This is a genomic window from Streptomyces sp. NPDC059989 (assembly GCF_042736975.1).
GTDB lineage: Bacteria > Actinomycetota > Actinomycetes > Streptomycetales > Streptomycetaceae > Streptomyces.
Map to the genome: position 1 here is coordinate 1 of NZ_JBHWUO010000044.1, position 55227 is coordinate 55227.

At 67.1% G+C, this 55227-nt stretch carries 53 protein-coding genes and 7 pseudogenes; 33 read left to right on the top strand and 27 right to left on the bottom strand.

What is annotated here, in order from left to right; translation table 11 throughout:
• Window positions 1–236 precede the first annotated feature (236 nt).
• Window positions 237–560, top strand: a complete 324-nt coding sequence (locus tag ACFWBN_RS30040) for a nuclear transport factor 2 family protein (protein WP_385181623.1) — start codon at window positions 237–239, stop codon at window positions 558–560.
• A 411-nt stretch (window positions 561–971) separates the two neighbouring features.
• On the opposite strand, the gene ACFWBN_RS30045 is transcribed toward ACFWBN_RS30040, so the two are convergent.
• Window positions 972–1916: a hypothetical protein gene (locus tag ACFWBN_RS30045; protein WP_385181626.1), complete on the bottom strand. Its 945-nt coding sequence runs from the start codon at window positions 1914–1916 to the stop codon at window positions 972–974.
• Between the two features lie 157 nt (window positions 1917–2073).
• Window positions 2074–3066, bottom strand: a complete 993-nt coding sequence (locus ACFWBN_RS30050) for a DUF4344 domain-containing metallopeptidase (RefSeq protein WP_385181629.1) — start codon at window positions 3064–3066, stop codon at window positions 2074–2076.
• Window positions 3067–3681: 615 nt separating this feature from the next.
• Between ACFWBN_RS30050 and ACFWBN_RS30055 the strand changes: the two genes are divergently transcribed.
• Window positions 3682–3930 carry a transposase gene (locus ACFWBN_RS30055; protein ID WP_385181631.1) on the top strand — a complete coding sequence of 83 codons (249 nt, stop codon included), beginning with the start codon at window positions 3682–3684 and terminating at the stop codon, window positions 3928–3930.
• A 517-nt stretch (window positions 3931–4447) separates the two neighbouring features.
• Here ACFWBN_RS30055 and ACFWBN_RS30060 read toward each other — a convergent pair.
• Window positions 4448–4654 (bottom strand): annotated as a pseudogene (locus ACFWBN_RS30060) (transposase); the annotation flags it as partial.
• 107 nt (window positions 4655–4761) lie between these two features.
• On the opposite strand from ACFWBN_RS30060, the gene ACFWBN_RS30065 reads away from it, so the two are divergent.
• Window positions 4762–5034: a hypothetical protein gene (locus ACFWBN_RS30065; RefSeq protein ID WP_385181634.1), complete on the top strand. Its 273-nt coding sequence runs from the start codon at window positions 4762–4764 to the stop codon at window positions 5032–5034.
• Window positions 5035–5179: 145 nt separating this feature from the next.
• On the opposite strand, the gene ACFWBN_RS30070 is transcribed toward ACFWBN_RS30065, so the two are convergent.
• From ACFWBN_RS30070 to ACFWBN_RS30080, 3 genes and pseudogenes are all read right to left on the bottom strand, one after another.
• Window positions 5180–6232 carry a hypothetical protein gene (locus ACFWBN_RS30070; protein ID WP_385181637.1) on the bottom strand — a complete coding sequence of 351 codons (1053 nt, stop codon included), beginning with the start codon at window positions 6230–6232 and terminating at the stop codon, window positions 5180–5182.
• Window positions 6233–6468: 236 nt separating this feature from the next.
• A pseudogene (locus ACFWBN_RS30075) lies at window positions 6469–6902 on the bottom strand (IS5 family transposase); the annotation flags it as partial.
• Window positions 6903–7182: 280 nt separating this feature from the next.
• Window positions 7183–7764, bottom strand: a complete 582-nt coding sequence (locus tag ACFWBN_RS30080; protein WP_385181640.1) for a hypothetical protein — start codon at window positions 7762–7764, stop codon at window positions 7183–7185.
• 53 nt (window positions 7765–7817) lie between these two features.
• Here ACFWBN_RS30080 and ACFWBN_RS30085 point away from each other — a divergent pair, with 53 nt between their 5' ends.
• The 3 genes from ACFWBN_RS30085 to ACFWBN_RS30095 all read left to right on the top strand — a co-directional run bounded on the left by ACFWBN_RS30085 (window position 7818) and on the right by ACFWBN_RS30095 (window position 9896).
• A complete protein-coding gene (locus tag ACFWBN_RS30085) occupies window positions 7818–7964 on the top strand; it encodes a hypothetical protein (protein ID WP_385181643.1) in 147 nt (48 codons plus the stop codon).
• A gap of 507 nt (window positions 7965–8471) precedes the next feature.
• Window positions 8472–8921 (top strand): spore-associated protein, encoded by a 450-nt coding sequence (locus tag ACFWBN_RS30090; protein WP_385181646.1) that lies wholly within the window; start codon window positions 8472–8474, stop codon window positions 8919–8921.
• A gap of 426 nt (window positions 8922–9347) precedes the next feature.
• Complete coding sequence (locus tag ACFWBN_RS30095; RefSeq protein WP_385181649.1) at window positions 9348–9896, top strand: DUF4262 domain-containing protein; 549 nt, start codon at window positions 9348–9350, stop codon at window positions 9894–9896.
• Between the two features lie 45 nt (window positions 9897–9941).
• Here ACFWBN_RS30095 and ACFWBN_RS30100 read toward each other — a convergent pair whose 3' ends face one another.
• Complete coding sequence (locus ACFWBN_RS30100) at window positions 9942–11501, bottom strand: ISL3 family transposase (protein ID WP_385181652.1); 1560 nt, start codon at window positions 11499–11501, stop codon at window positions 9942–9944.
• A gap of 176 nt (window positions 11502–11677) precedes the next feature.
• Between ACFWBN_RS30100 and ACFWBN_RS30105 the strand changes: the two genes are divergently transcribed.
• On the top strand, window positions 11678–12589 hold the full coding sequence (locus tag ACFWBN_RS30105; RefSeq protein ID WP_385181655.1) for an alpha/beta hydrolase: 912 nt from the start codon (window positions 11678–11680) through the stop codon (window positions 12587–12589).
• Here ACFWBN_RS30105 and ACFWBN_RS30110 read toward each other — a convergent pair.
• Window positions 12586–13554, bottom strand: coding sequence for an XRE family transcriptional regulator (locus ACFWBN_RS30110; protein ID WP_385181658.1), 969 nt, complete (start codon window positions 13552–13554; stop codon window positions 12586–12588). The genes ACFWBN_RS30105 and ACFWBN_RS30110 overlap by 4 nt on opposite strands.
• Before the next feature lie 541 nt (window positions 13555–14095).
• On the opposite strand from ACFWBN_RS30110, the gene ACFWBN_RS30115 reads away from it, so the two are divergent.
• Window positions 14096–14623, top strand: a complete 528-nt coding sequence (locus tag ACFWBN_RS30115) for a class I SAM-dependent methyltransferase (protein WP_385181661.1) — start codon at window positions 14096–14098, stop codon at window positions 14621–14623.
• 21 nt (window positions 14624–14644) lie between these two features.
• Window positions 14645–14908, top strand: coding sequence for a hypothetical protein (locus ACFWBN_RS30120; RefSeq protein ID WP_385181664.1), 264 nt, complete (start codon window positions 14645–14647; stop codon window positions 14906–14908).
• A gap of 150 nt (window positions 14909–15058) precedes the next feature.
• On the opposite strand, the gene ACFWBN_RS30125 is transcribed toward ACFWBN_RS30120, so the two are convergent.
• Window positions 15059–16153 (bottom strand): RCC1-like domain-containing protein, encoded by a 1095-nt coding sequence (locus tag ACFWBN_RS30125; RefSeq protein ID WP_385181666.1) that lies wholly within the window; start codon window positions 16151–16153, stop codon window positions 15059–15061.
• A gap of 389 nt (window positions 16154–16542) precedes the next feature.
• On the opposite strand from ACFWBN_RS30125, the gene ACFWBN_RS30130 reads away from it, so the two are divergent.
• A complete protein-coding gene (locus ACFWBN_RS30130) occupies window positions 16543–16953 on the top strand; it encodes a DUF4259 domain-containing protein (protein ID WP_385181669.1) in 411 nt (136 codons plus the stop codon).
• A 141-nt stretch (window positions 16954–17094) separates the two neighbouring features.
• Window positions 17095–17343, top strand: a complete 249-nt coding sequence (locus ACFWBN_RS30135; protein ID WP_385181795.1) for a transposase family protein — start codon at window positions 17095–17097, stop codon at window positions 17341–17343.
• A gap of 139 nt (window positions 17344–17482) precedes the next feature.
• Here ACFWBN_RS30135 and ACFWBN_RS30140 read toward each other — a convergent pair whose 3' ends face one another.
• Window positions 17483–17893, bottom strand: a complete 411-nt coding sequence (locus ACFWBN_RS30140) for a hypothetical protein (protein ID WP_385181672.1) — start codon at window positions 17891–17893, stop codon at window positions 17483–17485.
• Between the two features lie 204 nt (window positions 17894–18097).
• On the opposite strand from ACFWBN_RS30140, the gene ACFWBN_RS30145 reads away from it, so the two are divergent.
• The 5 genes and pseudogenes from ACFWBN_RS30145 to ACFWBN_RS30165 all read left to right on the top strand — a co-directional run bounded on the left by ACFWBN_RS30145 (window position 18098) and on the right by ACFWBN_RS30165 (window position 20940).
• The gene (locus ACFWBN_RS30145) at window positions 18098–18475 is read left to right on the top strand and encodes a hypothetical protein (RefSeq protein ID WP_385181675.1); all 378 of its coding nucleotides are present in this window, start codon (window positions 18098–18100) and stop codon (window positions 18473–18475) included.
• Window positions 18472–18774, top strand: a complete 303-nt coding sequence (locus ACFWBN_RS30150; protein WP_385181678.1) for a transposase — start codon at window positions 18472–18474, stop codon at window positions 18772–18774. The genes ACFWBN_RS30145 and ACFWBN_RS30150 overlap by 4 nt, the downstream gene beginning before the upstream one ends.
• Window positions 18774–18845: pseudogene (locus ACFWBN_RS30155) on the top strand (hypothetical protein); the annotation flags it as partial. The gene ACFWBN_RS30150 and the pseudogene ACFWBN_RS30155, both read left to right, overlap by 1 nt.
• Window positions 18846–19321: 476 nt before the next feature.
• Window positions 19322–19684, top strand: a complete 363-nt coding sequence (locus ACFWBN_RS30160; protein ID WP_385181681.1) for a transposase — start codon at window positions 19322–19324, stop codon at window positions 19682–19684.
• A 716-nt stretch (window positions 19685–20400) separates the two neighbouring features.
• Complete coding sequence (locus tag ACFWBN_RS30165; RefSeq protein WP_385181799.1) at window positions 20401–20940, top strand: hypothetical protein; 540 nt, start codon at window positions 20401–20403, stop codon at window positions 20938–20940.
• Here the strand turns inward: ACFWBN_RS30165 and ACFWBN_RS30170 are convergent.
• From ACFWBN_RS30170 to ACFWBN_RS30195, 6 genes are all read right to left on the bottom strand, one after another.
• On the bottom strand, window positions 20903–21688 hold the full coding sequence (locus ACFWBN_RS30170; RefSeq protein WP_385181685.1) for an IS5 family transposase: 786 nt from the start codon (window positions 21686–21688) through the stop codon (window positions 20903–20905). The genes ACFWBN_RS30165 and ACFWBN_RS30170 overlap by 38 nt on opposite strands.
• Window positions 21689–21856: 168 nt before the next feature.
• Entirely contained in the window at window positions 21857–22639 is a 783-nt protein-coding gene (locus ACFWBN_RS30175; protein ID WP_385181688.1) for a hypothetical protein, read from the bottom strand.
• A gap of 199 nt (window positions 22640–22838) precedes the next feature.
• The gene (locus tag ACFWBN_RS30180; protein ID WP_385181691.1) at window positions 22839–23342 is read right to left on the bottom strand and encodes a hypothetical protein; all 504 of its coding nucleotides are present in this window, start codon (window positions 23340–23342) and stop codon (window positions 22839–22841) included.
• 9 nt (window positions 23343–23351) lie between these two features.
• The gene (locus ACFWBN_RS30185) at window positions 23352–23918 is read right to left on the bottom strand and encodes a hypothetical protein (RefSeq protein WP_385181694.1); all 567 of its coding nucleotides are present in this window, start codon (window positions 23916–23918) and stop codon (window positions 23352–23354) included.
• Window positions 23919–23971: 53 nt separating this feature from the next.
• Window positions 23972–24967, bottom strand: a complete 996-nt coding sequence (locus ACFWBN_RS30190; RefSeq protein ID WP_385181697.1) for a hypothetical protein — start codon at window positions 24965–24967, stop codon at window positions 23972–23974.
• Between the two features lie 348 nt (window positions 24968–25315).
• Window positions 25316–25768 carry a hypothetical protein gene (locus tag ACFWBN_RS30195; RefSeq protein WP_385181700.1) on the bottom strand — a complete coding sequence of 151 codons (453 nt, stop codon included), beginning with the start codon at window positions 25766–25768 and terminating at the stop codon, window positions 25316–25318.
• 167 nt (window positions 25769–25935) lie between these two features.
• On the opposite strand from ACFWBN_RS30195, the gene ACFWBN_RS30200 reads away from it, so the two are divergent.
• Genes ACFWBN_RS30200 through ACFWBN_RS30210 form a run of 3 tightly spaced genes read left to right on the top strand, consistent with a single transcriptional unit; the run spans window position 25936 to window position 27649 of the window.
• On the top strand, window positions 25936–26361 hold the full coding sequence (locus ACFWBN_RS30200; protein ID WP_385181702.1) for a DUF4259 domain-containing protein: 426 nt from the start codon (window positions 25936–25938) through the stop codon (window positions 26359–26361).
• Between the two features lie 38 nt (window positions 26362–26399).
• The gene (locus ACFWBN_RS30205) at window positions 26400–26804 is read left to right on the top strand and encodes a hypothetical protein (RefSeq protein WP_385181705.1); all 405 of its coding nucleotides are present in this window, start codon (window positions 26400–26402) and stop codon (window positions 26802–26804) included.
• Between the two features lie 32 nt (window positions 26805–26836).
• On the top strand, window positions 26837–27649 hold the full coding sequence (locus ACFWBN_RS30210) for a DUF4253 domain-containing protein (RefSeq protein ID WP_385181708.1): 813 nt from the start codon (window positions 26837–26839) through the stop codon (window positions 27647–27649).
• A 58-nt stretch (window positions 27650–27707) separates the two neighbouring features.
• Here the strand turns inward: ACFWBN_RS30210 and ACFWBN_RS30215 are convergent, their stop codons facing one another.
• The 3 genes from ACFWBN_RS30215 to ACFWBN_RS30225 form a co-directional block, all read right to left on the bottom strand.
• Entirely contained in the window at window positions 27708–28004 is a 297-nt protein-coding gene (locus tag ACFWBN_RS30215; RefSeq protein WP_385181711.1) for a hypothetical protein, read from the bottom strand.
• A gap of 87 nt (window positions 28005–28091) precedes the next feature.
• Complete coding sequence (locus ACFWBN_RS30220; RefSeq protein ID WP_385181714.1) at window positions 28092–28811, bottom strand: hypothetical protein; 720 nt, start codon at window positions 28809–28811, stop codon at window positions 28092–28094.
• A 283-nt stretch (window positions 28812–29094) separates the two neighbouring features.
• Entirely contained in the window at window positions 29095–29391 is a 297-nt protein-coding gene (locus ACFWBN_RS30225) for a DUF6003 family protein (protein WP_385181717.1), read from the bottom strand.
• 250 nt (window positions 29392–29641) lie between these two features.
• On the opposite strand from ACFWBN_RS30225, the gene ACFWBN_RS30230 reads away from it, so the two are divergent.
• Together ACFWBN_RS30230 and ACFWBN_RS30235 are read left to right on the top strand one after the other, a co-directional pair.
• Window positions 29642–31537 carry an Hsp70 family protein gene (locus tag ACFWBN_RS30230; RefSeq protein ID WP_385181720.1) on the top strand — a complete coding sequence of 632 codons (1896 nt, stop codon included), beginning with the start codon at window positions 29642–29644 and terminating at the stop codon, window positions 31535–31537.
• A gap of 137 nt (window positions 31538–31674) precedes the next feature.
• Window positions 31675–32271: a hypothetical protein gene (locus tag ACFWBN_RS30235; protein ID WP_385181722.1), complete on the top strand. Its 597-nt coding sequence runs from the start codon at window positions 31675–31677 to the stop codon at window positions 32269–32271.
• A 592-nt stretch (window positions 32272–32863) separates the two neighbouring features.
• On the opposite strand, the gene ACFWBN_RS30240 is transcribed toward ACFWBN_RS30235, so the two are convergent.
• Complete coding sequence (locus ACFWBN_RS30240; protein ID WP_385181725.1) at window positions 32864–33193, bottom strand: hypothetical protein; 330 nt, start codon at window positions 33191–33193, stop codon at window positions 32864–32866.
• A gap of 138 nt (window positions 33194–33331) precedes the next feature.
• Here ACFWBN_RS30240 and ACFWBN_RS30245 point away from each other — a divergent pair, with 138 nt between their 5' ends.
• Complete coding sequence (locus ACFWBN_RS30245) at window positions 33332–33883, top strand: hypothetical protein (protein WP_385181728.1); 552 nt, start codon at window positions 33332–33334, stop codon at window positions 33881–33883.
• A 69-nt stretch (window positions 33884–33952) separates the two neighbouring features.
• Here the strand turns inward: ACFWBN_RS30245 and ACFWBN_RS30250 are convergent, their stop codons facing one another.
• Together ACFWBN_RS30250 and ACFWBN_RS30255 are read right to left on the bottom strand one after the other, a co-directional pair.
• Complete coding sequence (locus tag ACFWBN_RS30250; protein ID WP_385181731.1) at window positions 33953–34489, bottom strand: S1 RNA-binding domain-containing protein; 537 nt, start codon at window positions 34487–34489, stop codon at window positions 33953–33955.
• 127 nt (window positions 34490–34616) lie between these two features.
• A pseudogene (locus ACFWBN_RS30255) lies at window positions 34617–35294 on the bottom strand (transposase); the annotation flags it as partial.
• Here ACFWBN_RS30255 and ACFWBN_RS30260 point away from each other — a divergent pair.
• Both ACFWBN_RS30260 and ACFWBN_RS30265 read left to right on the top strand, forming a co-directional pair.
• Complete coding sequence (locus ACFWBN_RS30260; RefSeq protein WP_385181733.1) at window positions 35284–35460, top strand: hypothetical protein; 177 nt, start codon at window positions 35284–35286, stop codon at window positions 35458–35460. The pseudogene ACFWBN_RS30255 and the gene ACFWBN_RS30260 overlap by 11 nt on opposite strands.
• A 376-nt stretch (window positions 35461–35836) precedes the next feature.
• A complete protein-coding gene (locus ACFWBN_RS30265; RefSeq protein ID WP_385181736.1) occupies window positions 35837–36235 on the top strand; it encodes a hypothetical protein in 399 nt (132 codons plus the stop codon).
• Between the two features lie 57 nt (window positions 36236–36292).
• Here ACFWBN_RS30265 and ACFWBN_RS30270 read toward each other — a convergent pair whose 3' ends face one another.
• Window positions 36293–36769, bottom strand: coding sequence for a hypothetical protein (locus ACFWBN_RS30270; protein WP_385181739.1), 477 nt, complete (start codon window positions 36767–36769; stop codon window positions 36293–36295).
• A gap of 614 nt (window positions 36770–37383) precedes the next feature.
• Here ACFWBN_RS30270 and ACFWBN_RS30275 point away from each other — a divergent pair.
• From ACFWBN_RS30275 to ACFWBN_RS30290, 4 genes are all read left to right on the top strand, one after another.
• A complete protein-coding gene (locus tag ACFWBN_RS30275) occupies window positions 37384–39720 on the top strand; it encodes a P-loop ATPase, Sll1717 family (RefSeq protein ID WP_385181742.1) in 2337 nt (778 codons plus the stop codon).
• 696 nt (window positions 39721–40416) lie between these two features.
• Complete coding sequence (locus tag ACFWBN_RS30280; protein WP_385181745.1) at window positions 40417–41643, top strand: IS110 family transposase; 1227 nt, start codon at window positions 40417–40419, stop codon at window positions 41641–41643.
• A 55-nt stretch (window positions 41644–41698) separates the two neighbouring features.
• A complete protein-coding gene (locus ACFWBN_RS30285) occupies window positions 41699–42007 on the top strand; it encodes a hypothetical protein (RefSeq protein ID WP_385181748.1) in 309 nt (102 codons plus the stop codon).
• A 205-nt stretch (window positions 42008–42212) separates the two neighbouring features.
• Window positions 42213–42653, top strand: a complete 441-nt coding sequence (locus ACFWBN_RS30290; protein ID WP_385181751.1) for a hypothetical protein — start codon at window positions 42213–42215, stop codon at window positions 42651–42653.
• A gap of 1142 nt (window positions 42654–43795) precedes the next feature.
• On the opposite strand, the gene ACFWBN_RS30295 is transcribed toward ACFWBN_RS30290, so the two are convergent.
• Window positions 43796–44947: a cytochrome P450 gene (locus ACFWBN_RS30295; RefSeq protein WP_385181754.1), complete on the bottom strand. Its 1152-nt coding sequence runs from the start codon at window positions 44945–44947 to the stop codon at window positions 43796–43798.
• Window positions 44948–45344: 397 nt separating this feature from the next.
• Between ACFWBN_RS30295 and ACFWBN_RS30300 the strand changes: the two are divergent.
• From ACFWBN_RS30300 to ACFWBN_RS30315, 4 genes and pseudogenes are all read left to right on the top strand, one after another.
• Window positions 45345–45683, top strand: a pseudogene (locus ACFWBN_RS30300) (recombinase family protein); the annotation flags it as partial.
• Window positions 45684–45864: 181 nt separating this feature from the next.
• On the top strand, window positions 45865–46239 hold the full coding sequence (locus ACFWBN_RS30305) for a hypothetical protein (protein ID WP_385181757.1): 375 nt from the start codon (window positions 45865–45867) through the stop codon (window positions 46237–46239).
• Window positions 46240–46611: 372 nt separating this feature from the next.
• Entirely contained in the window at window positions 46612–47907 is a 1296-nt protein-coding gene (locus ACFWBN_RS30310; protein WP_385181759.1) for an IS256 family transposase, read from the top strand.
• Window positions 47908–48487: 580 nt separating this feature from the next.
• Window positions 48488–49549, top strand: coding sequence for a DUF4241 domain-containing protein (locus tag ACFWBN_RS30315; RefSeq protein ID WP_385181762.1), 1062 nt, complete (start codon window positions 48488–48490; stop codon window positions 49547–49549).
• 135 nt (window positions 49550–49684) lie between these two features.
• On the opposite strand, the gene ACFWBN_RS30320 is transcribed toward ACFWBN_RS30315, so the two are convergent.
• Complete coding sequence (locus tag ACFWBN_RS30320; protein WP_385181765.1) at window positions 49685–50227, bottom strand: hypothetical protein; 543 nt, start codon at window positions 50225–50227, stop codon at window positions 49685–49687.
• A gap of 523 nt (window positions 50228–50750) precedes the next feature.
• Window positions 50751–51054: pseudogene (locus ACFWBN_RS30325) on the bottom strand (ISAzo13 family transposase); the annotation flags it as partial.
• A gap of 275 nt (window positions 51055–51329) precedes the next feature.
• On the opposite strand from ACFWBN_RS30325, the gene ACFWBN_RS30330 reads away from it, so the two are divergent.
• Window positions 51330–54257 carry a COR domain-containing protein gene (locus ACFWBN_RS30330; RefSeq protein ID WP_385181768.1) on the top strand — a complete coding sequence of 976 codons (2928 nt, stop codon included), beginning with the start codon at window positions 51330–51332 and terminating at the stop codon, window positions 54255–54257.
• A 317-nt stretch (window positions 54258–54574) separates the two neighbouring features.
• Here ACFWBN_RS30330 and ACFWBN_RS30335 read toward each other — a convergent pair.
• A pseudogene (locus ACFWBN_RS30335) lies at window positions 54575–54965 on the bottom strand (transposase); the annotation flags it as partial.
• Window positions 54966–55227: the final 262 nt, after the last annotated feature.

Sequence of the window (55227 nt, forward strand, 5' to 3'; positions counted from 1 at the left end):
GCTACCTCGCCGGCCTCCACCTCCGCGCCGCAATGATCTGGATCGACGACCTGCTGAAAACCGCCGAATGATCACGACATCACACAGGCCCTAGGGATCGCGGGGGTGGGGTGTGTTCGTTGCCGTCATGCCCCGACTGGCCGTCGGGGCAAATGGGGGAAGGTCAGGGCTCGGTCCTTGGCGGTGGTGTTTTCTGGTTGCGTCGCTGTATCCGTACGCTCGACCAGGAGGCCCTCGTGATCGACCCGGGCAGGCTGTCCGACCCCGCTGTCCGCGCCTTCGTCCACACGGTCAACGCGGGTGACCGAGCCGCGTTCCAGGCCGCCCTTACACCGGGCGCGACCATGTCGGACGACGGTTCGGACCGCGATCTCGCCCAGTGGGCGGAGAGGGAGATTTTCTCCTCTGGTGGCCACATAGCCGTCGCGTCCGAGGCTGACGGCGGCCGGTCCCTGATCGTGGACTACCGCAACGACACCTGGGGTGAGATGCGCACCGCCTGGCGGTTCGACGTCACACCCGACGGGCGTGTCAGCCGCTTCGAGACCGGGCAGGCCTGAGCAATCCCTTTGCACCGGTCCGTCAGGTCAAGCTTGCGGGCGGGGATGCTCTGGAGGAGCGCCCCGCTCTTCACCGGCCCGGGCGCGGTCCGTGCGCGGGGTATCCGCCAGGATGCGTGTCCGGCAGGCTTGGTGGGGGTTCGCCTGCGAGGATCGTTCGGCTGGAGTCGGGGGATCCGCTGTGAAGTGACTGCCCTTGCGGCTCTGCCCCGCATGCCCCCGGCCGGCACCCCCCCGCTGGCCGGGGCAGGCCCCGGCCAGCCCACCCCCCCCCGGCTGGTCGGGGCTCTTTCATACGGAGGGGAGGGATTGCCTGGCGGCCGCTCTCGCGGCGGGCGGATCCCGGTTCTTCACACGTCTGCGGTGGCGACTTCAACGCGATCGCGAGCCGGGCTGCGTGACAGGGGGGCCTCACGCGGCCGCGCCCGTTCGGTTGGAGACGGCAACTGCGACTCGCTCTCCAGCAGTGCTGTGTCGCGGGGCTGGTATCCAACTGCGTTGGTTGTTGGGGCCGTCGGGGTGTGGGCGGGTGCGTGCACGGGGCAGGGTCGCAGACGGGATCCGGCCGGCCTGTCGGCGGACGTGGGGAAGGGGTGGTGTGCTGGTGGAATGGGACTGGTGGACGGTGGACTTCGGGGACGCGCACGCGGGCGCGGCGGGTGTACTCGTCGGCGGCAGCGAGCCGGGTCCGGTGTACTTCGATGTGGGGAGCGGTGCGGACGTGCCGTCGACCAGGCACTGGTCGGCGTACGACGGCCGGGCCCGCCGCCCGCGCGCCGAGGCCTTCCGGGCGATGTGCGCGTGCGGATGGCGCAGCGCCGCCCAGTACCCGCTGGACTGGGACACGATCGGCGACCAACCCCTGGACGAAGCCGACATCGACCTCACCGGACCGCTCGCCGACTGGACTGCCCACCTATCCGTTGTCCGCGAGGCGACCGTGCCGATGCCCGAGCCGCTGGCCGCGCTGCGCGCCGCCGGTGTGCTGGAGCGGATCGCCTCGTACACCTGGAGCATGGTCTGTTCGCCGCCGACTTCGTTTCCGTCGGCGTCGATGACCTTGACCTGAACGGAGACCGCCGCGCCGTGGGTGAAGGTGCCGGGCCGGGTGTTGTTGTTGGAGTCGATGGTGACGGACCGGTCACTGGAGGGGGCGTCGGCGGTGACCTTGAAGCCGTCCTTGCGGGCGGTTCCGGCGGGGGCGTTGTCACCGGTGCCGTGCTGCCCGGCGGCGACCTCGATGCTGACGATCCGGGCGGGCTGTCCGAAGTAGCCGCGCATGATGCCGGAGATGGTGATCTTGAAGCCGTCGGCTACGGCCTTGTTGGACTTGATGGACACGGAAGTCTCGGACACTCGCTGTTCCCCTGTTCGGCGCCGGTGTGCGGACATTGATCTTGCTGGTGGAGCGTTGCACACCGCCTCGGCGCCGATCCCGCGATAGTCCCCGGAACCCTGCTGCGCGACTACGCGGACGAGAACGACGTGATACGCGTCATTTACCTCATTTACCTCATTGACCGCTGCGGATCTCGTCGATGCGCTTCGCCAGAGCCTGTGTCTCCGCGACCAGCCGCCCGTGCGCCCTCTTCTGCTCCTCGGCACCTCGGTTCCTGAACGCCCCGCTGAAGTGGGGTCGGAGCTGGGTCCACCAGCCGTAGTCCAGCATTGCCCACGCCTGCGGGCAAAGGGGGGCGCGGGTCTTCGGGAGATAGCCGCTGTCGACCAGGGACTGCTGGTACTTCTTCGGGTCGCTGCCCTCCAGGTAGCACAGGAAGTTGAAGGCCCGCTGCTGGGTAACGGGGTGGTCGCTCGACATGCCCTCCAGGGTCGGCGTGCCTTCCTTGCGTGCGATCTCGTCGAAGAGGATCGCGGCGGCCAGCGACGGGCCCGGCCCGACCTCGTTGACGGTATAGAAGGACGCGAAGCCGTCCGCCGCGTCCTCTTCGAGACCGAGGTTGGCCAGGAGGAGCTGGCGCTGCAGGGCATGGCCCATCTCGTGGCCGAAGATGAATTCGGTCGACAGCACGGTCAGGTCGTCGGTGTTGTACTCGGACGCGGGGAACGGGGCGGGCCGTTTGACGGTCTTCACGACATCGGCGAGGGCCTTCTCGATCTCGGTCAGGAACGACGGCGGGACGAAGATCGTCCTGCCGTCGGGCTGGGTGACGGCGTCGGTGACGCCGGGCGGCACGGCGGCGGTGACCTTCACGACCATGTCGTGCGGGAGGGTGAGTGATCTGTTCACCCAGTCGGCCGTACGCTCCAGCACGCGGGAGTTCCGGATCAGTGCCACGGCCTCCCGGTCCTCCGGTTTGACCGTTTGGGCCTCGTAGACGACGGTGACCCTCCCGGAGCGCGCCGCCTGGGGGCGGGGCCCTGCTCCAGGCCCCTGCCCGGCGTCGCGGGCCTCGCCGCTGCACCCGGTCGAGACGACCCCGGCGAGGATCAGCACACCTGACAGGACGATGCGCGCCCTCTTCGAGCGACCGGCGGTGTTCGGCATCCTTGATCGGCTCCCGTCGCGTGTCCCCGCACTGATCCTCCGGCCGTCCGGAGGCTGGCGCCCGTCGAGCCGCCCGTACGGGGGACCGTTCGCTGTGTGGGCGACCTTCGGGAGGCCGCCTTTCGACCCGTTCGACAACCGCAGCATCAGGGATCCCCGACGCGGCTTCCGGCGGTAGACCGCAGCTCCTCGTGCTGGCCGACTGCGCAGACGCCAGCGCGAGGAGCACCAGCCCTCTCACGGAGCCCAGTCGACGCCTGCCTCGGCGAGCGCGGTGATGTACGGGAGGAGTGTTTGTGATCAGTGGCCAGTTGGCTGATCTGGGCTGATCAGTTTGGTGCGTACGGCCGGGGGGCCAGACGGGGTCGATCGCGGCGAGCTGCGCCGCGCGCCGCTACCAGGGCAGCTACCAGCGCGTTCGCGCCTACCTCCGCCAGAAACGCACCTCGCCACGACCTGTGATGGCCCGGCCGCCCTCGCCCCGGGCTGTCGCCGGATGGATCCTCCGCCGCCCGGAAACCCTCTCCGAGACGGAACACCTACCACCTGAAGAACGTCCGGGCCAACTGCCCCGAGATCGACGCACTCACCAGGCGCGTCCGGTCCTTCGGGACCATGCTCACCGAGCGCCAGGGCGAACACCTGCCGGACTGGCTCGACGCCGTTAGACAAGACAACCTACCCAGCCTCCACACTCTCGCCGTGGGCATCGACCGCGACCGTGACGCCGTCATCGCTGGCCTCACCCTCCCCTGGAACTCGGGCGTCGTCGAAGGCCATGTCAACCGCATCAAGATGCTCAAGCGCCAGATGTTCGGCCGCGCAGGGTTCAAGCTCCTGCGAAAGCGTGCGTACCCTGAGTGACACATACGGCGCTACACGGCTGACGCCGCATGATCTGATTTCCCGCCGGGAAGGGCGTGCGCGACTTGGCGATGTGGTTGAAGCGAACGTGGGTCGACTGGACTGTCCTCGTGTCCATGGTTGTGACCGCGGCCATGTGTGAGAGTACCTTCCTGGTCGCCTTCTTCACAGCCGTCGCGGTTGTTGCGGCAGTCGTCGGCGCGCACACGACGTGGCAGCTGGTGCGTGCACCCCGACACGCTCGGTGAACGAGGCAGGGACACAACACAGAACCTGAGCCAGAACCGCTACTTGCGTACAAAGCCAACTACTACGAGATCCCGGTCGACATCAACGCGGTGCACCACGTGTATGCCCTCCGCCCACTGACCCAGGAAGTGGTCTCGGCTTTGAACGACAAGGCATCCCTGGCGGGTGTCGCCAACACGGCTGCTGCTGATGTCCGCTGAGCCGCGGCAGGTCCTCACGCTCCCGCAGTTACGGGACAGCCCTTAGGCGGTCCATGCGGCTGTCGAAGTCGTCCGTGGACGGTCTGCCACGGCCCGAACCGCCCTGGCAGGTCCCGCCAGGGCAGACCGGTGCGGAACTTGAACACGATGCCTTCCAGCACCTGACGGTGATCACGCCACCGCCCGCGGGCCCGGCCCGCCGGTGGCAACAACGGCGCGATCACCGCCCATGCGGCATCAGATAACTCGGCTTCCTTCACGACCGGACCAACGATCCGATGATCGGAACAGGTCGGCCTCGGGGCAGGATGGGAGCGTGATACCTCCCCGACTGCTGTGGTGTGACCCCCGGCCCATCCCCCGGTTCAACCGGCAGGAGCCGGTGACCACGATCATTCGCGATCCCAGCTTCTACGAGCCGACTGAAGAAGATGACTGCTGGCGGTTCGGGTACTTCTGCCAGGCTCATGACCGCCCCTACTGGCACGAGGGCTGCGGGGAAGGGCCGCATCTCATCGCCCTGCACTGCTACGAGCACGGCCCGGAGAACATGTGGCCGCAGCCGAAAATGCTGATGTTCCCGGCAGGGTTCGACCCCCCGCTGAGCGACACGCAGCTGGCCTGGGTGCAGGCAGAGTGGGACGCCGCCGACTAGGCAAGATCCAGCAGAGACGGCCTAGTCGATCGGCGACTCCCAAACCCTGACCGCCTACGGAACCATCGCGGCGGGGCCGGGTTGGCGGCGCTGTGGCCCGCTGGCATCCTCCGGTCAGCGGCCAGGGTGGAAAGCCTTCACCGCCTCAGTTCGCACAACCGGTCACCGGCGGGGCGCTGGGGGTGCAATTGGTGGGGATGTTGTTCTCCACCGGAGTGGCAACGAGGTTCACGGTACCGCCGGAATTGAAGAGGCCGCCCGGGGCGTTCCTTGCGAAGTTGTCGGTGATGGAGCTGTTCCTGATGGTCGCGGCAGTGGGGACGGTTTCCCCGGGAGTGCTCTCATTGGCGAAGCCGGCGCCTTGACCGCCGCCGAAATGCCTGTTGGCGAAGATGGTGACTCGGTCCAGGGTCAGCGTGCTGTCCCGGTTCAGGATGCCGCCACCGTGGTTGTTCTGACTGTCTGTGGTGTTGCCTCGGATGAGGGTGTCAGCGACGGTCGATGTCGCCCGGAAGAGGTGGAGCCCCCCGCCGTCATCGCCGGCTGCGTTGTCTGCAACCGTGCTGGACGTGATGGTCACCGTGCCGCGTCCGTCGATGCCGCCACCGCTGTCCCGAGCCGTATTGCCATTCACCGTGGTGTTCGAGAGGGTCGTGGTGCCGAAAGAGAAAATGCCGCCGCCGTTATTGGCGGTGGAGATGTTGAAGCTCAAGGTGCTGTTGCGGATGGTGAGTGTGCCGCTGCTGGCAATGCCTCCGCCCGCTCCGGACTGAGTGGTCCAGTTCCTGGTGACCTGTACCGAGTTGAGGGTGAGTTGCCCGTTTTCGTTGCTGATTCCTCCGCCACCCTCCCCGCCCGAGGCGTCCCGACCGTCGCGGATCGTCAGGTTGCTGAGGGTAAGGCGTCCACCGGGTCCTTGGAGTTTGAGGATCCGGAAGTCCGCGGTCGAGACACGCCTGATGGTGCTTGCGTTACCGATGATGTTGATCTCGCTGGTGACGATGGGCAGGCCGTTGTCGGGGTCGACGGGGTTGGGCGTGGTGAGCGTGTAGGTGCAGCGGGGCGAGAGGATGAGGACGGCGGGCCCGGGGGTCGTGTTCGCCTGAGTGATGGCGTTTCCGAGGGCCGTCGCACTGCACGGAACGAACTGCTGGGCGTGGGCGGGGCCTGGTGCGGCGATCAGGGCCGCACAGGTCATGGCTACGGTGGTGCTCGCGAGAAGTCCACGTGTGGGCATAACCGAAAAATATGGTGACCTTCAAAAGCGACCTCGAGGCCAGCGGTTAACGCGCCGTAGAGATGACCCCTATGGAGCAAGCCCCCACAGCAAGCCGAGGTCAATCAGACGTCCAGTTCCCTCGCTGCGGCTGGATCGCCGGCTCCGCATCCATGCCACACGATGCTTAGAGAAGCTAGCACAATGCCTGGATTCGTCAGCTGGGTGATGTCGTGGCGGTTGCCACCGGGCAGGGTGATGGCGAGCGGGGTGCCGCCTGCGTCGGTGATGACGTGGTGCTTCGAGCCGGGCCGGGCACGGTCGACCGGGCTCGGCCGGGTTTTGGGCCGCCCCGACGGGCCTGGTGGTGGGAGCCGTCGATCACCGCCCGGGACCAGTCCAGCTTCCCGGCACGGTGCGGCTCGGTCAGCAGCACCTGGTGCAGCCGGTCCCACACCCCGGCCTCGTGCCAGTCCCGCAGTCGGCGCCGGCACGTCATCCCGGACCCGAAGCCGAGCTCCTGCGGCAGCCACTCCCACTGGATCCCGGTGTGCAGCACGAACAGGATGCCCTGCAGGCAACCACGGTCGCCCAGTGGCAGCCGGCCGGGATGGCGCGGACGCCGCTGCCTGACCGGCAGCAACGGCTCGATCCGCCCTCACAGGTCAGGGATCACTCGACGCTTCGACAGCTTGTTGGCAGCGTCGTTGCACGGCTCGGTGGCGTGCATACGCACGCGACGCTCAATGAGGCGTTCGCGGAGCTGGGCATGCCGCCGGTCTCGGACGAGGGATCGAAGAACGAGAGGGTTGAGCGCAGCTTCACCCAGGTCCACGACAGCGACCTTCCCGCAGTGGCGAACCGCGTCCTGGCTGGCGGCCAAGTGAGTGCCGTGGAGGTCAGAGCGCATCCGGCCACCCTTCTCCGTGCTCTCACAGCTCCGGCAGCACGTCCCCGCGACCCGGATAACGGCCGTGCTCCAGCCGGAAGACGTAAGCCCGCAGGTCGTCCGCCAACTCACCGGCCAGGTAGGCCTCGTAGTCCCGCAAGCCCTCGGCCGCCTCGCGCTCGTTCTCCCGCTCGCTCCCCTCCCACTCCACGAGCATGGTCGTGATGTACTCCTCGACCAGTCGTCTGCCGTGCCACCACCGCCGCACGGCAGCAGGAGTCCAGTGCAGGTCGCCGTCACAGGCCCACGCGGCCGGCATGTCCTCGGCCGCGGCCAGCGCGAGAGCGTGCACCTCATCGCGGGTCTTCGGCTGCCGGTACACGAACTCGCCGTATCCCTCCAACCGGTCGGCGTAGAGCACGTGCCGGGGTGCGTACTCGCGCCCGGTCCAGCCGCCGTCCGCGCCGGCCGTGTAGAACGGCCCGGGCACGTTCAGCCCCGAACGGTACTGCCACTGCCCGTGGAAACTCCGCTCGGGCTCACCGTCCGGCAGCGCCGCCACCGGGTCCCACCCTTGCACCCCGGGCATTTGGTCGTTGGAGGGGTGACGCTCTGCCGAATCCATCTCCCGCCCCTTCTCCGCTCCGTACACGCGGTTCTGCACCCCGCCGTCCGCAAGTGACCCGGCACCACCTGCGTTCGGCCCAGGATATTCGCGCACCGCTCCAGGTGGTGCATCCCCCGGTCGGCCGCGGCGGCAGCTGCTTCCTCGACTGCGGCCAGACCGAGTCGACGGCCTTCCTGACCGTCCGCCACGACACGTAGTACTTGCACTCGATCTCCCGGATCTTCATGCCACCCGCGCCGGAGCGCGGCGTACAGCTCGATCTTCGACATCTGCGGCATGACCGGGCGCTTTCACCAGGAGCATCCCGATGCTGCCCTGGCAAGAACCCCGATGACTTCAAAACTCGGTTCTGGCACAGATCTTGGGGAGCGGTCGCGGAGTGCTACCTCGATGTTCGATTGCGAGGAGACGGCTACGCGTGAGACCGCGTACGCCTTCTCGGTCCTTGGGGAGGAATGGACCGGTGAGTAGCGACTCCGCTAAGCGGTGACGGGCGTAGCCGTCGACTGATGGCGCAACGCGGCGAAGTCGGCCTGCGTGGCCTCGACGCCCGCCCGCCGTCTGTCGGAGGTCGTCCGTCGGCCGGCGGGCGGGGTGGTAGGGCGGCGCGGTCACATCTTTTGTGGACGATGCGCAACCGTTCCGCCGTCCTGTATGTCCCACCTTGCAGGAGCGACCAACTCCAATGACGACCAGGGGGAAACATGAGATTCACCCGTTCCGTCCTTACCACCACCGCATTCGCCGCCCTGGCCCTGGGGGCCACGACCGCGCTGGCGGCGCCCGCCACCGCCGCGCCCAACACCACGCCGCAGAAGGTCTGCGGAAGCGCCTACAAGACCGTGAACTCGGCCGCCATCGGCTCGCTGGGCACCGTCTACCTGACGTACAACGCCTCGAACGGCAAGAACTGCGTCGCGACCATCCGCAACAACCCGGGTGCGGCCGTGGACATGGCCCTCTGGATCGAAGTCCCCGAAACCTGGGAGCGGGGCGAGGACTACGGCCGGTACACGTCGTACGCGGGCCCGGCCTACGTGTACGGCAAGGGCCACTGCGTCGACTGGGGCGGGGGCATCAGCAACGTGCACGTGCAGGTGTACAACTCCAACTGTGGCGCGCGCAAGGAGCACCGGGTCACCGAGGTCCGCTGACCCGAGCTCCTCCTGACCGCGACGTTCTGTGCCGTCGTGCGGCCGTCGGGGGCAGGACCTGCGACCCGACGACCGCACGGGAACCGCCGTGGTCCGGCTCGCCCCGGCAGACTCGCCGAGTTCTGCCGGGGCGAGGGCGCGTCCGGCCTCCTCCCTCGGGTGCGCGGCCGTCCGGTCGGCGCGTCGCCGCAACCGGGGCACCTGGAGCAGATGCGGTCCTGGTTCGGCCGACCGCACTCACCCGGACCGACATCCAGCCGCTCGGTGGCGAAACGGACCACCACCTCCGGGACCACGGACAGGTCCTCAGCGGTGGTGGACCAGGATGCGTGAACGCTGACGGACTCGGCCTCGTGCCCCTTCGATTGAGAGGGTGGTTCCGGGCCCGGCTGTCCGGCTCGAACGCTCACTTCGTAGCCTCCGCGTATGACTGATGATCCGTTCCAGTGCCGCTGCGTCCTCTGCCATGACTACGGTGGCCGGGACGAAGCGGACCGCACGGACCTGACGATCATTGAGAATGTGCAGCGGCACGGATGGCACGTCGTGATGGTTCCCGAGGACGACATCGGTCCTGGATTCGCCTACACGATCGGCCTCGCGCACACTCACAGCGCACCTGAGCTCGCCATGTTCGGGCTCGATATCCACGTCATGCACCGCATTCTCAACGGGCTCGGAGAGAATGCCGCCGCGGGTGCTGTACTGGCTGACGGCCAGGAGCATCCTGACGTTGTCGACGGCCACCAGGTCGCGCTCAGGCAGGTTGATCTACGCTGGTATCGGACCTTCTTCGGGCAGGCCATCGGGTTCTACCGGCGGCCTCCTTTCCCTGTGCTGCAAGTTGCGTGGCCTGACGCGGATGACCGATTTCACTGGGGCGAACAGGCTGAGGTGTGGCATCGGGAGTCGCAGCCTCAGTTGTGGCTGCCACCGAGTGAGCACCCTGTCGGGATCTGGACGACCGAGCTCTGACCTCGAACGTGCCGACCAGCGACGGAGCAGCCCTGTCGCCAGGGGCTACTGGAGCAGGATCATTTTGCGGAGCAGCTCGAATTCGGCTCGGCCGTAAAGCTGTCTCTTGATCTTCTTGATGCGGTTGACGGCGCCCTCGATGCTGCCGGAGCTCCAGTCGAGCGTGAGCCCTGCTGTCACGGCGTCGAGATCTCGGAGCAGGTGGAGTGCGAAGCCGGTGAGGCCGGGTAGCTGGCTGGCGTCGACTGCGTCGATCCAGGTGAGGAGTGTGGAGCCGAGGCGGTCGGTGAGTATCTCGCCGAAGTCGCGGACGTGTCCGGCGGCCTTGTCCAGTTCGGGGCAGAGGGCCAAGACCTCCTTCAGGCCGGCCCTGGCTTCCTCGGTCAGGGTCGTGGGGTGCCGGGTGAGCCATCCGGTCACCTGCCGCACCGACGGCGGCCGCGGTGCCGCGCCGGCCGGAGCCCTGCGGAGAGTCGCGATGTGGGCGCGGACCATTTGGTAGGTGACGGGCGCGTTGGCGGCAATGAGTTCGCCGTGCAGTCGGGTGACGCTGGTGCATCCCTCGGTGAAGCGCCGCTCCACGTAGGGCTTGTAGGGGTCCAGCCTGCTGGGACGGGGCCGGTTCTCGCGGATGGTGTCCTGCCAGCGTGCGGCGTTCGCGTACCGGAGGACGGTGTTGAGGCCGCAGCCCAGGTGTCGGGCGATCGCCCGGCGTGAGTGGCCTTGGGCGAGGAGCTCGTGGACCAGTGCGTGTGCTGCCTTCTTCCGCTCGGCTCGTCGGCCAACGGGCTCCGAGTCGTCCTGCGGCCGACCGGAAGCCCCTCCGGTGGGCTCCGGCAGCATGCTGCTGGATGAAGGATTGCGCAGGCAGTCGCGATGGGCGTCGACGCAGGTCTCCACGGCTCGGCCGAGGCCCTGCCACAGATGGAACCGGTCAGCGACCTGCAGGGCGTCGGGGGCGCCACGCCGGGCACCCTCGGCGTAGGCACCCGCCCGATCCCGGCAGATGATCTCCACGCCTGGGTGACGGATCAGCCACGCGGCCAGCGGATCGGCTTCACGCGTGGGGAGCACATCGACCACGCGATGGTCTTCGACGCTGGTCAAGACGGTGGAGTAGGTCTGGCCTCGGCGGATCGCGAAGTCGTCCACGCCCAGCACCCGCGGTGTGCTGAACGTTGGATCGGGCAATGTCATGACCCTGCGTAACAAGGTCATCCTGCCTGTGCCGAAGCTCAGCTGGGCAGTCAGCCGAGCGCCGGCCCGCCCGGCCAGCGCGAGCCCCACTCGCTCCAGGGCGTGGTTGAGCCGAGTGGTGAACCGTGCGTACGGGGCGGCCAACCAAAAAAACGGCTCGGCGAACGTCCGGCGCGGACAGTCCGCCGCTCGGCAGATGAAGCGCCGGACCGTAAGCCGGATCACAAAGCCCTGCTCAGCGAGTGGAAGGTCCTTCAGCTTGCGCTGGTATCGGTCGTGGACTCGATCCGAGAAGCGGCCGCAGTCCGGACATTCAGCGCCAGTCGCGCGGCCTCTTGCCACCACCTCGACCGTGCCGAACGCGGCCGTCACCGCCTCGACATCCACGTCGTCGATCCCGTCGAACACGAGCGAGCCCCAGAGCGATGCATCGGTCAGAAGACCAGCACCATCACCGCCCACAGCCGACCGCGACAGGGACGAACAAGGACTTGACGGAGCATCATTTCCGGTTGGCAGGCGGTAAGGCGTACGCGGTCTCACGCGACCCAGCCCCTCACAATCGAACAGCGATGTGACGCTCAGTGACCGCTCCCCAAGATCTGTGCCAGAACCCACAACCCGTGAATAGAGCCATCAGCGCGCTCGTCCCCGGCGAGCGTGGTCTCTACGATCTGTCCATGACTTCTGAGTTGGACGTCGCGTTCGGGTCGTTGGACGGCACTGCGTTGAGGGGGACGGTGACGGTGCCGGAACGGATGGCGGCTGGTGTGGCCGTCCTCGTGCACGGTGCCGGGGTGACTCGGCAGGAGGGCGGGTTCTTCACCCGGCTCGCCGCCGGGCTCGCCCGTGAAGGCATCCGGTGCCTGCGGTTCGATTTGCGCGCGCACGGCGCGAGCGGTGGCCGGGCCGAGGAGGTGACGATCGCGGGCGTCGCCAACGACATCCGGGCCGCGAGTGATCATCTGCGGGCCGAGGCCGGTGTGGACCGGCCGGTGCATGTGATCGCGGCCTCGTTCTCGGGTGGGGCCGCCGCGCTGCACGCGGGGTACCGGCCGCAGGACGTCGACCGTCTGGTGCTGCTCAATCCGCGTCTGGATTATCGGGATCGGTACGTCACCAGCCGCCCGTACTTCGACGCCGACTACATCAACGCGTCCGCCGCCCGGGACCTGGACGAGCGCGGCTACACGGAGAAGTCCCCTTGGGGACTGGGGCGGGCTCTTCACAACGAGGTGTTCTACCTCGACCCGGATGTCTATCTGCGCCAGGTGCGGGCGCCGGCCCTGCTGGTGCACGGAACGAAGGACACGTTCGTCCCCGTGGAGTCCTCCCGCCGCTACCTCCCGGTGTTCGGGGGGCCGGCCGAGCTGATGGAGCTGGACGGAGCTCAGCACGGGTTCGCCGTGCATGAGGATCCCCTGTATGCGGATCCGCAGACCCAGGTGTGGCAGGCCGCCGTGATCGAGAAGGTCTGCGGCTTCCTCGCCGGTTAGACCGGCAGGGCGGTCAGGGCCCGGCGGAGCTCGCGGACGGCGGGTTGTCGTGCGTAGGGGCGGAGGTCCCCGGCGGTGCGCCGTAGTTCGCCGAGCGCCTGGCCGAAGCCGGGGACCGCGGCGAGCTGGAGTGCGGACAGCCCGGTGGCGGCGGCGTCATCGGGCTCTCCGGCGGCGGCCAGGGCCCCGGCGAGGTGGGCGGTGGAGAAGGCCCGGTCGCGCGTGGCGAACGCACCCTGCTCCGCAAGGTGCTGGCGGAGCAGGGTGACCGCTTGTTGGGGCTGTCCGGCTTCGCGGTGGCAGATCGCGCTCTGGGCCATCAGCCGGTTCTCGCTGTATCCGGCGCACAGCGGGCCCGTGCAGGTCGCCGGCTCGGCGGGGGCCGCGGCGGCGAGGGCATCGTGGGCCTGGCCGAGGGTACGGGCGACGGACCGGGGCGGGGCACCGGTGAGCGCGAGAGCGCGGGCTTCCTGCTGGAGGGCGTCGGCGCGGGCGAGGTCGAGCATGCGGGCCGCATCGCCTCGATCGGCGGCCTGAGCTTTGCGGAGCAGCACGTAGGCGTGCATCGGGCCGTCGCCCGTGATGCTGGCCCACTCGATGGCCCGGTCGTGGAAGTACAGGGTGACTTGGGGCGGGGATCCGGCGTCGCGGTGGAGGAACGCGGTGAACTCGGCCGCGCGGGCGCCGACCATGAGCAGTTCGCGGCGGATGGACGAGCGGGTGTCCCTGGCGAGTTCGTCGATGACGGCGAGAAGCTCCAGCGCGGTGGGCAGCGCCTGGCGCGGTCCGGTGCGTCCGTCGCTGCGCGCGGCTTCGTCCAGCGCGGAGCGCAGATGGCCGACCAGGGCGTGGTCGCTGTAGCGGCGGGCGTTGGCGAGGGCGGCGGCGAGCCGGCCCTGGCCGGTGGGGTTGAGGAGCGGAGCCGCGCCCACGACGAACCCGCCTAGGAAGGAACGTCGGCGCATGGACTCCTCCTCCTGGTCGACGGAGTCTTTCCCCGTGTGGGAGGAATGAAGCCGAGCTCGGCGAGCGGCACCCCGAACATCGACTCCAGGACGCGCCGGGTCATCCGCCGCTTGGGCCAGCCGGGGTCAGCCGACTCCCATCGGCGGACCTGTCGCACGTTGATGGTCGCGGGTTCGCCCAGCAGAGCCGAATGCTGCTCGTACGCGTCGGCGACATCGCTCTGGCTGTGCCAGCCCAAGCGGCGACGAGCATCGGAGAACTTACTGTTTCCCGGTCGGGACATGGCTACCCCCGGTCGCGAACCTGCGGAGAGCGGCGGCCGTGAGATCGCGGCCGCTCGGAGTGAGAACTCTGACGTTACTCCCGTCAAATGTCCTGTGATACGTCCTCGTTGCTTCCCGCGGGCGAACCTACGGTCCTCAATACGGCCACCCACATCCGTGCGACAGCCACCCCAAGGACCACGCCATGAGTCGTCCCGCCTCCCCGCCGCATGTGCCGGGCACCATCCGCAGGAATCCCGGTCCCTAGGACCTGAACATGATCGCGGGGCACGGCCCGATCACCGCCGCGGAGCAGCTGTTCGTCGCCAAGCACATCACCGGGCGAGCCGGCCGTACGGCGGTCGAAGTCGGCTGCGGGACCGGACGCTTCGTGCACTGGCTCCACCACGCGCACGGCTACCACGTGACCGGACTCGACCTCTCGCCCCACAACCTGCGCCTCGCACGGCTCCGCGGGCAGGGGCCCGGCCTGTCGTATGCGGCCCACGACGCCGAGACGGGCCCGCCTCCCGGGCTCCCCGTTGACGGAGTGGACCTCGTGGTCGCCCGCATGACCACCAGGTACTTGTGCGACCCCGAACGGCTGCTGCGCCAGGTCCGCGACCGGTGGCTCCGCCCCGGAGGCTGCCTCTACCTCCAAGTGCTGGCGAAGCCGTTCCCCGACGAACTCCAAGGCTGGGTGGCACCCGAGAACCTGCCCCGCTACATGGACGGCTGGGCCAGCCGGCAGCGCATGGACGAAGGCCCCCGCGCTCACCTCGTGCTCCGCACGTACCCCCGCTGAGCCAACCACCGAGGAAACATCATGAGCCGCCCCGCTTCGAACGACCTCCGACCCCTCCGCTCAGCCTCCGCTCGCCGTGCCCTGACCAACCGTCAGCTTCCTGGCTGGCTCCGCGAGGGCGCGGTGGCCGTCGAAGACGGCGGACGTCGAGGTGTCGTCCAGTTCATCGGCGAGTGGGAGGACCCCGCCACCCGCCGCATCAACCCGTGCGCGATCTTCCTGCGCCCCGAGGGCGGCGGAGCGGAGTGGATCGTCGCTGACCACGTCAGCCTCACCCGGGGCTGAACGCCACCAGACCCCCCGCCCCGTCCCGGGGCAACCCCGCTTGCAGGGTGCACATCACTCAAAGATCGGGGGCACGCGATCAAGGTTCGGTGGCGCAGGGCATGAAGCTGCCCCGCGCGTGACGCGGGGCAGGTGGTGGGGCGCGGGAGGTCAGTAGAGATAGGTGGTGTTGCCGCCCAGTGAGGCGGCGACCTTGGTGTAGCCGGTCGCGGGGAGCTGGACCTCGACGTAGGCGGGGGTGGTGGTGCCGTTGCCGAGCTGCCCCTCGTCGTTGTGGCCCCAGGTGAAGACCTTGCCGCCGATGATGGCCGCGGCGTGCCGGGCGCCCGCGGCGAGGGACTGGGCTCCCTTGAGGAGGGGGATCTCCACCGGGGCGGTGCGGTTGGTGCGGGCCGCGGTGTCGGCGAAGTTCTCGTCCTCCAGGAGCTGGCCGTACTGGTTGTTGCCCCAGCCCCACACCTCGCCGTCGGAGGTGGTCGCGTAGTTGTGGAAGGCGCCGGCGATGATGCCGTTCACGCCTTCGATCCAGTCGACGTCGACCGGCAGGTTGCTGCTCTTGGTGCTGCTGTTGCCGAGCTGTCCGTGGAGGTTGTAGCCCCAGCTCTTGACGGTGTTGTCGGCGGTCAGCACGAGTGCGTGATGGACTCCGGCGGCGATCGCGACGATTTTGTCCAGGCCCGTCACCTGCCGAGGCACCGGACTGGTGGCGCGGGAGCCGTTGCCGAGCTGGCCATACATCCCCCGGCCCCAGGCGTAGACCTGGCCGTTCTCCAGCAGGGCGAGGCTGAAGTCGCCGCCGGCGGCGACCTGCTTGACCTTCGGCATGCCCTGGACCCGGTCGGGAACGTTGCGGTGGTCACCTGTGCGGTTGTTGCCGAGCTGCCCGTAGGCGTTGTCGCCCCACGCCCACACCTGTCCGCTGGTGTCCAGGGCGAGGGCGTGCATCCCCCCGGCGGCGACTTCCTTGATGTTCGTGAGCCGGGGCACGGTCACCGGCACGGACTGGTCCGCATCGCCGCCGTTGCCGATCTGCCCGGCCACGTTGTCGCCCCACGCCTTCACCGTCGTGCCGGTCCGCGCGAGGACGAAGGCGCTGTTGGAGTCCAGTCCTCCACTGACGAGCTGGTCCACCTCGCCCAGGGCCAGCGAGGTCACCGAGACCGGGCCGAGGCTGTCCGCGACCGTTCCGTTCCCGAGTTGGCTGGCGTCCCCGGCCCCCCAGCTCAGCACCGTGTTGCCCGTCATGATCATTCTCCCAAAGGTGTGCGGTGACGTAGACGCGGCCAGCCTGCCGCCCCGCCCTCACATGATCGACAAGCCGGGCCGAGTATCACCCGAACGGGTACGCGCGGCCTCCAGAACTCGGAGACCTCGAAGCATCTCGCCGACGAAGCTCGGGCAAGACGGCCCGCGACTGGTCAAAGTTCGGTGACACGCGATCAAAGTTCGATGACACAGAACAGAAGTTCCCCGGTGTGACTGAGCACTTCAGATGGTTCTGACCGCTGTTCCGTGATGCCTACGTCATCCGCGGGATGGTGCCAGCCGGCGAGCGTTGCCAGCTCCCGCTGCTCCGCGGTGTCAGAGCGTGCTGAGATGCTGACGTCATCGAGTCCGGATAGTGGGAGTAGTGCATGGGAACGTGGGGGACCGGTCCGTTCGACAGCGATATGGCCGCAGATTTCGTCGACGGGCTCGCGGGGATGTCGACTGAGCAGGTCATCGAGGCGATGACGAGGGCCTTCCAGAGGGTGGTGGACTCCGGCTCGCGCGTGGACGGCGGGGACGGGGCGGAAGCCGTTGCCGCTGCTGCCCTGATCGCGTGCCAGATTCCGGGTAGCCAAGTAGTGATCGATCCTGATGACGGTCCTGCTGAGCCGTTGCCCGTCTTGCCGATCTCGCTCCGGCCTGAGGCCGGACGGGCGCTTCGTCGAGTTCTGCAGGACGGTTCAGAGATGGCCGAGGGCTGGGTCGAGACCACTGATGCGCAGGCATGGCGAGCGATGGTCCAGACGATCACTCGCGCCGTGGGAATCGCTCCCTGACTGCAGGCGCTCGAAGGGCTGGACTGCAGGACCGTTTCCCCAGGGGATGACGTCGTCATGGAGACGGAATCGCTTCGAGACGTCCCTTTCCCGGGCCTGAACGTCGTAGTGCGCCAGGCCACGGTCATGGACGACAACGTGATGGTCGACGCGGCATGCTGCGGACCACCAGGGCCATGTCCCCTGTGTCAGCATCCCGCGGCACGCGTTCACAGCCGGTACTGGCGTCACATTGCCGGGCTGCCCGCCGGGGGCCGGCAGATGGTCGTCCGTCTCCGCGTGCGTCGGTTCTTCTGTGACCAGAGCCAGTGCCGGCGCCGGACATACGTGGAACAGGTGCCCGGCCTGACCGAGCCGAGACTCCGTGCTTCGACGGCGGCCCGTTGTTAGACGACTTTCTGTGTGGTGATGAAGCGGGGTGACGGCGACACTCCCGTTGCACATGAAGCATGATCTCGTTTGCGGCCAGGCTGGCCGTTCATGTGCGACGACACCGTGGACACGATCGGGGTCGCGGCGGCACGCCGGGTCAAACGGCTACACGAGCGGGCACAGCATCGGCACGTCCATAAGCGAGGACCTGGGCAAGGATTTCTCGGAAGAGGGCGATGTCCTCGGCCGGCGCTTCAATGACGGCTTCGATCTCGCTGTCGCTCAGCCGGAGATCTCCTAGTGCTTCAGGGTCGAGCGAGACGCTGAGGACATTGCCCGTCAGAACGGCTTCGCGCACGCATCCGTACGCGGTTCCCTGTCCGGCTGTGACCAGGCAGTGTGTGTCCATCCCCAGAGCGACCTCCTGATCGTCAGGGTCTTCCTCTCCCGCCATGAACATCAAGATGAAGCCACTTCCGTCCTCGCCCTCGGCGAGGGCAGCTTCGGTGAAGTAGCCGTCAGGGTCGATCTCTGTTCTGGCGGCCCGCGCGATGAATCGGTAGGTCATGACAGGGTTCTATCAGCGCGTCCGGCTGAGACATGAAGCAGGGGCGGATGGCTCCTGAGGGTGCCGGCGGGCATCGCGACGTTACTGACCTGGACCGACGCCCGCTACCGGGGACGCGGCCACATGATCCTTTGGTGTTTGGGCAGGCTCGCGATACTTCGTCGTGCTCGGAGCGGGAGCACAGCTTGGCCGCGGAGGCTGTCGGTGCTGATCGTGGACTCGGACGTGCTGCTGGTCGAGCGACAGCTGCGGGCCGGCCAACTCGAATGTCCGCTGTGTTCCTCGGTCCTGACGCCGTGGGGACACGCCCGGCCTCGGGAGATCCGGGGTGATCTGGGGGCCCGGTTGTTTCTGCGGCCGTGCCGTACGCGTTGCTCGGGCTGCAAGGTCACGCACGTGCTGTTGGCGGAGGGGCTCTGGCCGCGGCGGGCGGATGCGGCCGTGGTGATCGGGACCGGACTGGAGATAGCCGCGTTGGGCATGGGCCACCGCCAGATCGCCGCCCACTTGGGCTTGGCCGAGGGCACGGTCCGTGGCTGGTTGCGGGCGTTCGCCGGGCGGGCGGAGGCCGTTCGGCGATGAGAGCGGTCGCGGCGGAGCTCGGTGGCCGCCCTGGCCAACGTTTGTGCACGAAGCTTCGGATCCATGGCCGGCGGACTGCGCTCTTGGGACAGTTGGCCGCTCAGCCCGTGCCAGCCCGGGCTCCACGGATACTTGGAATCGACGAGTTCGCGTTCCGCAAGGGCCGGACCTGCGGCACCGTTCTCGTCGACGTCGAGTCCTCCAGGCCGGTGGATGTGCTGCCGGATCGCGAGACCAGCACAGTCGCCGCATGGCTCCAGGACCACCCGGCGCCGAGATCATCTGCCGGGACCGCCTGATGGCATTCACCAAGGCCATCAGACAGGCCGCCCCCGACGCGCTGGAGGTGGCAGATCGCTGGCACCTGCTCCAGAACCTCTCGGCGGCGGTCGAGAAGACCTGCCGCCGGCACCGTGACTGCCTCCGACGGCCAGCCGGACCAGAGGCCAAGCCGCCGCTGGCCACACCGCAGACTCCGCTCCTGGACCGGATCCGACAACGCCACGCGGAGGTCAACGAGCTTGCCGCCACCGGCCTGCCGCTCAACGCCATCGGCCGCCGACTGCGGCTGGACCGCAAGACGGTCCGGCGCTACCGGAACAAGGATCTTGCAGATCTTCTCGCCTCGGCTCAGGATCGAGGTCACGGTGTCCTGGACCCGTTCATGGAGTATGTGCAGCACCGCTTCCACGCGGGCTGCACCAGCTCGAGGCAGCTCTATCGCGAGGTGCTCGCCCTCGGCTACACCGGCGGATACCACGTGGTGCACCGCTACGTAGTGACCATCCGGAAGGGCATTGCGGTCCCCGCCCGCTCGATCGCTCCCCGCCCTCGTGACAATGGATCATGCGCCCCGAGGAGGCACTCAGCACGTCCGACATGGCCCAGTTCGACGCTGTGCGAAGTGCCTGCCCGGAGATCGCCCAGGCCTGCGACCTCGCGCGGGAGTTCACCGAAATGCTCCGCCATCGTCGCGGCCACCTGCTGCGGGACTGGATTCAGAAGGCCGAGCTGGGCGGCCCCGACGCCATTGGTATCTTCGCCGACTCCATCCGCCAGGATCTCCACGCCGTCACGGCAGGCCTCACCCTGTCCTACAGCTCCGGCATCGTCGAAGGACACGTCAACAGAATCAAAACGATCAAGCGGCAGATGTACGGTCGAGCCTCATTCGCTCTGCTCAGAGCCCGCGTCCTCCCCCAGCCGTAGGCATCACGGAAGAGCGGTCAGAACCTGCTACTTGGCCTCTGAGCGCGATGAATGGCCCGCTGGGTAGCTTCTGGATCACTTTGATCAGGCTTTGGGGAACCGGGGAACTACGCTGGTACCCCTTCTGACCGCCCAGGGAGTATCGTGCCGCCGTCGTTTGTCCACCGCATCACCAAGTACGACCCTGCCGACCGCGACGAGCGTGGGCACCATGGGCTGCCGGTCCGCAGCTCTACCTGTCACGACCGCCTCTGTCCTACACCCCGCGCAGGTCACGCCGAACCCCGCGTTCGGTTCTCTCCAGTCACCGCATGGACACCGAGGATGAGAACCCAGGTCAGCCGACATCGCCGCGATGTTCGCCGACCAGAGCCGCAGTTGCCAGGCGCACGCGACGCTGTCGCCGCTGGCGGCCAGGTGATGGTCTGGGGGGCCGCCGTCACTCTGAGTCAAGTGCAGATTCGAGCTCGACAGTTCCGAGACCGTAGTAGAAGGGCGAGGGCCCGTCGATCCCCGCCCGCTCGAGGAACAGGCCCTCGTAGTGCTGCAGCAGCTCCATGCCGAAGTAGACCTCCGGGCGTCCCGTCCTCCTTCAAATTGCTGAGTGGCTGTTGTCTTTCCGGTCGTGATCGCGTTGTTTCCGCTGGTCAGGCATGGAAGGGGTGATGCGGTGGGAGGGGTGGTCTGTCGGGTTGCTGTTCTCCGGGAGGTCGCGGCTGCCGTCAGTTTCTGGGTTGCTGGAACAGCGGGAGCTCACTGCTCGTCGTCGTGTGGAGGAGTTGCGGGAGGAGGCTGATCGCGTCCAGGCCGAGCTGGTCGTGGCCGAGGAGGACTGGAAGGAGTGGGTCATTGCCCGCTCGCGGGTCGGCGAGGTGCTGGCCCTGGGCGGTGATGAGGTTGCCGTCCCGGATGCCACTGAGGGGGTGCGGGATACGAATCCGCAGCCCGAGTCGCCGATGGCGGCGGCGAAGCCGAAATCGGTGGTGCCGATGTGGCGCGCGGGGCTGGCCTGGTCGGCACTGTCGTTGGACTATCAGCGCATCCTGCGGGTCCTTTCCGACCAGGGCCATCTCGGCCAGGGGCCGTTGACCTGCCAGGAGATGGCCAAGGCGTTCGGCATCGAGGCGGTGCCGGCGAAGGTGGAGACGCTTCGGTCGAAGGCGAAGCGGCTGGTGGCCCGCGGCTGGCTGGCTGAGTCGGTGCCGGGGCAGTTCACGCTCAGGCCGGGCGCCGCCGGGCCAGGCGGCGGGTCATGAGCAGGGTCATCGACCAGTAGATCATCGCCTCGGCGCTGGCGGTGCGGCGTTCGAAGTCGCGCACCAGTCGGCGACTGCGCATCAGGTGGGCGAAGAACCGCTCGACGATCCACCGCTTGGGCAGCACGACGAACCCGCGCATGCCGTCGCTGCGTTTCACGATCGCCAGGACCACCGCGAGCGTGGTGAGGCAGTGGGCGACAAGGCTGCCGGTGTATCCGCCGTCGGCCCAGATCAGTTCCAGCCGATGGTGTCCGTCGGCGACCTGCCCGAGCAGTACCCGGGCGGCAGTGCGGTCGCCGGTGTCCGCGGCAGTGACCATCACGCCCAGCAGCAGGCCGAGCGTGTCGACCACGGCGTGCCGCTTGCGCCCGTTGATCAGCTTGCCGCCGTCGAAGCCGCGGCTGTCCGCGCCCACGACGGCGTCCGCTTTCACCGACTGGGAGTCGATCACACCGGCACTCGGCTCCGGGTCCCGGCCCGCCTTCTCACGGACTTTCCCGCGCAGCCGGTCGTGGAACTCGGTGACTAGACCGTGGTCACGCCAGCGTCGGAAGAAGGCATAAACCCGCTCCCACGGCGGGAAGTCGGCCGGCATGGCCCGCCATTTGGTTCCGTTGTCGACCAGGTAGTGGACCGCGTCCAACATTGCCCGGTGGCAGTACGCCTCCGGCTGCCCACCGCGTCCCTGCAGCCAGCCGGGCACGGGCACCAGTGGACGGACCACGGCCCACTGCGCGTCTGTCATGTCAGTGGGGTAGCGCCGCTCACGCGTCCCGTTGTCCGCGGCATTCCCGAACCGGTGCGCGAGACAGTCACACGGCGGGGTGACCGGACTGGACCCGGCCCGCACGAAGGCGTAGAACTGCGACAACAGGGCCTCCTGGAACACTCGTTGGCGTAGACACCTACCGAGCTACCAAGAGGCCCTGTTCTCATGCCCGGAACCCGTCGCGATCACCCGAACGAGACTCCCGTTCGACCAACACCTCACAAGATCGGAACGACAACAGCCACTGAGAAGAAGCTGTGTCCAGCGCTGCTCGACAGCCGACCACACCACCAGGTGCGATGGCGCGAAGAACACCCACATGGCGTCGATCTCGTCTGGCAGCGTCGGGGCAGTCAAGGCGTGCGCGATCAACAAGTCGAGACATTCCACGTAGGGCCGGTCGAAGAAGTGGGACACGATGAACACCACCCGCGCCCTGTCGGGCGAGGACTTGTCCCGCAACTGCTTCGTGGCCTTGGCGATCATCGACTGGGCCGCCTCGACGACATCGTTCGCTGACACAACCGTCGCCCAATGAGTTCCTGGCTCCTCGCCTCGCTTCAGTGCTCGCGAGGCCGCTGCGTCATGCTCGCGGAAGCCACCAGGTATCGACTTCACCTCGAAGTCGGCGAACTCGACACCGTTGCGGCCGAGCAGCGACGACATTGCGCCGCTGTCCGAATCCGCCACGCGGTAGACGAGATCCACGCCGCCGCAGACGTCTACGGCGACCGGCACGATGCCGAGATAGGCCGTCGTCAGCATCGCCGCGAGATGCTCGCCTGCGGCCAGCTTCAGCTTTTTCAGGTCGTCCGCCGGTACGTGCGCCGGCAGTGCTTCCGTCGCCCAGTCGATCACTTCGTAGGTGATGGCGTTGACGTGGGTGCCAATGGCTCCATCGAAGCTCTTGGCGCTGTCGTCGCTCATACGGGCGAGTGTGGCAGCACAGTGACGCGGTGGCGACGGCTTTCGGGGCCAACTGGTAGGCCCGCATGTTGAGGTGTCGTGTGTTCGTCAGGGGTGACGGAAGCCCTGTCTCGTTCGGTCAGTCAGCGTTGGAAGAGCAGGAGTCGACGTTCCTGCTGGGGAAGGGCTCCGCGGTCGGGCCCTTCGTGTGCCGCCAGGGTCAGCCCTTGAGGTGGTCGTCGACATCGATCTCATGGCGGAGACGCTGGATGAGCTGCTGCTCGGAGCGCTCCTTGGCTGTCTTGAACCGGAGGTAGTTGGGGTCCGTGACGTCAGTCGCCGGGAGCATGCGGTCACCGTCGTGCCGATAAAAGCCGCCTTCGACAACGCAGTAAGTGAAGTCGGCAGCAGCCTCCGTTGCGGCCTCCCAGAGCTCGCGGACCCTTGGGGAGCCGAAGAGGGAGATCCTGGCGGCGAGCTCGCGCTGCAGCTGAAACTGCTCCGGAGTCTTCGGGCCGTAGTAGCCGGGGACGAGTGGGTCGGTCGCGAAGGTCATCGAACCGTCGAGATGGAGGAGCAGGTCGAGGTAGAGCCCGGCCCGCCTGTCCCACAGGTCCTTCGAACGGGTGGCCTTCCGCTGGTGGCGCGATTGCAACCAGGCGGTGAGGACTCCGCCGCCGAGCGCGATGACACCGCCGATAACGACTCCGATGAGCTGTCCCATGGGGCCCTCCTATTCCGTCTGCTCTTGAGCCGGCTCTGGGAGCAGCGCGAGCAGGTCTTCGAATACCCACGTGTCTACGAGGTCGGGGTACGGGGCGATCCAGTCAGTCGGCTGCGATGCGTGGGGTTCCTCCAGGCCGTGGCACCACTGCGAGATCAGGTTGTCCCCTGCCGCCAGGTCGGCGACGGCGGCGCGCAGTTTGACGGCGTGCTGAAGGATCGGCTCCAGGCGGGCAGACCAGATGTAGCCGATCGAGGCGCCCTCGTGGGCGATGAAGTTCCGGGCTTCTCTGGCCTTGTGCAGGGTGTCGATGTCCATGGTCACGCCCATGGGGTGGTTGGCCAGGCTGTGCAAGGTGCCGCCCAGCATCTTGTCTGCCGGGGTTGCGGCGATCAGCTCGTCCAGAGTGAGGACGGGGTCCGCTGCGCTTGCGGTGACCATGTTGCCGACGCGCAGGACGTACTGGCACTTGCTCTCGTACGCGTTCGCCAGGTGGAGGGCCCGGCCGACGGCCAGGAACAAAGCGTCCAGAAGCTCCGGGTGCGGCGGCGCGAAGCGACTCAGTGACCAGCTCATGTCAGCGACCGTATCGCCCGCCGACGGTGCTGTGCTGCGATTTATCGAGCCCCCTACTTGCCGCGAGCGAAGTCGATTTGGGACTGCACCTCGTAGTCGACCTGGAACACCGCATCCCTGATCTTCTCCTCCAGAAGCTCGAAGGAGTCCTCGATGGCGGCGTACTCGCTGACCAGTGCGTGCTTGTCGTCGATGGATTCCAGAGCGGCTATCCGGGTTCGCCACTGCTCCAGGTCCGCTTTGGAGTACTGATACTTCCGCCCACGCACCTGTTCGAGCGTCGGGTTCGCGGCAAGGTTCGCCTGCACGAGCCGCAAGGCATCGCCGCGCACGAGGGGCGGGCCGGCAAGGTTGTCCTCGATGAACTCCAGGCCGTCGACCATTTGGTCAAGCCGAGCATCAAGGTAAGCGGTGAGGGCACTCCTCACCTGCGGGAGATCGAGCCCCACCTCTCGGCGTAGTTGTGCTGCGATCTTCTTCGGGAGGTCTGTCGCTTCACCGAAGCCCGGCCGCCTGCCTTCGGTGAAGCGACAGATCTCCGCACCGAGGTCGGACGGGTAGGTGATGATCATTTGCCTGTACGACTCCAGCACTGTGCATGCGGAGTCGAAGTAGATCAGGGTGGCCGGCCTGATGATCTCGGGCCTCAGCTTGTCGCGGTGATACATCTCGTTGCGGTACTTGTGCAGCTTTTCCAGGACGGGGCCGAGCGCTTTGTCGAGCAAGTTGCGGCGGACCAGCAGACCGACTTTGGCGTCGAAGTTGCGGTCGATGTCCTTCAGGTCGGACTTGGATACGATCTTCGCCTCGATGGACGCGACCTCTTCCGCGTCGACCGGTATTCCGTAGGCCGCGTTCTGTTGGTAGGCCAACAGCAGCTTCTTGAGCATGCCCTGGTGCCGGAGTTCCGTCTGAACGGTTCGGTGGAGGATCAGCTCCGTCACGCTGTCGATGAGTAGGTACGCCAACCGCAGGTTGGGCACACGCCCCTTCTTGATCATCCCCTTGGCCTCTTCGAGCTGCACGACGATCAGCTCCAACCGCTCCATGTCGATCCTCCGTCGCGTCAGCCGGTCTCCTGCTCCGCGTCATCTCTGGATGCTTGGCCGCGTACACCCGATATCTCGTACGACCCACGCGGGGCCAGCTGACCGCCGGGCGGGGCTGGCTCGCATGTGCACGCGGTCCAGCTGTTGTCGTCGAGTCGTTGGGCGAGGAGCAGCGCCAGGGTCCACCCTGGCGCAGGAAGCGGCCTTCGGTGGCTTGGCGGATGGCTTCGGCCATGGGGAACAGTCGACGCAGCAGGGTCGTGGCAATTCACGCTGTACCTCAACGACTGGGACGGAGCTCCTGGCGTGCAGCGGCGTCAAACGCGAGCCGCCTGCGAAGGTGAGTGATCAGAAGCTCCAGCTGTAGAGGCCGCCACCGTTGTCCACCGCAGACGCCGCGAGCCGGGCAACCCCTTGCAGTACTGCCAACAGGTCATCGTCGGTCATGTCGTCTCCGTCTTCGGACCGGAGGCGCGTGGTCCAGCGGCCTGCGAGTTCTCCGAGTTCGGCGGAGCTCGCGTTGGCCAGTGCTCGGGTCAGCCGCTTCGGCAGAGCGAACACCTCAACGCCATCGTTCAAGGGGGCGGCGACCCACTCCGGCCACGCCCACCCAAGGAGCTGTTCGACCGGTGGGGCCTCGGCCGAAGGCTCCTGGAAGTACATGTCCCATTCGGCGATGGCACTGTCCGGCTCAATGAAACGGCAGGTCACTGACTCAAAGGCCTCACCAGGTCCCCGCAGGCGCGTTGCAGCAGCGGTCTCGTCGTCGGCGGCGAGGAAGAACACTATGTCGTGGGCCATCTGAGCATGATGGCAGCCCGCCGAGCTGACGCGGTTGACGGATATCGAGGCCAGGTGACATCTGTCTCGACCAGTCACATGCGGCTGAAACCCCGCTCTGGACTGCACGGCTTCTGTCAGTGGCCTCTGTCAGGATGCCCCGGTCAACATCGTGATCAGGAGAGACCATGGGCACTTGGGACGTCGGCCCCTTCGACAACGACACCGCAGCGGACTTTGGCGGTGACCTTGATGAGGTAGCTGCAGGCGAACGTGAGGGCATCGTCCGGAGTGCTCTCACACGTGTGATCGACACCGCGGCTTACCTCGAAGCACCCGAATCCGAGGTAGCCGTAGCCGCGGCCGCGCTCGTCGGGGCGCAGTGCCCCGGGGGTGAGCCGGCCGATCCAATCTATGGGCCGGAAGAGCCCCTCCCGGATCTCACTGGCCTGCGCGATCTCGCTCTTCAGGCCCTCGACCGCATCATGACCGAACCGTCCGAACTGATGGACCTATGGGCCGAGTCGGATGGCGGGCCCTGGCGCGCGAACATCCGCCGCCTGCAGAACGTGCTCCTGCCACAGCCATCGGGAGAACAGCTCAGCCTGATCTGACCCACTCCGACCCGTACCCGTCCTACCGGAAGGTCACTATGAGCTGGGACGTCCTCCTCATGCGTCTACCCGCCGACGTCACCTCTGTGCACGAGATCCCCGCCGACTACACCCCGGACCCGCTCGGCCGGCGCGACGACGTACGCGCGGCTGTCACTCAGGCTTGCCCCGAAGCTGACCTCTCGGACCCAGCCTGGGGCGAGCTTTCCGGCCCGACTTGGTCCGTCGAACTCAACATCGGGTCGGAAGATCCGGTGGACTCGATCATGCTCCACATCCGGGGCTCCGGCGGCGACGTGGTGACGGACGTCTTCCGTCTTGCCGAGGCTCTGCGGTGCGAAGTGCTCGACTGTGCGAATGGGGACCTGATAACCCCTGGGCAGACGTCAGGCTGGGAGGAATTCCAGGAGTACCGGGATCGAGCGCTCGGACCCTCTCAGTGATACCCCTTGGTCGCAGCACTAGCATCCGGCCCATGCACCCTGAATCCCGATCGAGCCTTGATGGCCTGCTCCCGCCCGGTCGGATGGTCACATCCGATGAAGGCGACGGAGATCGACAGCCCTTGTGGCTCAGTGACGGGCCAGCCGCGCCTGAGCTGTGGACGCGGATGTACACCGAACACGCACGTTCCGGCTTGTGGCCGCTGCTCCTCGACGCGCTGGACCCGAACGATGGCGAGTTCCGCCCTTGGGGGTCCGGGGAGGTCTTCCCTGAGCAGATGTCCTCCCCGGCAAGTCATGATCCTGCCGGCCTCCTCGCACAGTGGTGGGCGACCTACACGGCCGTCGATGAAGACGACGACATGCTCGACGTCAAAAGGCGCCTCGCTGTTACGGCCCCCTTCGGACAGGTATGGCCCGGCCTTGCGGCCAGCCGGGAGACGGTAACGAACCCTGAGCAACTGGCCTCAGAGTTCGCGGAGGCGTTCCTCACCGACTGCCCGCGGACACGTCTTGGACTGGTTGCCGCTCCGTCCGGTGCCGAAGCGCTGACAGCCGTGGGCTGGGCTGGCCCCTGCAACTACGAAAACGACACCGCGAAATTCTCTGCGGTCGTCCGGGATTGGGAAAACCGATTCGGAGCCCGTGTCGTCGCGGTCGGGTTCTCCACGCTGCACCTCAGCATCGCCGCGCCACCGGTGAGCGAGCATGAGGCTCTGCTGGTTGCAGCCGAGCACTTTGCGTTCTGCCCTGACAACATCTGGCAGGGCAGCAGACCGTACATACTGGCCGCGTATGCCGAGCGGATCACTGGCGCCCACCGCTGGGATTTCTGGTGGGACTGATCCGGCACTCGCTGGGTGCGAGCTCGCTGGCGCACCTGATTGGTGGCGACGGAGTCGGTCATCGGGGGCGGCGGGGCAGCGGGGTGACAGCGCGGGCATCGTGAAGGGCGGCGCGCAGGAGGCCGTTGTCGATGCTCAGGCGTTGGATGGCGGCGATGGCGAGTTCGAGCTGTTCGGCGAGGTCGCGGTTGTCCCTTCGCAGCCGGGCGTTGTTGGCCTGGACTTTGCGATAGGCGTCGGCTGCGGTCATGCCGCTTGGCGTGCGCGCGATGGCGGCGAGCTCGGCACAGATGTCTGGGTAGTTGCGGCGGAAGGTGGTGTTGGCGAGGCCGAGGCGGGTGGCGAGGGCCAGCATGCTCGGGGCGTCGCCCGGTCTCGGACGTCAGGCTGTCGATGGCAGCGTGGACGTCGGTGCGGCTCGGCAGTGGGTGGCGGTGGGCGGTCACTGGGCGGTCCCGTTGGCGGTGAGAAAGGCATGGATCGCGTCGCGGCGCCGGGCCAGGCCGGCGTGCAGCAGCGGTGGGAGGACGGGGCGGGCGCGGAGTCGGTGGTCGATGCGGTCGGCCTCGGTGGCAAGGGTGGTGGTGTTGTCGGCGGTCAGCGCAACGTTGCGGCATTCCAGCGGTTGGCAGTCGTGCGGGACTGGACCCGCTCGGCCTCCGGGGGCGGAGCGGGGTCGGCACAGTGCCTTGTCCGGGTTGAAGACGCAGGTGACGTAGGTGCCGGGGTAGACCTCGGGGTCGTGGCGGGCCAGGACGCGGCGCAGGCGGGCCGGGTCGGTGACGACGGAGCCGGTGAAGCCCGTCCGGTGGTGGAAGTCGGCGAGCCGGGCGGCTGCCTCGTGGGCGGCGGGGCCGCTCAGGTCGTGCTGGTGGTCGGTGGTGAGGGCGAGGAGGTGTTCGCCGCGCTGCATGGACTGTTCGGCTTCGACTTCGGCGCGGAAGCCGGAGTCGCTGGTGCCGGCGTAGCCCTCGAACATCTGGATGCCGAGGTGGCGGTACTGGACGGCTCCGGCGATGACGCCGCCGGGGCGGCGGGCGATGTACCAGGCCAGGGTGCGGCGGAACTGTCGGGCGGTCAGATTCCAGGGCTTGCCATTGACCTCGGGGATCGCGCCTGGGAGGCCGTAGTGATGGCAGTAGGTGTTGATCCAGGTGATCACGCGGTTGGGGGTCCTCCCCACCTCCGCGACCTTGATGCGGAGCGACCGATGCAGCGCATGGCGGTACCGGGCCGATTCCGCTCACGGCGATTGCCCCTGATTCCTCACCGGGTCGGCGTCATCGCCATCATCCGCGCCGGTCTTGGGGCTGAGACCGGCGCGGCTTGACCGCCGAGCCCTTCTTGGAGTCGTTTGCCGCCGTCCCCGGAGTTCGGGTGCACCAGGGATCCGAAGGGCTCGGGTACCGGCGGGCGCTGCTCGATCCCGGGCTGTCCTCGACGCGTCAGGTCGGAGAACCGGCGATCACCCCGGAAGCGAGTGCGCTGCGGACGGTATTTCGGGAGTGTCCCGTAAGCCTTGCGATTCTCGCTTCACTAATTCCAGCAGACTTTGCTTCCTTCAGGAGGGAGTCCCGCGACTTCAGGGCCTCACCGTAGGCAATAAGCCTTTTCTCGATTTCTTCGAGGTTGTGACTTGGCGTCGTTTCCTTCGGTGTTTGCTGTGAAGCAGTGGCGCCTGGCGTTCGCCGTGGGTAGGGCATGATCGCCGCAATTTCGTCGCCGGCTTCCTTTTTGATCATCGCTTCTTTCCGGGAAACGTGGAGTGTCGGGTGAGGGCTGTGCAGGGTTGAACAGTGCAATTCTGCACAGTCTGCATTCATATGGTGCTAGTAAAGGTCGGCGGTGTTCCGCCATGCGGATGAAATGTCGCGAAGCGAGTTGATGCCGCTTGCCCAAAACGGGCAAGCGGCGAGATCTTACTGCCCAGTGGCCTCAGTTGGGGTTGTGTCGAACCGTCCGGAATATCCGGGCCTTCTCCGTGGAGCGTCTGTGTTCAAACCGAGGGTTTTCGTTGGGCTAGATCTCGGGACGTACGGGTCCGGAGTCTCCTATTTCTTCAAGGGGAATGGTGAGGGTGACCCAGCGCAAAAAATTCCCACCCTTCTGACCTCATGGCCAGGCCAGCCTGTGGCCTCGCCGAAAAGCCTGTCCGCCCTCCTCATCGACAGCGACAGGAAGGTAGCCGCCTGGGGGTATGACGCCCGGAGGCGAGCCCTCACCCAAGTGCCCGGTGAGAACGCCCCGAGGTACTACTCCAGCTTCAAGATGGGCCTCATGGAGGAGTTGGTCTGCCTCGTGGATGGCGAAGGTCCCGGCCAGGGAGGCGAGAGCACCGACGACCAGGACGAGGAGGAGTTGGCGACCGGCCCCGAGGATGTGGGCGAACATGACGAAGACGGCGCCGTGGAGTGGGAATCGCCCACCGATACCGCACCTGGGCTTGAGCCAAGGCCCCGCCCGCCGGACCTGCGGGAGATGTCCGTACGCAAGCGGTCCGAGGCGCTGATCGAGGCCTACCTGCGCTGCCTTTACACCGCCGCACTGGAAGAAATCAGGGCTGCGGGTTACAGCGAGCACGACATCCGGTGGTGTGTGACTGTGCCGGCGATCTGGACGGACGAGCAGAAGCAGACCACACGCGACCTAGCGATCCGGGCGGGGATGCCGGCTGAAGACGGCCGACTCATCCTCGCCCTGGAGCCGGAGGCGGCAGCCCACTACGCGCGTGCCAGTGGCGTCAACGTCGCAGGCTCGGAGGGCGAGGAGGATACAGACCTCACAGCTCCAGGCTGCAGGTTCATCGTGGTCGACTGCGGCGGTGGCACCGCGGACCTTACCGGCTACGAGAACGACGAGGAAGGCCGCATGGTGGAGTCCGGCCTGCCGAGCGGCGGACCCCACGGCTCCGACGTCATCAACCACGCCTTCAGGGACAGACTGCTGGTCGACCGCTTCGGAAACCCTGAGATCGTCCAGCATCTCGCCGAGCAGAGTCCCGAGGCCATGCTCGAACTGAGCGAAGCCTGGGAGAGGGCCAAACTTGACTTCGGCCCTGACGAAAAGGACCCGATCTGCATCAACCTCCCCGCAGCGATCCACCGCCGCCTTGGCACCCAGGTACGCAAGCGCCTCGCCCGCAAACAGGCAGGTGAGAGCTACGCCCTGATCGTCACGCCGGCCGAGACAGCAGAGCTGTTCGACACCGTGGTCCCCGACATCCTTGACCTGATCGACGCCCAGCTCAAGGAGTGCGAGAACACCAGTCAGCCCGGGAGCGCGCAGCCTCTGGTGCTCCTCGTCGGAGGGTTCGCCGCCTCACGCTACCTGCAGCACGCGGTCAAGCAACGGGTGGAGGGGCATGCCCGCGTGCTGGTACCACCAGAGCCGGGTGCGGCCGTGCTTTTCGGCGCCGCCTACTACGCCTACGACCCACAGACCAGGGCACGACGCAGCAGGCTGACCTACGGCGCGGGGATTAGCAGCCGCTTTGAAGAGGGAGTTGATCCGGAAGAGACGCGCTGGACTTCCAGCGACGGAATCGACCGGTGCCGCACCAGGTTCTCGAAGCTTGTCACCCGCGGCGACCTCATCGACACGGGCATCGAAGCACGAGAGTCCTACCTGCCCATTGAGCCTACGAGCAGGCGCATGACCATCGACCTCTACTCCTCCACCGAGCCAGACCCCCGCTACTACACGGACCCCGGCTGCAAGCAAGTCGGCTTCATCAAGGTGGACCTCTCCAAGGCCATGGCCTTCGCCCTGGAGGACCGTGGAGTCGACCTATACCTCAGCTTCGGCGAGACGCAGATCAAAGCCCGCGCTGTCGTGAAAAGGAGCGGTGAGGAAGTCTCCACCACCATCAGCTTCACCTCCGACTACTAGGCCAGGACTCCTTGGACAACCACTACGAGGTCTCCCCACCTCCAGAAACCTCCTTCAGCCACTCTGAGAGCACCACCCGCCACCTCCCTGTGCCTGAGCGCTGGCGAGACCCACGACCTTCCCCGTACCAGGAGACAGTGCAGCGTCTGACCATCTTGGAACGAGACCACAACGACCTCCGCCGGAGGTACGCCGAACAGCAGCTGCGCCTCGTTCAGATGGAGAATCGGCTGGACGCGCTCCTCGCCGCGCGGAGCGCACCTCAGGGCACTCATCGGAACGAACATCTCGACATCGCACGGCAGTACTCCGTTTGCGTTGAGCAACGGGTCCAGTCTTTCGTCCGCACAGCAGAATCACTCGGCCAGCGCAGCGATGCCCGTCTGCGCAGCATCGGAAGGGTCTGCGCAGTCCTTTTCGGCGTTGAGTCACCGACCGTCGGCGCCGTGCTCACAGCAGTCGGCCGGGCACGGCTCGATCCCTTGGCCGACTCCGCTGCTCAGCTGTGCGATCGAGCCAGCGACCTGCGACGCCGTGCCCAGGGAACAGGAATCCCATTCAGCTGGGATTTTGAGCTCGTTCCCGGCGATCTTCTCGATCCTGCATGGCAGGAGGCCTGGCCCCCGTGTGACCCTGATCTGCCGGCCCTATCGGTGGTAGCTCCGGCGTACCTCGTTGCCGAGCAGGTCTACACGAAACAGCGAGTCCAGACTGGAATCGCCATCACGGTCTGACTCGCGCCGCGACAGCCCTCGCAGCCGTACCTCCACACTGCCCGTCGCCGGCCCGCCTGCCTGTGGCCCCATCGAACGCGGCTGCAGGCCCGTACCTCCAACCCCTTGGTGAGGCTGGTTGCGGCGGCCCGGCGCTCCTTCCCGGGCTGGCCTGTAGGGCAAGAACTCCAGGGTCAGGGTTCGGTGATCGCGGACCTGACTCAGGGTGCCCCGGATGGCCCGCAGCACCGCAGGGTGAGGGCCGTTCGGGGCGGAGGGCTCCGAGTAAGGGTCGCGTGACTGCCTTGATCGTCCGCTACTCGCTGGGGCATCCGCAGACGGCTCCCGACCTGGGGATTGTCAGTGCAGGCTGAGATGCTGGCGATGTCCAACAGGGCTGCAAACCATTGGGGTGTCCGGCCCACAGTCACGAGGAGAGTCCGCCGTGGTGACCCTACAAGGTCCGGTGGGAACACGATGGCCGCAGCATGGTGTCGGCCGTCCACTACGACAGGCTCAGCGCCGAACAGCGCCAGGACGAACTGAACGCAGCCGGAGCGGCAAACGTGGAGATCTTCGAATCCATACTCGGCGAGTAGACCGCTCGCGCCGGTCATCCTCGGTGCCGGCCACGCCTACTCTGCGCGAGTGCGTTCGCCAGCTGGTCGTGGTTCATCGACGAGCGGCCCGGGATGTCGGCCGCGGCCGCCTTCTCATACAGCTCGGCCTTCGTCAGCGACATCAGCTCCCCGCCCGTGGCCCCGGATCCGGAGCCCGCCCGCTTCTTCGCGGTCGGCGTCTCCTTTCCGCCCGCCGTCCGGGCGCCGGAGGAGGCCTTTTCGCCGGTGTCCCTCGGGCTGCGGGCCCGTTCGACGCTCGCGCGCAGGGCCTCCATCAGGTCGACCACGCCGGTGGGCTGGGCGGCCGGCTTGGCCTTCTCCACGCTCTCTCCGGCGGCCTTGGCCTTGATGAGCGCCTTGACCTTCTCCTGGAAGACACCTCAGGGTCGTAACTCGTCAAGCTGTCGCCCTCAGCCCGCTGTGTAGCCTGTCGATCTGTTCGAACGGGATGAGGGTGGGACGTGGGGACGCTGGTGGAGGGGGCCGTCGCACAGGCGCTTCGTGACGGGGGCGGCGAAGTGGTCCGTCTGTACGTCGCTGCTTGTGCCGAACGCATGGCGCCGCTGTTTCTGGGCCTGCGGGCGGGCGTACCGGGGCAGGAGGCCCACCTGGACCTCTATGTGGAGTCCGTTCGTGATCTTTGGTACGCCGACCGGCCGCTCGCCGACGCAGCCGAGCGAGTGCACCTGTTGGAGCAGTTCCCAGAGCTTCAGCCAGTCGAGGAGGGGATAACCGATGCCGCCGGCACCTACGTGTTCCTCGCCGCTCTCTGTCTGCGGTATGCGCTGCTGGCCCACGGCTCGGGCAACGCTGATGACGCGGTGTCCTGCGGCCATGTGGTGCTCACCGCGATGGGGATGCTGGACCAGAACGTGCCGGGTGCCAGCCTTCTTGCCGACGAGCAGCGGCTCCAGTCCCTCTCGCTGAGCGGTGACGCCGCAGGTCTGTGGGACGCGAGCGTCACGGCAGGACGGGAGAGGCTTCGTGCCGTGGTGGGCAGACTGCCCCGCTAGGCCCTGCCGTTCGGATCCGGCAGGGCCCGCGAAAGGCTGGGCGGGACCGCCCAGCGCAACGTTCAGGAGCTACGGCAGGGGCTCGGCCAGAAGGATCCGGTTCCGCTCGTTGTCGACCGTCACGATCTGTACGGACATCTTCTGGCCTTCGCGGAAGGACTCCGAGGATGCAGCCGACCCGGTGATCGGAACGAGTCCCTCGACGCAGTCGGCGAGGCATACGAAGACGCCGATGGACGCGATCTTCGTGATGCGTCCCCCGACGATCTGACCGACGCGAAAGCGAGGCAGCAGGTCTTCGTGCTCGGCCCACTCGCCGAGCACGACCCCTACCTGGTGGTTGTGGTCGGCGTGCCAGACGACCTCGCCGGTGACGCGCTGCCCCACGGTCGGCAGCTCCATGCACCTGGGCATCCTGTCGATCCTGGCCAGGCCCACGGCGTCGGGGTGGTCGTCGATGGAGAGGAAGACACCGAAGGGCTGCCGGCCGACGACCTCACCGGTGATGCGGGTACCGACGGGCAGAACGCGGACGGTCTCGGTCCAGGCTGAGGCCGCGTCGGGCATGCGCCTGCCGTTCTCCCCGGGCCAGGAGTACTCGCTCATCCGCAGATCATGGCATTGAGCCGGTCACACCTGAGAGGCGTCGGTGAAATGGGTATGCTCACGCGCCCGATCAGACTGCCAGGTGGGGCTTGGCGCCGTGGGCCCGGCGTGATCCGAAAGAAGCGGCCTACTCGGCCGCTGTGACCACTTCGACGGGCGGAGCTGGGAAGGCCAGTGCCTCGTCATATCGCTGACTCTGCTGGAGACAGTGGTAGAGCTGGCCGATCATGCGGTTGAAGAGGTTGCGCTGGGCGGCGGCGTGCCAATCTCCCTGCTCACGGCGCCGCCGGTAGTGTGCGTCGGCCCCGGGCGACGAGCGGAGCGAGGAGAAGGCCCAGAGGTAGCCGGCGTGGTTGAGGCGGTCGTTCTTCACCCAGCGGCGGGTGATGCTGGATTCCTTGCCGGAGGCCCGGGTGATGGGCGAGGCGCCGGCGTATGCCTTCAGTCCGCGGGCGTCGGCGAAGCGGTGCCGGTCGTCGCCGATCTCGGCGAGTACCCGGGCGCCGAGCTATGTGCCGAGGCCGGGGAAGCTGAGGATGACCTCAGCGTCCGGGTGCTGAGGGAACACCTCCTCGACCGCCTCGGCCAGGTTGTCGGTGGCGGTGCAGGCGGCCTCCAGTTGGACCAAGAGGGCGAGCATCTGCTTACCGAGCGCGTCCTCGACTAGCGACGGCTGATGGACCCAGTCGGCCCGGAAGACCTCGCGGAGCCGCTCGGCTTCGGCTGCGATACCCCGCTGACGACCGGCCCGCTTGCGCGCGGCCTGTAGCTGCGTGCGGGTTAGGCGAGCGGCCTTGGCCGGCGTCGAGCGTGCCCGCCGGGTGGGGAGCGTGAACTACCGGCTCACCGTGGCCACCACGACCCTGCCCCTCCTGACCCGCGACAAGGCCGACGGGCGCGTGTGGCGGGTCGTCGGGAACGGCCACGGCGAGGAACGCCGTGCCCTGGCCGCACTCCCGAAGGCACGGTGAGGCCAGGCCCGCGAGCTCACGGCCGGATGTTTGCCGTCCGGCCGGACAGGCGGCCCGGCCGGACGCGAGGGCAAGCCGTAGGGGAGCCTGGGCAAGCCACCCCGTACCCCGGCTTGCCCACCCCGGCCGGGCCCGTCGGCAGGGGGCGTCGGTCATGGTCGGCCCGGAACTTCCTGGCGAGGCCGCGGCTGACCGATGACCGGTCACCGGCTCGGTCGGGAGTTGCACGGGTCGGTCACGGCGCTGACGTGCTGTTTGACCGATCGCGTGAGACGGATCGGTCACGGCAGGTCCGCCGATCGGTCACGGGTTCTGTTGGGCAAGCCCTCGGCACGGAGGGCTTGCCCAGCGTCCGGATCGCGTGGCGGGATGGCTCATGAGGCACACCGCGACCCGGTCGGCCGCCTCGTGCCCGTTCGAGCGACCGGAGGTGCTGCTGTCCCTCACCAAGCCGGACGACGTCCTCTCCACCGCGCGGGTGGAGCTGTCCGGGATGGAGACGATGGGCCACCGCCACGACCTCATCCGCACGGTCACCCACGGCGTCACCATGGAACTGGGCTACGCCGGGCCCGGGGTCGCACTGGAGGTGCTGGTCGGCAAGCGCCACGAACTCGCCTTGCACCCGGCCCACGTCGAGGGCCTCGCCCGGCTCCTGCGCCAGGCCGTCGGCACCATCGCGGCCCGCGGCACGCCCGGGGGCGGCCGGTGCTTCCACTGCGACGGAACCGGGCTTGCCCGCCCGCTGTGGGAGCCGGCACCCGGGCAAACCTGAGCGACTGGGCAAGCCCAAGGCGACCCTGGGCAGCCGGGGCTTGCCCAGGGGGTTCGGTTACGCCATGGCGGCGGCCACGGTCTCGAGGACGGCGCGCTGCACAGGGTCGACGGGGACGTCGGCCTGGCGCAGCGAGCGGAGCGTGCTGCCGTCGGCGCACAGCCTGCACAGCCCGATCACCGGCATTGGTCCGGCGCCGATGAGGGTGTGCGAGGAGGAGCTGTCGTAGACGGGCCGGTAGCAGCCGGGGCACCGCAGGCAGTCGTCGACTCCGTCCGCTGGCGGCGCGTCCGGACCGAGCTGCGGCACGATCCGCAGGAGGTTCTCCCCGGCCTCGGCCCACAGCCCCATCGGCCGCTCCGCGGAACGCTCGAAGACCACGTCACCGTCCGGGCCCTCGCTGGTGCGGACCCGGGCCAGTGTGCCGACGCCTTCGTCGGGGTGGCTCGGGAGGAACGCCAGGACGGTCTTGGCGCCGGGCTCGTCGCTCACGCTGTAGACGTGCCCGCGCCCGGCCTTCAGGGCGGCGCCCATCTCGTTCAGGCCCTGGCCGCTGTCGTCATTGCGCAGGCGCAGCTGCCACGACGCCGGGGCCCCGTCGATCTCGGCAGGGGAGGAGGTGATGAGGACCGTTGCCGGACCGGCGGACGTCCAGGTGCAGCATCCCCAGGACGGAGTGGAACGCGGTGCCGAACCACTCCGTCGGCTGCCCGCCCTCACCGCGCGGCGCGCGCGGCTTGTGTCGTCCCATGCTCTGCCTCGCAGAGTGATCCGTGCACGGGCCGATCGGTCCGCTGAACCCACAACCCGGCTGCCCGCCAGCTCAGGCACGCCACAGGCACGGCCTTCACCCGTCCAGCGCACTTGGGCAAGCTTCCCCGGCCGGGGAGTGTGCTGGGACGCGCTAAATGTCACAGGGGGGAGGTGGCGGCCTGCCTGTCTGCTGCTGACGGGACGCGGTAGCTGTCACCAGTTGGACAAGTGTGTTGTCACGTCTGGTGCGTGGCCAGTCGTGTTGTCACCAGGTGTGCTGGTACGTCGGGCTGAGTGACCGCCGTCGCTGCCGGCGTGTGGGGTGTCACGGGAGGGACCGTGCCGTCAGCGCGGCGCCCGACGGACACCGCCTGATCCGGCTACCGTGAACCAGTGTGGAGGCATCCTTTCAGCGGCCCGAACTCATCGACCTCCTGAACATTCTCGACGCCCGAGGCCACCAGGGTGTCTTGGTACTCGGCGATCCGGGGGTCGGCAAGTCCGTGCTGCTCCAGCAGCTCGAAACCGAACTGCAGCGGCGGGGCCGGGCAGCCTTCCTGGTCAGCCTGCGAGACGCCGATGTGGCTGATCTCTCAACTTTGATCATGAACGAGATCACGCAAGTGGTCGACGTCTCAGAGGTCGAGTTCGAGCGGACGATCCGCGCATCCGGGAGCGACTGGCTCCGGCAGGTGATAACAACGCTGAACGAAGTCACCGACCGGCTGACAGCGCCCGTGCTGCTGCTCGACGGACTCGACGAGGCGGGCTATCCACAGCGGATGGCCGCCGCTGTCGAAGAGCTTAGCTATGGCCTGGATGCCTGGACGCTCGTCCTGGCATCACGCCCTGTCAGCATCGACTACCACCGATTCGGGCGCCAGTTCGCCATGCTTGACCTCGGTCCTCTCGCTGAGGCGGACATGCGCGCCTTGCTGCGGAAAACCGCTCCGGACCTCGCCGAAGACGTCGTCCGCGACATCCTCAGGCAGGCGGACGGGCATCCGCTCATTGCCCGTCTTGTGGCGGCCCAAGCCTCGCAGCACCGCGAGGCGGCCGGGGTGGTTGGGGAGCACCTGGAAGGTCTGACCGAATCGTTGGTCGATGCTGCCCTCAGAGCTTCCCCGGAACCGGCCCTGCTCGGTCTGCTCCTGGAGGAGCTCGCGCTTGCTGGTGGCCAGGACCGGATTTCGGCGCTGGCCGGTAAGCTACGGATCACTGAACCCATTGTCCGCGCGGTACTGGACTTCCCGTCGGTGTTCAGCCTAGTAACCGTTGATGAGCAGGCCGGGACGGTGAAGTTCGCTCATGCCTTCGTCCAGGAGGCAGTGCTGTCCCAGCAGGTCTTCGTGCGGCCGTTCCGGCTGGCCGACCTCAGGTTCGGTGCTGAGGAGGCGGAACACGACGATCTGCTTGACGAGAGTTACGTTGGACGGCACAGCCTGGACCGGATCCTCGTCCACAAGCGGACCATCGTCATCGGCGACCGCGGCTCGGGTAAGAGCGCCATCTTCCGCAAGCTTGCGGAAGAACGGTCCATCGAGGCCCTCCCTGTCGCCGACGTCGGCGACCTGCTGCACCGCATCGTCGACAAGGACACCTGGCTGGACGCTGACGCGCTGCGCGCGGCCTGGCTCGTGGCCATCGCAGCCGCAGTGGCCTCAGTTGTCCCGGCGGAGGCGCCCAAGGCGTTGCGCCGCAACGCCTCGGGTCTGCGGGCTGCACTCGGCCTGCCCACCGAACCACCCGGCCGCACCCGGCGTGCCATACACGGACTCGCCCGCCTTCTGGGCGGTACGACCCTGAAGTTCGGGGTAGGACCGATCAACTTCGAGACCACACTTCCTGCTGGCACCCGACCCAGCAGAGGGTTCCTCGACGTCGACTCACTGCTGCAGCAGACGGACGACCTGCTCGAACAGACCGAGCGGCACGTTGTTGTCCTGCTCGACCGGATCGACGAGGCGTTCAAGTACGACCGGGGCCGGCAGGAGGCCTTGGTCCAGGCACTGCTGCAGGCCGAGGCCCGGGTGGTGCAGCTCGCCCGTATCGGGCTCGTGGTGTTCCTGCGGACGGACCTGTTCGAGCTGTACGACATCCAGGAGAAGAACAAACTGGTCTCCCGCTCCCTCGTGCTCGAATGGTCGGAAGAAGACTGGCTGCAAGTGCTGATCCGCAGGGTGTTCGCCAATGAACCATTCGACCGGCTTGCACGACGGCTGCGTGTCGCCGATGACGAGATCGAGTTGCGCGCCGCGCTCGAGGTGCTGTTCCCGGCCGAAATCGAGGGTCAGCCCGTCGACCGCTGGCTCATCGAATCGCTGCGCAACGGCAACGGCGACATCTCGCCGCGGCTGGCTGTGCTGCTCCTGCACCTGGCCCGAGACCACTCGGCACGACCCGACGCCCCCGTCGCCGCAGTCCCGCTGTTTTCCACCGATGCGGTACAGCGGGCCATGACGAAACTGTCCGACCTGAGCTTCTACGAGGTGGCGAACGACTTCAAGGTTGCGCCGACGTTCGTGCTGAACTGCCGGGCTGGCAAGCTCGCAAGCTTCACACTGTCCGAGGTGGAGCAACTGTTCGACGGCGCGGAAGGCAAGATCGGCGACCAGGTCCGCCTCCTGGAGCGCCTGGGCTTCCTCGAGCGCGTGGTGGAGCAGCGTGGCACGCAGACCAGGTCGATGTTTCGGATTCCGCGGCTCTACACCCGCTGCTGGGACTACGCCTGATCCCTGGCCGATCGGTCGACGAGTCGCACGCTGGACAACGACGAGTGGGAATCAGTCGCAGATGACAACAAACGTGTCCAGGTGACACCTAACGTGTTTCGGCACAGGGAGGCCGCCGGGCGCGCCCCGACCCGCTGGAGGGTTGCACCGGAAGAGGGCTGGACAGTTGCCTGCGGGGTGGCACTAGGCGGAGGACCGCAGGTGTGACCGGAGGTGGGACCCCCCGAATTCGGTGATCGTCCGTTCGTGCAGGTCAGGGGCCGTGGGCAAGCCCCCTTCGGAAAACGACACCTCTAATTCGTTAGTAATTAGAGGTTCTGGATCTCTGATGGGCCCGGGGCGGCGTTGTCCAGCCTGGGGCAGGACGTGTGTGGTCCGGTCGGTGCCGCGGTGACCCCTACGACACCTCCGACCGTGCGAGGTCTTTGTAAAGACTGGTGGCGCTGGGCGCCGGCCGGTCCTCGCACGTTCTGCCCCCGCGGGCCCGTGGGGTTCGGGATCCTCGATGGATGAGCTGCCGCACGGTGACGCGTTTCTCCTCACGAGCTTCGAGCTCTGGACACGGCGTGCGCCCGTGCGGCCTTGCGGTGCCGCGCACGGCTGATGAGGTGGCGGGCCTTGGAGCCCTGGAATTAGTGCGCCGTGCGGCCCCGCGTGCTCGCCTTCGAGAACAGCACCGGAGAAGGGGCGGGATCCATGGACGTGTTCTGCGGAATCGACTGGGCGGAGGGACACCACGACGTCGCGCTCGTCGATGACACCGGCAAGCTGCTGGCCAAGTGCCGGATCAACGACGACCTGGACGGCTACCGGCTGCTGCTCGACCTCCTGGCCGAGCACGGCGATACCGCAGAGACGCCGATCCCGGTGGCCATCGAGACCAGCCGCGGCCTGCTGGTCGCCACGCTGAGGCAGGGCCCCCGCAAGATCTACGCGGTCAACCAGATGGCTGCCTCCCGCTACCGCGACCGGCATGGAGTCAGCCGCAAGAAGTCGGACCCGGGTGACGCCCTGGTGCTGGCGAACATCATCCGCACCGATGCGCCGGTGCACCGCCCGCTGGCCGCCGACACCGACCTTGCCCAGGCCGTCGCCGTCCTGGCCCGCGCACAGCAAGACGCGGTTTGGAACCGGCAGCAGGTCGCCAATCAGCTGCGGTCCCTGCTGAGGGAGTACTTCCCGGCGATGATCGAGGCGTTCAGGGACAAGCCGGGAACCCTGACCCGCCCTGATGCCCGCCGCATTCTCGCCGTTGCACCCACACCTGCCCTGGCCGCGAAGCTGCAGATGTGGAAGCTGACCGCCATGCTCCGGCGAGCCGGCCGCCGCCGGGGCATCGAAACGGACGCCGAACGAATCCAGCAGCTCTTCCGTCAAGAGGCTCCTCGGCAGTTGCCCCTCGTCGAGGACGCCATGGGCACGCAGGCACGGGCCCTGCTCCTGCAGCTCGATGCCGCCTGTGAGGCGGTCGATGACCTGGCGCGTGCCACCGAGGAGGCCTTTCGCTCGCACCCGGACGCGGCGATCATGCTGAGCTTCCCTGGGATCGGCCCCCAGGTCGGTGCCCGCATTCTGGGCGAGATCGGCGATGACAGGAGCCGGTTCGCCACGGCCGGAGGGTTGAAGGCGTACGCCGGCTCGGCCCCGATCACGCGGGCCTCGGGCAAACGACGCTACGTTGGACGCCGGTTCGTCAAGAACAACCGGCTCAACCACGTCGGCCACCTGTGGGCCTTTGCCTCACTCAGCGGTTCATCCGGCGCGGACGCCCACTACCGGCGCCGCCGGGCAGGAGGGGACTGGCACATGCAAGCCCTGCGGCACCTGTTCAACCGGATGCTCGGCCAGCTCCATCACTGCCTCCTGGCACGCGTCCCATTCGATGAAGCGGTCGCGTTCCCCCCGCCTGCAGCAGCAGGGTGATCACTGAGGCACCGGCCCATGACAGGCTGTCCCTTCCGAGCACGGAGGGGGAGCCATGGCAGAGGTCGGTGGATGGATCTGGGAGCGCAACCTGCGGTCGTTCCTGGAGTTGCTGTCGCACTACGTGGGTTACGGGTTCGATGTCACCGACTGGGAGACGGTGGCTCTGGCGGTCGAGGCGACCGACGACGAGCGGCCCGACGGCTGGTACTCGTATCCCTTGGTCGGCGAGCATCGACAGGTCGAGGTTCGGCTTGCCCGCGCGGTCGGGGGCGATGAGCTCATGGTGGCCGTGAAGGGAACTCTGACGCCCGAACTGGAAGTCCGGGCGGACACCCTGCTGGCCGCCTTTGCAGCTGGCTGACCAAGGTCAACTTGACCCGCTAGCTGCATGAGGTGTCTTACCTCGCGATAGCCGAGGGGAGAGGTCTATCCGTATCCCGGGGGCCGGCGGCCGAGCGGAGGGGTACTTGTACCGGTATGGCGCGTGAACGGATCCGGTGTCGTGCCAACGGGCCCGGCAGATCGTGGACGGGTACGCGCCACTCAAGGTGACCTTGAGGCAGGTCATGTACCGACTAGCAGCTGAGGGCGTGCTGCCGCACACGCCGCCGATGTACCGCCGGCTGTCCGCGCAGCTGGCCCAGGCCCGGCGGGAGGGCCGCTTCCCCGACCTGATCGACACCGTCCGCGAAGTCCACGTCCCGCCGGCCTGGCCGGACGCCGACGCGTTCGTCGCCGAGATGCCCGGCTGGTTCCGCCTGGACCGCTCCGCAGGCCAGAAGCAGGCCCTGTACGTCGCAGCCGAGAAGGACACCCTCCGACAGCAGCCGACCGGCTGGCTCGAGTTCGCGGGCATCCCCGTGCTCGTGGTCCGCGGCTTCAGCTCCCAGTCCTACGCCGACGTCGTCCGCGACCGAGTCGCCCACGAGCAACGCGAAGCCTGTCTACTCGTGGTCGTTCTCCCGGGCTTCGCCGAGTGTGGTGTAACGATGCACTGCATCAGGTGAGCTGGGGTTCTTCCTCGCATCTCTGGGGCTGTCGTGTTCGTTGCGGCATGTTGCACACGAGATCGGAGGAGACCCTTGCGGGCCTTTCCTGTTCAACTTCCGTCCGGTGTCCGCTACTGGACCGTGCTGGACGAGGACCTGGTCGTCGTACCGGAGGCGGACGCGTTCTTGCGGCACGTCCGGTTCGGCAAGGACCAAACCGAGCTGACGACGCGTACGTACGCCGGGCACACCGCTCTGTACCTGCGCTGGTGCACGCGAATGGGCCGCGACTGGCGGGTGGCGGCCGAGGAGTTCGGCCTGTTCATCGTCTGGCTGAAGTTCGGCACGAAGCAGGTCACGGGCATCGACCGCCCTTCGGGCAGCGGGCTGGTGTACCCCGGGCCCGGGGCGGAGGCCGTACGCGAGCCGGCCCGGATCCAAAGCATCCTCACGGGAGTGCGGCAGTTCCTGCTGCATGGCATCACCGCGAAGACGGTGCCCTCGCACGCCATGGCCCAGATGTACGAGGTGGCGGAGAACTGGGATCTGCCGGAGCAGGCCCGAGGGGAGGACGTGACCGGCTACCGGATGCGCCCCCGGCACCGGGTTCAGGTCCCGCGCAGGAAGGGCGAGCGGGCCGACGACCGCGAGATCGTGGAGCTGTCTCTTGCCTGCCGCAACGCCCGCGGCCGGTTCATCGTGCTGCTGCGGCGGGACAACGTCAACGGAGCGTGGGCGAAACGGCAGCCGACGGCGGCGCCGGGCCGGTGGAAGCCCGTCGACCATCTGGTGGTGCTCGCCTACGGCCAGTACGTGATGGAGCGGATGGCGCTGCCGCACGGGCCGGCCGCCGACTTCGTGCTGGTGAACCTGTTCGCCGAGCCGCTGGGTGCGCCGATGACCGCCGATTCGATTACCGAGTTGTTCGGGCGGCTGTCCACGCGGGCCGGGTTGAGCCGGAACGTCACCCCGCGGATGCTGCGGCGCGCGGCGGGCAGCAACCTCGCGGACGCCAGCGGCGGCCAAGACGAGATCGCCGCGCCGCGGGGGGAAGGCCCGGACGCCGGAGGCGTCCGGGCCGGTGGTGCCCCGGGTCAGTACCAGTACCAGCGTCGGGCTGGCTTGTTGGTGAAGATGCGTCGCATCGCGGCCATGGCTGATCACCTCCTTCTCGTGTCGTGTGCGGGCGGGTGGTCCGGGGTGCGGTGCAGGATGAACGGTCGCGGAACATTGCCCTCCGACATGGAGGCGCGGGTATCCCCGCCGGTGACGGCCAGGCTGGCGTGGTCGGTGAGTGCGGCCAGCGACTCGATGAGCAGCGTGTGTGCCACCGCCGCGCCGGCGCAACTGAAAGGCCCCGTTCCGAAGGGGACGTAGGGGCCGTGCCCGCTGTCGCCGGCCCAGCGCTCGGGCCGGAAGGCGTCGGGGGAATCCCAGTGACGTTCGTCGTGGTGCAGCAGGTACGGGCAGACGGAGAGCAGCTCACCGGGCGGGAAGACGGTGCCGCCGAGTTCCACGGCGCGCGGGAGGGTGCGCCCGAGCATCCAGGGCACCGGGCGGTGCCTCAGCGCCTCGCGCACGACCTGATCGATGGGCCAGGGCCACGGTGCGGCCCTGGTGTGGTGCAGGCAGGCCAGCAGCACCGACCATGCCAGCGCGGCGCTGACGGGGGCGATGATCGCCCGGAACATCATCAGGTGCAGGTCGGCCACCCTCCGGTCGGACATCTCCGCTTCCGGGCATAGCGTGAGCACCGCGTCCAGCATGTCCCGCGGTTCGCCAGCAGGCTGTCGGCGGCGGCGGTGTGCCTCCTCGGTCACGGCGGTCAGCAGCCTGGCCCGCACCAGCTCCGCCCGGGCCCGCCGCCACACATGGGCCGAGCGCACCGCCACACCCTCGTGGACGGCCTGCCGCATCAACTCACGGCTGGCGCCCGGTGTGTCGGGGTGCAGCAGCAGGTCCGCCAGGCAGTGGTAGACCACCCGCGTGCCAGCGTCCGGCCACCGGCCGGCCGTCGGCATGGCGGCCACCGCCTCGGGCAACGCGGCACGGTAGCGCGGCACGTCGGCTCGCAGAAGGTTGCGCACCGCGCGGCCCAGCTGCGCCTGCGCATCGCGGTCGGGCAGCAGCTCGCCGAAGAAGACCGACCCGCCCGTGTGGTATTCCGGATCCCGCAGCAGCGCCTGCGCCAGCTCGGTGTCGCGGACACACCAGCCACCCCAGGGAAGCCGCATCACCCCCGCCGTGCTGCCGCGGCTCAGCTCCTCGACGTAGGCGAGGGGGTCCCGCCGCAACCGGATCCTGTACCCCATCCTCATTCCGCCACCTCCGGTGATCCTCGTCGGGCACGACGAGCGTCCCTTGCGGCATAGGTCCGCGTACCGCCACCCGCAGCCGGAGCACCCGGAGGGGAACGAACCGCTCCCGGGCGATGCCCGGCCGCTGTCCCTCGATCAGCCCCCACAACCCATTGCACTCGAGCAGGTATTTCCACACCGTTGTCGAGGTATCCCCGCAATCACCCGATGGTGTAGGCGCACGCCGGTCCCCCGACCGACCGATGCCGCCCCCACGTCGCGAGGCCGCGCCTGCGGTCACTCCCAGCGCACGCCCCCTCTCGGCAGCGCCGTCTCCACCGGGTGCGGGGTCGGGCCGCGCCCGGAGGACGCGCGGGCCGGTGGAAGGACGGATGGACCGGCTGCCGGGTGACAGTCGACCGACCGTCGGAACCTCGTCCCGGACGAAGCCAGGATCGAGGACCCGGTCGCCTTCGAGGAGACAGCGGGAACCTCCGGCCGCCTCCACCCGCCGGAGCGTCCGAGGTTCGGCGAACTGCTCGCCTACGCGCGGCCCGGCGACACCGTGCACATCTCCGAGATGTTCCGCCTCGAACGCGGCACCGGCCACATCCTCGACGTGCTCGACGTCCCGCACCGCGACCGGGTGGCGCCGCGTATCCACGACGGCGCGTTCTCCACGATGGACCTCACCGCCCGCCACCCGCGCACCGGCGAGCTGCCGTCCACCGTGAAGCTCATGGCGCGTAGCCCCTCCGGCTGACATCACGGCCGCCCCGTCCCACAGTGGACCGGGGGCCGACGCGCATCGCGCCCCGTCGAAGTGAATGCTTCGGCGGGTCCATGTACCACAGGTGTTGCACCGGCTATGGTCGTGCTGACCGCCTCTGAGCTGCGTGAATCCCTACCGCACACTCGGGGCGCCCAGGAGAATGGTCGGCGATTTCGACTGCTCCGGCGAGGACATCGAGCGGGACTGGGTGGAGCGCACGGGCTGCTGGAGCTCGGTGACCCGGGTGCTGCTCACCTACGAGCAGATGCGCACGTACGGGCTCCCGGCGACCGAGGGCAAGAGCGGCGACCCGAGGTGGCCGGCCTTCGCCCGCCGCTACGGCTTCGACCCCCGCCGCACGGTGCAGTGGGAGGTGGAGGCATTGGAGCCGGCCGAACTCCAGCGCCTGGTCCTCGCCGCCGTCGACCCCTACATCGACCGCACCGTGCTCGCGCAGCAGATCGCCCGCGAGGAAGAGCAGTGCCGTGCCCTGACCGACTTCCTCGGCGGCTGGGGCGCGGGCGGCAGGAGGTAGTCCCGCCGTCTGCGCGCGGGTGCCCTGCAACACAGGCGGTGCAACGCGGTCGAACGCAACGGTGTGTTGCGGTCTTGACCTGGCGCAACGCGTGCACCGCGCTGTTGCGCGAGCGCGTTGCACCGCCGTGTTGCACCCCTTCCGGGACCCCTGCTACCCAGATACTGGAGCGCGGTCTGGTGCCTGCTTGTGGCGTCCGTGTGCTGCTGTGTGTCGGCGGGAATGCCGGGTCGGCGAAACGGTTCACTACAGTGCCGCTGCCGAGAGGAACCCGCTCATGAGCACCCACTCCAGGGACTGTCCGGAAGTTTGTGTATGCCCCGGTGTGACCCGTAAGGCATGAGACGTGGTCTCTGCCGGGAAGGATCACTGATGGGCATCAAGGACGATCGGCCCCGTGAAGGCATCGTGCGGACGGGGGCCGAGTTGGCTCGACTGGCGGAAACAGAACGTGACTTGGCCGGGCAGCTCGTGGAGCGGGCCCGCGCCGAGGGCGTGAACCTGGTCGGAGAGAACGGGCTACTCAAAGGGCTGGTGAAGCTGGTCCTGGAAGGCGCCCTCGAGAGCGAGATGGCCGACCACCTCGGCTACGAGAAAGGCGATCGGGCGGGTATCGGGTCGGGCAACGCCCGCAACGGCACGAGCCGCAAGCGGATCCTGACGGACGTGGGGGCGGTGGAACTGGACATCCCCCGCGACCGGGCCGGCACCTTCAGCCCGCAGATCGTGCCCAAGCATCAGAGGCGGGCGGAGGGCTTCGACGAGGCGATCCTGTCTCTCTACGTCAAGGGCCTGACAACGGGTGAGATCCAGGCCCACCTCGCGGAGATCTACGACGTGGACGTCTCCCGCGAGACGATCTCGAAGGCCACGGACAAGGTCAGTGCTGAGCTGGACGCCTGGCGCAACCGGCCGCTGGACCGCGTCTATGCCGTGGTGATGATCGACGCGATCGTCTTGAAGATCCGTGACGGCGCGGTCGCCAACCGGCCCGTCTACATCGCGGTGGGCATCAACCTCGAAGGCGAGCGGGACATCCTGGGCATGTGGGTGAGCACCGGCGGCGAGGGCGCCAAGACCTGGATGACCTGGCTCGCGGAGCTGAAGAACCGCGGGGTCCAGGATGTTCTGATCGCCTGCTGTGACGGGCTGAAGGGCCTGCCCGACTCCATCGCGGCCATCTGGCCGCTGGCCGACGTCCAGCTCTGCGTGGTCCACATGGTCCGCAACTCGCTGAAGTACGCCTCCACCAAGCACTGGTCGCAGATCGCGAAGGAGCTCCGGCAGGTCTACACGGCCGCGACCGCGGACGCGGCCGAGGCCCGGTTCGCGGAGTTCGAGGCCGACTGGGGCCGTCGTTACCCGGCCCTGGTCGCGGTCTGGCGCCGCAGCTGGGACCACTTCGTGATGTTCCTGCGGTTCCCGCCCGAGATCCGCAAGATCGTCTATACGACGAACATGATCGAGTCTCTGAACTCACGCTTCCGCCAAGCCACCCGCCGCCGCGGCCACTTCCCGAACGAGGACGCGGCGCTGAAGGTCCTCTACCTCGTCATCCGGGACCGCCAGCCCAACCGGCGCAACCCCACCGGCCGGACCCACAACTGGAAGGAAGCGATCAACACCCTCGCCGGCTACTACGGCGACCGCGTCACCGACAACCAGTAACCGCACCACCCGCAAGAAACGTCAGCACCAGGGCTTACACAAAGAAACTGACACTCCCGTTCCTGACGCTGAGGGTGTACGTGACTTCAGTGCCGGTCGTCGTCGACCTCGGGACTGCGGTCTCGCTCAGCCTCAGGTCGGCCGCCCCCGTCCGCTGGCCGACCGCCTCCGCCGCGCCCGCCGCCCCGAGGATGGATGCGAGTGCAAGGAAGAGACTCAGCAAGGTGCACAGCGGACCCCGTCTCCTGCCTCTCACGCGACTTCGTACGTACACACCAGCCATCAGATGACCTTCCGCCGTGAAGTTCGCGTCGGCGGATGCCGACACTCGCGGGTCAACCTATGGACGCGGACCGGTCAGAGCGGTCCAACAATCCGACAGGAGGCTCATATCCCACCCGGCCGGCGGAAGACCGTTGCGCCACCTCCCCGCGCCGTGCGTCGCACCACTCCACCGCGGCATACCACGCCACCATCGCCTCGTGGCACCAGGCACACACCGCGAGACCGAGGCCGAGATGTCCCCCTCGTCGGCGGCGCACTGCGGCCATCTGGTGCCGGGAGCGAGGTGCTGGCCCAGGTGCGGCTGGTTTCGTGGGGCGCGGGCTTCGTCGAGGTGGGGGCGTACGACGAACAGGGCCGCCGGACACTCGAAGCGGAACTGAGGCTGCTGGTCGACGAGGTGCGGCTGCTGAACCGGCGCGCGATCAGCTGGCGCTACCCGGGTCCGGTGACGGCGGAATTCGCCCAGGACTGCCCTCGTACCGTGGTGGAGGTCTTCCCTGACGGTACGGGACGGATTTCGCACCAGCCCGAGGGCATGCGAGGCTCCTCGCTCGAGGCCGTGCTCACGGTGCCGGAAGAGTGGCTGTGGTCGGCCCGGCCAGGGTTCGGGGAGTGGCGGCCGCTTCCGGGCGGCGAGCACCTGCCGGACTGGGTGCGGGTGCACTTGGACACCGCTGGGACGCGCGAGGCTTCCGTGCCGTGGCGTCGGGAGCCATCCCGCATCTTCTCGTCCGTCGACTTCGATGCGCTTTTCCGTCCCGGTACTCGTATGTCCGGTCCCCACGGCGACGAGATGACCGCCGTGGAGCCGAGGCGGACCGGCACCCTGCGCGTGCCGAGCGGCCTGCTGGCCGTCGACTGCCCCCTGGACCATGACGGGCCGCACTTCAGCATTGCCGTCCCGCTCGGGGAGCACGTGCTCGACGAGGCGCAGGCCGCCTTCCTCGACGGCTGCGAGTCGTCCACAGCGGTCCGGCTGCGCGTCGGGGAAGTCCCGGCCACGTCCTGGGAGATGGCCCTCAGGCCGTGCGACGACACCAGGCTGCTCGGGGAGGGCGAGGCGTACGGGTTCGGTACGGACGGCGCGATGGGCGCCTTCGCCGATGCCGGGGCGTGGGGCCCGCTCCAGCGGCTCTCCCGGCAGGTGATGGAGGACAACGACCCGGAGGCGTGGAAGTACAGCACCGACTCCGCCTACTTCCTCCACACCCGCGAGCCCGGCTCCGGCGCCGAGCTGGTGGCGTTCGCGGTGGGCTCGGACGGGGTCCATGCCGTCTGGGTGGGGCGTTCGGCAGACGGGGACGTGGTCGGTGTGGTGGTGCTGGTCGAAGGAATGCCCGACCTCGTGGCGCCCTGAGCCCCGGTGCCGCTGGGACCCGGGATGCTCCAATGGACGTCAAGCGGGCTCGTCCGATCCCGGGATCGGACGGGTCCTCGCCGTTGCCTCGGAGACCTGCATCGGGACCTTGACCCGCGAGGCCCCGCCCGGCGGTCAGGGGCGCCAGCGGGGCGCCTCGTCGTCTGGGACGTCGGGGCTGGCGAAGTGGAACGGCACGCCGAGGTGGGCGGCCAGGTCGATGCCCACGCGGGCGGCGGCGGCCGCCGAGGGGTGGAGCGGGCCCGCGTCGGCACGGTCCAGGGCGCGCACGGCAGTGCCCCAGTAGATCGTGGCCAGGCACTTCTCCCCGGCGAGGTCGTCCGTGACGGCCAGCAGGTTTACGAAACAGCCGTGGACGGTGTCCCCGTCCCAGACGGCCTCGATCGCCAATACGCGGGCCTGGATGCCGCGGGCGACGGCGGCGAGCGAGTCCAGGTCGAGGGGGGAGTCGGGCGTACGGGCGACGCAGTCGCCGAAGTGCTCGTAGCGCAGGTGGAGGATCTTCTGCGCGTGGTTCAGGTCGAGGCCCTGGGCGCGGCCGGCCTCCCACATGAGCCGGACCGCCTGCAAGCTGTTGTCCTGCAGGACGTATCCGTCGGCCTGGGCACGGATACCGGCGGGGAGTCCCTCCCACCGGCTGTCGATGTCCTGGTCCACGGTGTCCGCTCCTCGGTTCATCCTGGCGTCGTTGCGTCATGATCGGCTCGGCGGGGCCCCGCCGTCGACGGGATTTCGGTGGACCTACCGCCGGGACCGCCATGGCGGGCCGTGCCTGCGGAGGTGTTCCTCGTGGAGGTCCCGGTCCGTGCGGCGGCGCTGGCCCGCGGTGAACAGCGTGCCGCCGATGAGGAGGACGTCATGTCCGCCTCAGCCCGCCAGGCGGATCCACTACAGACGCCATCCCAACCGGCATCTGAGAGGCCGTCATTGGTCATCGCCGGTGACCACCGGCCACCCTCCGACGGCCCAGAGACGGCCCAGACCTGTCCCGACCGCGGCCGCCGGCAGCTGTCGGAACACGGCACCGGAACCCCTTCTGGGCACGGACGACGCAGCAGCGCACGGCCCTGGACAAGGCAGATCAGGCGGGACGCCTCCCAGGTCGGCTGAGTACCCCGTTGAGACGGAGACTGGGACGGCAACGCTGGTCAATGCAGCGTCTCAGAGCGCCCGCCCCTGGAGCCTGCTCATTGAGGTAACGGAACTGCGCGTCCCGATCCGGCTGCCGTCGAGCGGCTTGGCGTTGGCCTGCAGGCTGAAGCCTTCTTCCCGCGGCAGATCGGCAACGGTGCCCGCACTGACCCGTTGCCCGGTCCGGGTCAGTTCCCTCGTGAGTGCGCGGGTCGAAGTTCAGCGTCCACCGCAGCGGCGACATCGGATCACTCGCACATCCGGCTCGACCAGCGCCAGCAGAGCTGGCCACAATCCCGGATCAAGCTCCGCAACCCTCTTGCGGCCCCGCCTGGACGCCGCACCCGACCCAAGACTCCTCGCCAGCCTCCAGCTCGGGAGGCGCGTACCACAGCAACGAGCTTCAGAACTGGAAGCAACGCCTTGATTCCCTGCAAGCCATTAGGTCGGCCATGAAGAGTTGCAGCATCTGAGATCTGCGTAATCCTGGAAGTACCCGCCGTTTGAACGCCGACCCGCCAGGCCCTGACTTGCCGGCGAGGAAGCCCATGTAGACCCAAGAGGGCGCTGGGGCAGGGCCCGGGATTGAGGATTGTGCTAGCTCCCTCCTCTCCCGCATGGAGACAAAGTGGATGACCTTAGCCAGCGCATCGAAGAGGCACGACTGACCGGAGATCTTGATCTCAGCAGGATAGGTCTGGATGGAATAAGAGATGCCTTGCGTCGTTTGAATTTCGGCGCCAGCGTTCGCCGCGTGGATCTTTCCAACAACTCACTCAGTAGTGAAATCCCAGAGGAAATCTCAAGAATCCTTCCATCGCTGGAACATGTTGACCTTTCAGGAAATGCACTCTCGAGCTTTCCAAAATGGGTCGCCGAGCTCCCTCGCCTCAAGTCCCTTATCCTGGATAGAAATGGGATCCGGAGGCTGCAGGTCGATCAGCCGGAGAAGCTTAAAGGGCTTGCGGGGCTCAGCGTCTCTCGCAACGGGGTAGAGGTGATTGACTCCAGCGCTTGCCGCCTCGAAGGGCTGGCGATTCTAGATCTCTCAGGGAACATCATTGGTTCACTTCCAATGGAGTTTGCCCAGCTGCGTCGCCTAAAGGATCTAGATCTGGGAGATAATCCCGGTCTTGAGCTCGGTGAAGAAATTGCTGACCTTAAGTTGCTTAGAAGATTGAGTCTTCGCCGAAACGGTCTCACGAAACTTTCATATCATCTTGGCTACCTGTCGCCTGACATTCAGCTAGATCTCGACGAGAATTTCTTGGACGAGAATGTTTCAAAGCTTGTTGAGCGAGGCGCTCCATACCTACTGCCATATCTCAGGACCCTAGATGCGGAGCCACACTATGAGGCGAAGCTGATCTTGGTGGGGGAAGGCAGGGTAGGGAAGACGAGCCTGGTGGAGGCGCTTCGCGGGAATCCATTCGATGCCGACAGGGATAGCACCCACGGTATCGAGATCAAGACTTTCAGTGTCGATTTCCCGCTAGGCCTTGTGACTGAAATGTCTTGTGACGAGGCAGGGGAAGAAATTACGGTTCGATCCTGGGATTTCGGCGGGCAAAAAATATATCGGGTAACCCATCAGTTTTTCTTTACTCGGCAGGCCTTGTACTTCGTCACTTGGAACCCTCGGGAAGGGGACCAGGCAAACCTTGTCGAGCAGTGGATTTCCAGGATTAAGCTGAGGTGTGGGGATAGCGCCCGTGTTCTTGTTGTTTCCACGCACGCCGACGAAGGTCGACCGGAGGATATTGACCACTCAGAGCTGAGAGAGAAATTTGGACCGCTGCTCGTCGGCCATCAACGCGTTGACAGTAAGTCTGGATACGGAATTCCTGAACTCACTGAAAAGCTTGCGCATATGGCGGCTGGCTTGCCGCGTATGGGGGAGCGCATCAGTGAGCGCTGGGAAGCAGTTCAGAACGACCTTCTGAATAGGCGAGAGCCATATGTGAAAAGGGCAACATTTGATCGAATCTGTGATCGCCATGGAGTGGATGAGGACGAAGCTGAGGCGCTGGCCGCACTGTTGAACGACCTCGGATATATAGTTTACTACCCAGAAGATGATGATCTGCGCGAGCTCATTATTCTGCAGCCGGAATGGCTGACGCTTGCAATCAGCTACGTACTCGAGGACGAAGAAACTAGGCAGAATTCCGGGATCCTGGAACATTCCTCCCTAGCTCGAATTTGGGGAGACGCTGAGCGCGGCTACGTGCCAGAAATGCATCCATATTTCCTTCGCTTGATGGAAAAGTTTGACATCTCTTATCGCATTCACGACGAAACTGCAAGTCTGATTGCCGAACTGGTTCCGTATGAGCGCCCGAATATACCCTGGCCTGACCCAGGAGGATCTGACGAACTTAGCATGCTCTGCCATTTCTCCGATGCCCCTACTGGTCTAATTCCGTGGCTAACGGTCAGGACTAGAAGGTTTGCGGGCCGTCAGTGGAACAAGGGATTCTATCTTGAGCATCCGAAATTCGATGCTCGCGCACTTGTAGAGTTGATCTCTGATACTCGCTTGTCCGTAAAGGTGGTCGGGGGCTCCAGGGCACTCCTATTTGACGTCCTTAGAGACACAATTGATCAGCTCGTAAAGCTGCGATGGCCTGGCGTTAGCCACCAAATCCGCATTCCCTGCCCGGGTGATGGGCCGGGTGGCGTCGTTTGCCCAAACTCCTTCCCAGTCGAGGGTTTGGAAAAGCTAAGATCCAGAAAGAAGTCGTCCTTCCTTTGCGTGGAATGTTCAGAGGAACAGGATGTCGACCAAATTCTGAGTGGAATTTCCACGGGGATTAGCCTGCGCCGGGAGCTAGTCTCCGCCTCTGAGATCGAAAGTGTGCAGGCGAAGATTACAGCAGCCCACCAAGACATTGTTCAGCTTTCCTCCGACGCTCGCCAATTTCAGGAGAAGGCCGGAGCCTACTTGCACCTTTTGATGATCCTAGCGAAAGCGGGCAGTGCTGAGATCGCAGACTGTCCGAAACTCTTTTCGATGCAACTCGCACCCGAGCAGCGCTGGGATCCTAGGGCAATATGGTCCAAGAAGTTTATTCTTCATCTGTGGTGTGAGGAGACTGGTTCACAACACCCGGTGTCGCCGCCTTACGAGTTCCGCTCTTCCAAGGAATGGGTCGTGAGCGTTGCACCATATCTGAGAATTGCTGCTTCGGCAGTCAGCCTTCTCGCTCCCATCGTTGGGGGAGTTGCAGGAGCGGTTGATGTTGCCGCCATCAAAGACAGTGCTGACCTTATGAAGTCACTTGCCGATTCAGTCCACCTAGACGAAGGTGCAACCTCGAAGGGGCAAGAAGTAATTGGACTCTCAGCTTCCGAAGGTGCCGCGTTGCGTGCATTTCGGGAATTTCTCTTTGAGCTCGATGAAACCCGTAAGTTCCGCGACCTCCAGCGGGTTCTTACTCCTACTGGGGACTGGCAGTGGCTTTGCGCCCATCACTACGCTCAGTATGAGCCGTCGGTCCTACGGATTTATCCCGGAGTATCTAGAGGGGAGTCAAATATTCCAGATTCTAATTAGTACTCCCCGCGGGGGGCGGAGCGATCGTGGCGGCTGCGGCAACCGACCTCATCGTCGCGAGGGAAGTTGCAGGCTTGGATCGTGCCCTCCGGAACTTCAAGGAGTCACCTACAGGGCAGCGCATGGAGGACGCACCGTCACCGCTCCCCCCGAGTCCCACCAAGAACGCACCGACGGGACAGCCCGCTGATGACGAACCGTCAGCACCCGCGCCGGTCGACACCAACGTCTATCGCTGACGGGCGGACCCTAAGCGTTGTCCCGTAAATAATCTTGGAGTGCCCTCGGCAGGGTCGGTCGAAGTGCGGTCCGCTCGTCTATCCGGCGATGGCGAGGTTGTGCATGCGGGGCGATGCCGAGCATCGAGTGGTGGACGCCGTCGCGGCCGTCGCGGAGAATCTACCAGGTCTTCATACGGGCGAAGGTGTGCTCGACGCGGGCGCGGACCTGCTTGTGGGATTTGTTGTGTTCCTCTTTCCAGTCTGGGAGTTCGGTCTGGCCGCGCTCGCGGCGGTGAGGGATGACGAGTGCGGTGCCTGGGTAGACGCCGTCGGCGATCGTGAGTGTCTTGCCGACGGCGGCCTTGGCGCCGGACTCCTCCCATGCCTTGCAGTCGTTGCGGTTTCCGGCGAGCGGCCGGCGGACCACGACGACCAGGCGGGTGTCGGCGTCGATGACGACTTGGTGGTTGGTGGAGTACCGGTAGTTCTAATAGGTCATCGGTGAACCCAGGCGCGTGATTGCAAGGGCCACCAGGCGAGGTCGAGGCCTGCCGCCCTTCGGGGACCGGCCCTGCCTCGCCCGCGCCCTGCCGGGCGGAGACCTTCGGTAGTTCCGTGGCCTTGACCTCTCGTCAAAGACCGGTCCCGCCCGGCAGAGGCTCGATTATCACCAGCTTTCATGTCCTCAGCCCGCCGGCAGGGGCCGACCTCTCAACAGTCCGCGAGCCGATGAGCTCTCCAACAGACCG

What these genes read in the sequence shown, in the direction of transcription:
- ACFWBN_RS30175 (WP_385181688.1), bottom strand. Translation starts at nt 22,639, where the DNA reads ATGAGCGACGACAGCGCCAAGAGCTTCGATGGAGCCATTGGCACCCAC.
- ACFWBN_RS30120 (WP_385181664.1), top strand. Translation starts at nt 14,645, where the DNA reads ATGAGCCGCCCCGCTTCGAACGACCTCCGACCCCTCCGCTCAGCCTCC.
- ACFWBN_RS30280 (WP_385181745.1), top strand. Translation starts at nt 40,417, where the DNA reads ATGGACGTGTTCTGCGGAATCGACTGGGCGGAGGGACACCACGACGTC.
- ACFWBN_RS30310 (WP_385181759.1), top strand. Translation starts at nt 46,612, where the DNA reads ATGGGCATCAAGGACGATCGGCCCCGTGAAGGCATCGTGCGGACGGGG.
- ACFWBN_RS30180 (WP_385181691.1), bottom strand. Translation starts at nt 23,342, where the DNA reads ATGGGACAGCTCATCGGAGTCGTTATCGGCGGTGTCATCGCGCTCGGC.
- ACFWBN_RS30205 (WP_385181705.1), top strand. Translation starts at nt 26,400, where the DNA reads ATGAGCTGGGACGTCCTCCTCATGCGTCTACCCGCCGACGTCACCTCT.
- ACFWBN_RS30080 (WP_385181640.1), bottom strand. Translation starts at nt 7,764, where the DNA reads ATGGATTCGGCAGAGCGTCACCCCTCCAACGACCAAATGCCCGGGGTG.
- ACFWBN_RS30270 (WP_385181739.1), bottom strand. Translation starts at nt 36,769, where the DNA reads ATGGGCGCCGCCCTGAAGGCCGGGCGCGGGCACGTCTACAGCGTGAGC.
- ACFWBN_RS30130 (WP_385181669.1), top strand. Translation starts at nt 16,543, where the DNA reads ATGGGAACGTGGGGGACCGGTCCGTTCGACAGCGATATGGCCGCAGAT.
- ACFWBN_RS30095 (WP_385181649.1), top strand. Translation starts at nt 9,348, where the DNA reads ATGACTGATGATCCGTTCCAGTGCCGCTGCGTCCTCTGCCATGACTAC.
- ACFWBN_RS30050 (WP_385181629.1), bottom strand. Translation starts at nt 3,066, where the DNA reads ATGCCGAACACCGCCGGTCGCTCGAAGAGGGCGCGCATCGTCCTGTCA.
- ACFWBN_RS30285 (WP_385181748.1), top strand. Translation starts at nt 41,699, where the DNA reads ATGGCAGAGGTCGGTGGATGGATCTGGGAGCGCAACCTGCGGTCGTTC.
- ACFWBN_RS30290 (WP_385181751.1), top strand. Translation starts at nt 42,213, where the DNA reads ATGTACCGACTAGCAGCTGAGGGCGTGCTGCCGCACACGCCGCCGATG.
- ACFWBN_RS30225 (WP_385181717.1), bottom strand. Translation starts at nt 29,391, where the DNA reads ATGATCAAAAAGGAAGCCGGCGACGAAATTGCGGCGATCATGCCCTAC.
- ACFWBN_RS30185 (WP_385181694.1), bottom strand. Translation starts at nt 23,918, where the DNA reads ATGAGCTGGTCACTGAGTCGCTTCGCGCCGCCGCACCCGGAGCTTCTG.
- ACFWBN_RS30210 (WP_385181708.1), top strand. Translation starts at nt 26,837, where the DNA reads ATGCACCCTGAATCCCGATCGAGCCTTGATGGCCTGCTCCCGCCCGGT.
- ACFWBN_RS30160 (WP_385181681.1), top strand. Translation starts at nt 19,322, where the DNA reads ATGCGCCCCGAGGAGGCACTCAGCACGTCCGACATGGCCCAGTTCGAC.
- ACFWBN_RS30115 (WP_385181661.1), top strand. Translation starts at nt 14,096, where the DNA reads ATGATCGCGGGGCACGGCCCGATCACCGCCGCGGAGCAGCTGTTCGTC.
- ACFWBN_RS30265 (WP_385181736.1), top strand. Translation starts at nt 35,837, where the DNA reads ATGAGGCACACCGCGACCCGGTCGGCCGCCTCGTGCCCGTTCGAGCGA.
- ACFWBN_RS30150 (WP_385181678.1), top strand. Translation starts at nt 18,472, where the DNA reads ATGAGAGCGGTCGCGGCGGAGCTCGGTGGCCGCCCTGGCCAACGTTTG.
- ACFWBN_RS30190 (WP_385181697.1), bottom strand. Translation starts at nt 24,967, where the DNA reads ATGGAGCGGTTGGAGCTGATCGTCGTGCAGCTCGAAGAGGCCAAGGGG.
- ACFWBN_RS30055 (WP_385181631.1), top strand. Translation starts at nt 3,682, where the DNA reads ATGCTCACCGAGCGCCAGGGCGAACACCTGCCGGACTGGCTCGACGCC.
- ACFWBN_RS30295 (WP_385181754.1), bottom strand. Translation starts at nt 44,947, where the DNA reads ATGGGGTACAGGATCCGGTTGCGGCGGGACCCCCTCGCCTACGTCGAG.
- ACFWBN_RS30215 (WP_385181711.1), bottom strand. Translation starts at nt 28,004, where the DNA reads ATGCTGGCCCTCGCCACCCGCCTCGGCCTCGCCAACACCACCTTCCGC.
- ACFWBN_RS30135 (WP_385181795.1), top strand. Translation starts at nt 17,095, where the DNA reads ATGGTCGACGCGGCATGCTGCGGACCACCAGGGCCATGTCCCCTGTGT.
- ACFWBN_RS30200 (WP_385181702.1), top strand. Translation starts at nt 25,936, where the DNA reads ATGGGCACTTGGGACGTCGGCCCCTTCGACAACGACACCGCAGCGGAC.
- ACFWBN_RS30250 (WP_385181731.1), bottom strand. Translation starts at nt 34,489, where the DNA reads ATGAGCGAGTACTCCTGGCCCGGGGAGAACGGCAGGCGCATGCCCGAC.
- ACFWBN_RS30110 (WP_385181658.1), bottom strand. Translation starts at nt 13,554, where the DNA reads ATGCGCCGACGTTCCTTCCTAGGCGGGTTCGTCGTGGGCGCGGCTCCG.
- ACFWBN_RS30305 (WP_385181757.1), top strand. Translation starts at nt 45,865, where the DNA reads ATGGTCGGCGATTTCGACTGCTCCGGCGAGGACATCGAGCGGGACTGG.
- ACFWBN_RS30140 (WP_385181672.1), bottom strand. Translation starts at nt 17,893, where the DNA reads ATGACCTACCGATTCATCGCGCGGGCCGCCAGAACAGAGATCGACCCT.
- ACFWBN_RS30070 (WP_385181637.1), bottom strand. Translation starts at nt 6,232, where the DNA reads ATGACCTGTGCGGCCCTGATCGCCGCACCAGGCCCCGCCCACGCCCAG.
- ACFWBN_RS30170 (WP_385181685.1), bottom strand. Translation starts at nt 21,688, where the DNA reads ATGACAGACGCGCAGTGGGCCGTGGTCCGTCCACTGGTGCCCGTGCCC.
- ACFWBN_RS30125 (WP_385181666.1), bottom strand. Translation starts at nt 16,153, where the DNA reads ATGACGGGCAACACGGTGCTGAGCTGGGGGGCCGGGGACGCCAGCCAA.
- ACFWBN_RS30090 (WP_385181646.1), top strand. Translation starts at nt 8,472, where the DNA reads ATGAGATTCACCCGTTCCGTCCTTACCACCACCGCATTCGCCGCCCTG.
- ACFWBN_RS30195 (WP_385181700.1), bottom strand. Translation starts at nt 25,768, where the DNA reads ATGGCCCACGACATAGTGTTCTTCCTCGCCGCCGACGACGAGACCGCT.